Annotated in this window: 53 protein-coding genes and 2 pseudogenes (1 of these 55 running past the window's edge); 38 read left to right on the top strand and 17 right to left on the bottom strand. The window is 69.6% G+C overall.

Annotated features, from left to right (window positions below; all coding sequences use genetic code 11):
- The 4 genes from AB0I18_RS26225 to AB0I18_RS26210 all read left to right on the top strand — a co-directional run.
- A protein-coding gene (locus AB0I18_RS26225; RefSeq protein ID WP_363108017.1) for an iron-containing redox enzyme family protein crosses the window boundary here: on the top strand, nt 1-521 show its 3' portion. 208 nt of this gene lie to the left of the window's left edge; 521 of the gene's 729 nt are visible here — the last part of the coding sequence; the start codon falls outside the window, past its left edge; its stop codon occupies nt 519-521.
- A gap of 68 nt (nt 522-589) precedes the next feature.
- Nucleotides 590-1,306: a hypothetical protein gene (locus tag AB0I18_RS26220; protein ID WP_363108016.1), complete on the top strand. Its 717-nt coding sequence runs from the start codon at nt 590-592 to the stop codon at nt 1,304-1,306.
- A gap of 64 nt (nt 1,307-1,370) precedes the next feature.
- Complete coding sequence (locus AB0I18_RS26215; RefSeq protein WP_363108015.1) at nt 1,371-2,477, top strand: M14 family metallopeptidase; 1,107 nt, start codon at nt 1,371-1,373, stop codon at nt 2,475-2,477.
- A 21-nt stretch (nt 2,478-2,498) separates the two neighbouring features.
- Nucleotides 2,499-2,732 (top strand): hypothetical protein, encoded by a 234-nt coding sequence (locus AB0I18_RS26210; RefSeq protein WP_363108014.1) that lies wholly within the window; start codon nt 2,499-2,501, stop codon nt 2,730-2,732.
- Nucleotides 2,733-2,811: 79 nt separating this feature from the next.
- Here AB0I18_RS26210 and AB0I18_RS26205 read toward each other — a convergent pair whose 3' ends face one another.
- The 8 genes from AB0I18_RS26205 to AB0I18_RS26170 form a co-directional block, all read right to left on the bottom strand.
- Nucleotides 2,812-4,014: a hypothetical protein gene (locus tag AB0I18_RS26205; RefSeq protein ID WP_363108013.1), complete on the bottom strand. Its 1,203-nt coding sequence runs from the start codon at nt 4,012-4,014 to the stop codon at nt 2,812-2,814.
- Nucleotides 4,011-5,060 (bottom strand): aspartate-semialdehyde dehydrogenase, encoded by a 1,050-nt coding sequence (locus AB0I18_RS26200; RefSeq protein ID WP_363108012.1) that lies wholly within the window; start codon nt 5,058-5,060, stop codon nt 4,011-4,013. The genes AB0I18_RS26205 and AB0I18_RS26200 overlap by 4 nt, the downstream gene beginning before the upstream one ends.
- Nucleotides 5,061-5,112: 52 nt before the next feature.
- The gene (locus AB0I18_RS26195; RefSeq protein WP_363108011.1) at nt 5,113-6,072 is read right to left on the bottom strand and encodes a helix-turn-helix domain-containing protein; all 960 of its coding nucleotides are present in this window, start codon (nt 6,070-6,072) and stop codon (nt 5,113-5,115) included.
- Nucleotides 6,073-6,158: 86 nt separating this feature from the next.
- Entirely contained in the window at nt 6,159-6,566 is a 408-nt protein-coding gene (locus AB0I18_RS26190; RefSeq protein ID WP_363108010.1) for a LuxR C-terminal-related transcriptional regulator, read from the bottom strand.
- A gap of 188 nt (nt 6,567-6,754) precedes the next feature.
- Nucleotides 6,755-8,212 (bottom strand): aldehyde dehydrogenase family protein, encoded by a 1,458-nt coding sequence (locus AB0I18_RS26185; RefSeq protein ID WP_363108009.1) that lies wholly within the window; start codon nt 8,210-8,212, stop codon nt 6,755-6,757.
- Nucleotides 8,213-8,260: 48 nt separating this feature from the next.
- The gene (locus tag AB0I18_RS26180) at nt 8,261-9,571 is read right to left on the bottom strand and encodes a hydroxyacid-oxoacid transhydrogenase (protein ID WP_363108008.1); all 1,311 of its coding nucleotides are present in this window, start codon (nt 9,569-9,571) and stop codon (nt 8,261-8,263) included.
- Nucleotides 9,572-9,680: 109 nt separating this feature from the next.
- The gene (locus AB0I18_RS26175) at nt 9,681-10,889 is read right to left on the bottom strand and encodes an MFS transporter (RefSeq protein ID WP_363108007.1); all 1,209 of its coding nucleotides are present in this window, start codon (nt 10,887-10,889) and stop codon (nt 9,681-9,683) included.
- 432 nt (nt 10,890-11,321) lie between these two features.
- Nucleotides 11,322-11,714 (bottom strand): SseB family protein, encoded by a 393-nt coding sequence (locus AB0I18_RS26170; RefSeq protein WP_363108006.1) that lies wholly within the window; start codon nt 11,712-11,714, stop codon nt 11,322-11,324.
- Nucleotides 11,715-12,086: 372 nt separating this feature from the next.
- Between AB0I18_RS26170 and AB0I18_RS26165 the strand changes: the two genes are divergently transcribed.
- The 4 genes and pseudogenes from AB0I18_RS26165 (at nt 12,087) to AB0I18_RS26150 (ending at nt 13,848) form a co-directional block, all read left to right on the top strand.
- The gene (locus tag AB0I18_RS26165; RefSeq protein ID WP_363108005.1) at nt 12,087-12,671 is read left to right on the top strand and encodes a TMEM165/GDT1 family protein; all 585 of its coding nucleotides are present in this window, start codon (nt 12,087-12,089) and stop codon (nt 12,669-12,671) included.
- Nucleotides 12,672-12,825: 154 nt separating this feature from the next.
- A pseudogene (locus AB0I18_RS26160) lies at nt 12,826-12,981 on the top strand (glyoxalase); the annotation flags it as partial.
- A 192-nt stretch (nt 12,982-13,173) separates the two neighbouring features.
- Nucleotides 13,174-13,377: pseudogene (locus tag AB0I18_RS26155) on the top strand (glyoxalase); the annotation flags it as partial.
- 75 nt (nt 13,378-13,452) lie between these two features.
- Nucleotides 13,453-13,848 (top strand): MarR family transcriptional regulator, encoded by a 396-nt coding sequence (locus tag AB0I18_RS26150; protein ID WP_363108004.1) that lies wholly within the window; start codon nt 13,453-13,455, stop codon nt 13,846-13,848.
- A 59-nt stretch (nt 13,849-13,907) separates the two neighbouring features.
- Here the strand turns inward: AB0I18_RS26150 and AB0I18_RS26145 are convergent, their stop codons facing one another.
- Nucleotides 13,908-14,756 carry a LysR family transcriptional regulator gene (locus AB0I18_RS26145; RefSeq protein ID WP_363108003.1) on the bottom strand — a complete coding sequence of 283 codons (849 nt, stop codon included), beginning with the start codon at nt 14,754-14,756 and terminating at the stop codon, nt 13,908-13,910.
- 366 nt (nt 14,757-15,122) lie between these two features.
- Between AB0I18_RS26145 and AB0I18_RS26140 the strand changes: the two genes are divergently transcribed.
- The 9 genes from AB0I18_RS26140 (at nt 15,123) to AB0I18_RS26100 (ending at nt 24,205) form a co-directional block, all read left to right on the top strand.
- Nucleotides 15,123-15,872, top strand: coding sequence for a lysophospholipase (locus AB0I18_RS26140; RefSeq protein WP_363108002.1), 750 nt, complete (start codon nt 15,123-15,125; stop codon nt 15,870-15,872).
- Nucleotides 15,869-16,714, top strand: coding sequence for a sulfurtransferase (locus tag AB0I18_RS26135; RefSeq protein WP_363108001.1), 846 nt, complete (start codon nt 15,869-15,871; stop codon nt 16,712-16,714). Before AB0I18_RS26140 ends, AB0I18_RS26135 begins: the two co-directional genes overlap by 4 nt.
- 43 nt (nt 16,715-16,757) lie before the next feature.
- Nucleotides 16,758-17,642 (top strand): ABC transporter permease, encoded by an 885-nt coding sequence (locus AB0I18_RS26130; protein ID WP_363108000.1) that lies wholly within the window; start codon nt 16,758-16,760, stop codon nt 17,640-17,642.
- A gap of 2 nt (nt 17,643-17,644) precedes the next feature.
- A complete protein-coding gene (locus AB0I18_RS26125) occupies nt 17,645-18,436 on the top strand; it encodes an ABC transporter ATP-binding protein (protein ID WP_363108039.1) in 792 nt (263 codons plus the stop codon).
- On the top strand, nt 18,433-19,416 hold the full coding sequence (locus AB0I18_RS26120) for an ABC transporter substrate-binding protein (RefSeq protein WP_363107999.1): 984 nt from the start codon (nt 18,433-18,435) through the stop codon (nt 19,414-19,416). The genes AB0I18_RS26125 and AB0I18_RS26120 overlap by 4 nt, the downstream gene beginning before the upstream one ends.
- 45 nt (nt 19,417-19,461) lie before the next feature.
- Nucleotides 19,462-20,568, top strand: a complete 1,107-nt coding sequence (locus AB0I18_RS26115; protein WP_363107998.1) for an LLM class flavin-dependent oxidoreductase — start codon at nt 19,462-19,464, stop codon at nt 20,566-20,568.
- Nucleotides 20,569-20,625: 57 nt separating this feature from the next.
- The gene (locus AB0I18_RS26110) at nt 20,626-21,633 is read left to right on the top strand and encodes a PhnD/SsuA/transferrin family substrate-binding protein (protein ID WP_363107997.1); all 1,008 of its coding nucleotides are present in this window, start codon (nt 20,626-20,628) and stop codon (nt 21,631-21,633) included.
- The gene (locus AB0I18_RS26105; RefSeq protein WP_363107996.1) at nt 21,630-22,808 is read left to right on the top strand and encodes an acyl-CoA dehydrogenase family protein; all 1,179 of its coding nucleotides are present in this window, start codon (nt 21,630-21,632) and stop codon (nt 22,806-22,808) included. The genes AB0I18_RS26110 and AB0I18_RS26105 overlap by 4 nt, the downstream gene beginning before the upstream one ends.
- Before the next feature lie 65 nt (nt 22,809-22,873).
- The gene (locus tag AB0I18_RS26100; protein ID WP_363108038.1) at nt 22,874-24,205 is read left to right on the top strand and encodes an FAD-linked oxidase C-terminal domain-containing protein; all 1,332 of its coding nucleotides are present in this window, start codon (nt 22,874-22,876) and stop codon (nt 24,203-24,205) included.
- Nucleotides 24,206-24,359: 154 nt separating this feature from the next.
- Here AB0I18_RS26100 and AB0I18_RS26095 read toward each other — a convergent pair whose 3' ends face one another.
- Together AB0I18_RS26095 and AB0I18_RS26090 are read right to left on the bottom strand one after the other, a co-directional pair.
- Nucleotides 24,360-24,767: an SseB family protein gene (locus AB0I18_RS26095; RefSeq protein ID WP_363107995.1), complete on the bottom strand. Its 408-nt coding sequence runs from the start codon at nt 24,765-24,767 to the stop codon at nt 24,360-24,362.
- A 138-nt stretch (nt 24,768-24,905) separates the two neighbouring features.
- The gene (locus AB0I18_RS26090) at nt 24,906-26,147 is read right to left on the bottom strand and encodes an acyl-CoA dehydrogenase family protein (protein ID WP_363107994.1); all 1,242 of its coding nucleotides are present in this window, start codon (nt 26,145-26,147) and stop codon (nt 24,906-24,908) included.
- 222 nt (nt 26,148-26,369) lie between these two features.
- On the opposite strand from AB0I18_RS26090, the gene AB0I18_RS26085 reads away from it, so the two are divergent.
- Complete coding sequence (locus AB0I18_RS26085; protein ID WP_363107993.1) at nt 26,370-27,635, top strand: alpha-L-fucosidase; 1,266 nt, start codon at nt 26,370-26,372, stop codon at nt 27,633-27,635.
- 39 nt (nt 27,636-27,674) lie between these two features.
- On the opposite strand, the gene AB0I18_RS26080 is transcribed toward AB0I18_RS26085, so the two are convergent.
- The 3 genes from AB0I18_RS26080 to AB0I18_RS26070 form a co-directional block, all read right to left on the bottom strand.
- Entirely contained in the window at nt 27,675-29,840 is a 2,166-nt protein-coding gene (locus AB0I18_RS26080) for an MMPL family transporter (RefSeq protein WP_363107992.1), read from the bottom strand.
- A 165-nt stretch (nt 29,841-30,005) separates the two neighbouring features.
- Nucleotides 30,006-30,287, bottom strand: a complete 282-nt coding sequence (locus AB0I18_RS26075; RefSeq protein ID WP_363107991.1) for a metal-sensitive transcriptional regulator — start codon at nt 30,285-30,287, stop codon at nt 30,006-30,008.
- A gap of 134 nt (nt 30,288-30,421) precedes the next feature.
- Complete coding sequence (locus AB0I18_RS26070; protein WP_363107990.1) at nt 30,422-32,641, bottom strand: NADP-dependent isocitrate dehydrogenase; 2,220 nt, start codon at nt 32,639-32,641, stop codon at nt 30,422-30,424.
- 226 nt (nt 32,642-32,867) lie between these two features.
- Between AB0I18_RS26070 and AB0I18_RS26065 the strand changes: the two genes are divergently transcribed.
- The 8 genes from AB0I18_RS26065 to AB0I18_RS26030 all read left to right on the top strand — a co-directional run bounded on the left by AB0I18_RS26065 (nt 32,868) and on the right by AB0I18_RS26030 (nt 41,015).
- Nucleotides 32,868-33,512, top strand: coding sequence for a choice-of-anchor M domain-containing protein (locus AB0I18_RS26065; RefSeq protein WP_363107989.1), 645 nt, complete (start codon nt 32,868-32,870; stop codon nt 33,510-33,512).
- Nucleotides 33,512-35,215, top strand: coding sequence for a choice-of-anchor M domain-containing protein (locus tag AB0I18_RS26060; RefSeq protein WP_363107988.1), 1,704 nt, complete (start codon nt 33,512-33,514; stop codon nt 35,213-35,215). Before AB0I18_RS26065 ends, AB0I18_RS26060 begins: the two co-directional genes overlap by 1 nt.
- Nucleotides 35,216-35,273: 58 nt before the next feature.
- Nucleotides 35,274-36,803: an anchored repeat ABC transporter, substrate-binding protein gene (locus tag AB0I18_RS26055; protein WP_363107987.1), complete on the top strand. Its 1,530-nt coding sequence runs from the start codon at nt 35,274-35,276 to the stop codon at nt 36,801-36,803.
- Between the two features lie 5 nt (nt 36,804-36,808).
- On the top strand, nt 36,809-38,479 hold the full coding sequence (locus AB0I18_RS26050; RefSeq protein WP_363107986.1) for a TIGR03773 family transporter-associated surface protein: 1,671 nt from the start codon (nt 36,809-36,811) through the stop codon (nt 38,477-38,479).
- Nucleotides 38,472-39,236: an anchored repeat-type ABC transporter ATP-binding subunit gene (locus tag AB0I18_RS26045; protein ID WP_363107985.1), complete on the top strand. Its 765-nt coding sequence runs from the start codon at nt 38,472-38,474 to the stop codon at nt 39,234-39,236. The genes AB0I18_RS26050 and AB0I18_RS26045 overlap by 8 nt, the downstream gene beginning before the upstream one ends.
- Nucleotides 39,233-40,120, top strand: a complete 888-nt coding sequence (locus AB0I18_RS26040) for an anchored repeat-type ABC transporter permease subunit (protein ID WP_363107984.1) — start codon at nt 39,233-39,235, stop codon at nt 40,118-40,120. Before AB0I18_RS26045 ends, AB0I18_RS26040 begins: the two co-directional genes overlap by 4 nt.
- 202 nt (nt 40,121-40,322) lie before the next feature.
- A complete protein-coding gene (locus AB0I18_RS26035; protein WP_363107983.1) occupies nt 40,323-40,625 on the top strand; it encodes a hypothetical protein in 303 nt (100 codons plus the stop codon).
- 81 nt (nt 40,626-40,706) lie between these two features.
- On the top strand, nt 40,707-41,015 hold the full coding sequence (locus tag AB0I18_RS26030) for a metalloregulator ArsR/SmtB family transcription factor (protein WP_363107982.1): 309 nt from the start codon (nt 40,707-40,709) through the stop codon (nt 41,013-41,015).
- 28 nt (nt 41,016-41,043) lie between these two features.
- On the opposite strand, the gene AB0I18_RS26025 is transcribed toward AB0I18_RS26030, so the two are convergent.
- The 3 genes from AB0I18_RS26025 to AB0I18_RS26015 all read right to left on the bottom strand — a co-directional run bounded on the left by AB0I18_RS26025 (nt 41,044) and on the right by AB0I18_RS26015 (nt 43,759).
- A complete protein-coding gene (locus tag AB0I18_RS26025; protein WP_363107981.1) occupies nt 41,044-41,925 on the bottom strand; it encodes a metal ABC transporter permease in 882 nt (293 codons plus the stop codon).
- The gene (locus AB0I18_RS26020) at nt 41,922-42,728 is read right to left on the bottom strand and encodes an ATP-binding cassette domain-containing protein (RefSeq protein WP_363108037.1); all 807 of its coding nucleotides are present in this window, start codon (nt 42,726-42,728) and stop codon (nt 41,922-41,924) included. Before AB0I18_RS26020 ends, AB0I18_RS26025 begins: the two co-directional genes overlap by 4 nt.
- A gap of 95 nt (nt 42,729-42,823) precedes the next feature.
- A complete protein-coding gene (locus AB0I18_RS26015; protein WP_363107980.1) occupies nt 42,824-43,759 on the bottom strand; it encodes a zinc ABC transporter substrate-binding protein in 936 nt (311 codons plus the stop codon).
- A gap of 324 nt (nt 43,760-44,083) precedes the next feature.
- Between AB0I18_RS26015 and AB0I18_RS26010 the strand changes: the two genes are divergently transcribed.
- From AB0I18_RS26010 to AB0I18_RS25955, 12 genes are all read left to right on the top strand, one after another.
- Nucleotides 44,084-45,562, top strand: coding sequence for a Y4yA family PLP-dependent enzyme (locus tag AB0I18_RS26010; RefSeq protein ID WP_363107979.1), 1,479 nt, complete (start codon nt 44,084-44,086; stop codon nt 45,560-45,562).
- Nucleotides 45,559-46,878, top strand: a complete 1,320-nt coding sequence (locus AB0I18_RS26005) for a pyridoxal-phosphate dependent enzyme (protein WP_363107978.1) — start codon at nt 45,559-45,561, stop codon at nt 46,876-46,878. The genes AB0I18_RS26010 and AB0I18_RS26005 overlap by 4 nt, the downstream gene beginning before the upstream one ends.
- Before the next feature lies 1 nt (nt 46,879).
- The gene (locus AB0I18_RS26000; protein WP_363107977.1) at nt 46,880-48,097 is read left to right on the top strand and encodes an aminotransferase class V-fold PLP-dependent enzyme; all 1,218 of its coding nucleotides are present in this window, start codon (nt 46,880-46,882) and stop codon (nt 48,095-48,097) included.
- A gap of 95 nt (nt 48,098-48,192) precedes the next feature.
- Nucleotides 48,193-48,954 (top strand): class I SAM-dependent methyltransferase, encoded by a 762-nt coding sequence (locus AB0I18_RS25995; protein WP_363107976.1) that lies wholly within the window; start codon nt 48,193-48,195, stop codon nt 48,952-48,954.
- A 116-nt stretch (nt 48,955-49,070) separates the two neighbouring features.
- Entirely contained in the window at nt 49,071-49,634 is a 564-nt protein-coding gene (locus tag AB0I18_RS25990) for a cysteine hydrolase (protein WP_363107975.1), read from the top strand.
- Nucleotides 49,635-49,692: 58 nt separating this feature from the next.
- Nucleotides 49,693-50,421, top strand: a complete 729-nt coding sequence (locus tag AB0I18_RS25985; RefSeq protein WP_363107974.1) for a hypothetical protein — start codon at nt 49,693-49,695, stop codon at nt 50,419-50,421.
- 417 nt (nt 50,422-50,838) lie between these two features.
- A complete protein-coding gene (locus tag AB0I18_RS25980; protein WP_363107973.1) occupies nt 50,839-52,008 on the top strand; it encodes an ATP-binding protein in 1,170 nt (389 codons plus the stop codon).
- Nucleotides 52,005-52,406, top strand: a complete 402-nt coding sequence (locus AB0I18_RS25975; protein WP_363107972.1) for a roadblock/LC7 domain-containing protein — start codon at nt 52,005-52,007, stop codon at nt 52,404-52,406. Before AB0I18_RS25980 ends, AB0I18_RS25975 begins: the two co-directional genes overlap by 4 nt.
- A complete protein-coding gene (locus AB0I18_RS25970; RefSeq protein ID WP_363107971.1) occupies nt 52,403-52,780 on the top strand; it encodes a DUF742 domain-containing protein in 378 nt (125 codons plus the stop codon). Before AB0I18_RS25975 ends, AB0I18_RS25970 begins: the two co-directional genes overlap by 4 nt.
- On the top strand, nt 52,755-53,360 hold the full coding sequence (locus AB0I18_RS25965) for an ATP/GTP-binding protein (RefSeq protein WP_363107970.1): 606 nt from the start codon (nt 52,755-52,757) through the stop codon (nt 53,358-53,360). The genes AB0I18_RS25970 and AB0I18_RS25965 overlap by 26 nt, the downstream gene beginning before the upstream one ends.
- Complete coding sequence (locus AB0I18_RS25960; RefSeq protein ID WP_363107969.1) at nt 53,357-54,703, top strand: cytochrome P450; 1,347 nt, start codon at nt 53,357-53,359, stop codon at nt 54,701-54,703. The genes AB0I18_RS25965 and AB0I18_RS25960 overlap by 4 nt, the downstream gene beginning before the upstream one ends.
- A gap of 326 nt (nt 54,704-55,029) precedes the next feature.
- A complete protein-coding gene (locus tag AB0I18_RS25955; RefSeq protein WP_363107968.1) occupies nt 55,030-57,564 on the top strand; it encodes a tryptophanase in 2,535 nt (844 codons plus the stop codon).
- The last annotated feature ends 107 nt before the right edge of the window (nt 57,565-57,671 follow it).

Raw genomic sequence — 57,671 nt, 5'->3', positions numbered from 1 at the left:
AAGTGGATCCGGTGCAGGCCAAGGCGTGGGCGCACTACACGGACGACGAGATGCTGCACGACCGGCTGTTCGCCGCCGACCTCGCCAAGGTCGGCGTCGGCAAGGAGGAGATCTACTCCACGGAGCCGCTGCTCTCCACCAAGCTGCTCACCGGGTACCTCCAGTACGGCATGGAGTACGACGACAGTCCACTCGCGCTGATCACGAGCGTGTACTTCGTCGAGTACGTGACCACTCGAACCCAGCCCGACTGGCTGGACAACCTCGAGAACGTTCTCGGGCAGGAGAACGTGAAGGGCGCACGCGCCCACGTCAACACCGACCTCGACGACGACCACGACGACTTCGTGTGGCGGGTCATGTCCACGCTGGTCTCCACGGAGGCCGACGAGCAGAAGGTCGTCGAGCATCTGCATCACATCTACTGGCTGTGGAAGCTCTACTTCGTGGAGCTGCACCAGCTCACAGTGCTCGGCAGGACCGACGGCCAGATCCCTCTGCCCACCACCGCAGACGTCTGAGCATGTCAGCGGTGGGGGACAGGCACGGCCGAGCGACACCACGGACCAACGGGCGGCGGAGCGCGGAGGTGCTGCCTCTGCCGCCCGGCCGCGAGCTGTCGCCCGAGACCGAGAAGGCGATCGTGGACGGCATGGTGCGAGCCATGCCCGGCTTGCGCATGCGGGAACTGTTCGTTCTCCGCCGCGACATGCTGGCCGAGGCCGATTACATCGTCGTCGGCGTGGACCGGGAGCGGGACCGTGTCATCTCGCTGCTCACGTCCCGGTGGGTGGAGATTCCGTCGGGGAGGCCGTGTCTGCACGTCATGGTCCAGTTCGTCGGTGACGACTACCGCAACGGTTCCGTCTTCGGTGAGAGTTGGTCTGTTCACTTCGCTCGCCTGCTGGCCGATGGCAGCCGGTTTCCGGAGGTGATCGCGCTCAAGACGTACAACCCCGTCGTGCACTGCGCGATGTCGGCGTTCAGCGGGCACCCGGACATCAGCATGTACCCGGATCTCACGGGGGAGAGCCGCTGTCAGACGGCACTGGCCGCGGAGGTGGCCGAGGTGCTCGCGCCAGGGGCCGGCTTCGACCCGGCCCGGGGCCTCATACCGGGCATCGGCCGTCCGGTGGACCTCTACCGGGAACGGCCCACCAGCCATTCGCCGGAGGCCAACGCGTATTTCACCGCCCACGCAGATCCGGGCGACCGGGTGCTGTGCATCCTGCGTGTCCCCACGCAGGCCGGAGCGGACTCGATCCTCACCGCCTTGGGTGTGCCGCTGCCCTCGCGGCAGGGGTGAGCCGCATCCGCCTCAGGTCCCCGTCACACGGCACGTTTCGGAACTCAAGGAACGCGAGGCAGCGATGGCGTACGCATTCCCCTCCGACTACTCCCAGGCCCGTACGGAGTTCCTGCGCGCCGCGGAAGAGGCCCACGCACGGCTGAGAACCTTCACGCTGCCGCGGCATCGGGGACCCGACGGCGGCAGGCTCAGTGTCGACACCGCGTACCTCGGGCCGGCCGAACCGGCGAAGCTGCTGGTGACGGTATCGGGTACCCATGGCATCGAGGGTTTCTGCGGCTCGGCATGCCAGACCCGGATCCTGCTTCGGGAAGGGCTGGCGCGATCGGCCGGTCCGACCACCGGTGTACTGCTCGTCCACGCGCTCAATCCGTACGGCTTCGCCTATCTGCGGCGCGTCAACGAGGACAACATCGACCTCAACCGCAACTTCGTCGACCATGGCAACCCCCCGCACAACGACTCGTACGAGCATGTGCACACCACCCTCGTGCCGTCGAACGCCACCGGGTTCCCCGGCCCCGAACTGGTCAAGGGACTGACCGCGCTCCGCGACCGACTCGGTCCGCTGACCCTGCAGGAGGCCGTGACCCATGGTCAGTACCGGCACCCCGACGGCCTGTTCTACGGCGGTCGGCAGGCAAGCTGGTCCCGGGGGGTGTTCCGGACTGTGGTGGACGAGCAGATCGCCGGCGCGACGCACATCGGCTACATCGATCTGCACACCGGCCTCGGTGAGCGCGGCCTCGGCGAACCCATCTTCCGTGGCGGCCGTGATGCCGGTGCCCATGACCGGGCTCGGCGCTGGTACGGAGACGCTCTCACCGTGTCGGAAGAGGGGACCTCGTCTTCCACTCCGATCGTCGGGAACACCGCGACCGCGGTGTCGGACGGCCTCGGCCCCGACCGCGAGCTCACCGCGATCACCTTGGAGTTCGGCACCCAACCGGGTCCCGAGGTGCTCTTCGCGTTGTGCGCGGACAACTGGCTGCACCTGCACCACACGCCGGCTGACGCGGTCCGCTCCGAGCTCAAGCATCTGATCCGGACGGCGTTCAACCCCGCGGACGACGACTGGTGGCGTGCTCGGGTATTCCAGCGCGCCCGACAGGTCTTCCAACAGGCCCTCGCGGGGCTCGCCGACTCGAAACCGGGAGAAGCCACGTGACCTGTAGCAGTACGCGGACCAGTGAAGGACGAGAACGGTCTTCAGCAGGGTGCCGTCCAGGATCACGAAGGCTTTCCGCACGGTCTTCATCGCCTCGGTCAGGGTCGGCGCGGCGGCGGCCAGGATCGCGACGCCGATGCCGAACCCCGCGGCGAGCCGCGTGGTCAGGTAGCGCAAGGTGCGGCCGGACAGATCGGTCGACGAGGGGTGGGCAAGCAAGCGAAGCTCCTGGCGGACACGGGTGATCTTGGGTGATGCAAAATTGTCCCCGCCCGGGCTCGCCGTCGGCGCGCTGTCGGACGTCCTTCGCGTGGAGGCACAGCGGCCAGGCCGGCTACCTGGACGCTCTTCCGTTCCGGTGTGCCGGGAACGGTTCTGAGCCGACGAGGACATCGCTGTGTGGGGAGCGTGCCTTGGCAGCTGCCGGACGGGCCGGCCCGGGGGGAGCCGCCAGGTCCGGATACAGCAGGGCGTGGCACCGGCGAGCCTGGATGGCGGCATCGGTGCGCCGCACGAGTACATGGTCGTCCCGGCCGTCGGCCCGCACGGTGGTGATCGGACACAGATCGTCGTGCCGTCGGCCGGCACCGAGGTGCCGGGCCGCGCTCCGGACTCCCGACGGCACCAGGAGATAGGTGCCGCTCGCGGTGTCGAGCTCCGTGACGTACAGGCCTTCCGCCCGTAACTCCGCCGCCGCTGCCCGGCGCTTTGATGCGGCCCGGAAGCGCCAGACCTCAGTGTTCCCGCCCACGATCACCGCCGCCGCCTCCGGGCCCACGCCCACCACCGTCCCGCCTCTCCCGTCACCGTCCCAGGGAAAGGGCCGGCAACGCAGCCGCACCCCGGCACGCTCCGCCCAGTCCACGGCGTTTCCATGGACGACCTTCGCGCCGTGGCGGGACATCCGGCGCACGCCTTCGTAGCTGATCCGGCGAAGTGTCCGTGCCTCCGGTACCAGGTAGGGGTCAGCGGTGCACACACCCGGCACGTCGGAGAAGAGTTCACAGGTGACGGCGCCCAGAGCCGCGGCCACGGCCACGGCCGAGAGATCGGAGCTGTTGCGTCCCAACATGACGGTCCGTCCGTCCGCGTCGACCGCCTGGCCTCCTGGTATGACCACGACCGGGCATGTGTCCAGCGCCGTCCGTAGCGCGGTGGGGTCGGTGTGGCTCAGTTCTCCCCGGTCAGGACGGCCACCGGAGAACAGGCCCGTGTCCACCGCGGGTACCGGGTGAGCGGGTACGCCCTCGGCGTGCAGCGCGGCCGCGAGCAGGGCGACACTCACCGTCTCGCCGGTGGTCAGGAGCATCGCGGCCGCCTCCGCGGGCGGGTCGGGGGCCAGCGTGTCCAGGGCCTGCTGGAGCCTGCCCGTCGTACCGGACATCGCACTCACCACGATGGCCAGGGGGCGCCGCACCTCGCTGACTAGGCGTGCCGCGTACCGCGCCACGTGTGTGTAGCCGGTCAATTCCGCGAACGCCGAACCCCCGAACTTCATGACGAGGGGAGGGCTCTTCGCCACGGCTTCCGTCGTCATCCCAACCACCCGTAACTCACGCCCAGTTCAACGATCTGTAGCGCATTCAGCGCGGCACCCACCCAGAGGTTGTCGGCGACGATCCACACCGCCACCGCCCGCGGGTCCTCCGGCTCGACGCGTATCCGGCCGACGTGGACCTTCACCCGGTCCTCAGCTTCTCCGAAGACGAAACGCGGCATCGGGTACGGAGAACCGGCCGACCGACCGTAGACCCGCAGGTCGCACGCGTTCGCCAACGCCTTCTCGACGGCCTCGCCGGTGACCGGCTCGCGCAGCCTGATGTGAACCGCCTCCGAGTGGCAATGGAAGACCGGCACCCGGACCGCCGTAGCGCTCACACGCAGATCCGGCAGGCCGAGGATCTTGCGTGGCTCCCGGACGAGTTTGCGCTCCTCGTGGGTGAGTCCGGTCTCGTCCCGCAGGCCGACCTCGGGCACGAGGTTGAACGCCAGCGGCTGCCCGAAGCGCCCTCCGGGTTCGCTCTGCGTCCCCGGATCGGACAGCAGCTTCGCGGAATCGCCGGCCAGTTCGGCCAGTCCGCGCAAGCCTCCGCCCGACGCCGCCTGGTAGGTCGCCACCACGACGCTCTCCAGCCCGGCGAGCTCATGCAACGGGTGCAGCGCGCGGACGAGTTGGATGGTCGAACAGTTCGGATTGGCCACGATGCCGCCGGAGGGTCGACGAGCAAGTGCGTGCGGATTGACCTGCGGTACGACGAGGGGGACGTCCGCTCTCATCCGGAACGCGGAGCTGTTGTCGACCACCAGAACCCCTGCCGAGGTCAGGCGCTCGGCCTCCCGTGCACTCACCTCCGCCCCGGCGCAGAAGAGGCCCACATCAAGATCGTCGGGGGCGAGTTCCTCGACGGTCGTCAGCGGGTCCAGGGGCAGGTCCAGGCCGAACTCGGCGCCTACGTCGCGGCCGACGCTACGAGGCGATCCCACCGGCAGCACCCGCTCCACGGGCACGATCCCGCGATCCAGCAGGGCCAGACACTCCCTGCCGACGGCCCCGGTGGCTCCCACAATCGCGATGCTGAGCACGTTCCCCTCCTCAGATCGTGCCGGCCCGGGGCAGGCACGGCGTGGGTTTCCTTCACGTGCGCGAGCCCCGGAAGGCGCGTCGGTATGCGTTCGGGGTCGTGCTGAGCGATTTCACGAACTGGTGTCGAAGGGCGGCCGCGTTGGCGAAACCCGTCCGGGCCGCCACACCCTCGATGGTCTCGTCCGTGGTCTCCAGGAGTTGCTGGGCGCTGAGCACCCGCTGTGTCAGCAGCCAGCGATAGGGAGTGGTACCGGTCTCCGAACGGAAGCGGCGGGCGAAGGTGCGTGGCGACATGCATGCCCGGGCCGAGAGCTGATCGATGGTGATCTCCTGGTCCAGATGCTCATCCGCCCAGGCCAGTACGGCGCGGACTCCGTCCTCGCGGTACTCCACCACCGGCCTTTCGACGTACTGGGCCTGGCCACCGTCCCGGTGCGGAGGGGCCACCATGCGGCGTGCGATGGCATTGGCGACCTCACTGCCCTGGAGTTTGCGCACGAGGTGGAGGCAAGCATCGATCCCGGCGGAAGTGCCGGCCGAGGTGATGACCGGGTCCTCGTCCACGTACAGCACGCCCGGCTCGACCCGCGCCTTGGGGCAGCGCTGTGCCAGTGCGTCGGCGTACCGCCAGTGCGTGGTGCAACGGCGGCCGTCGAGCAGTCCGGCGGCGCCGAGGACGAAGGCACCGACACAGACGCTGAGCACCCTGGCACCGCGCTCCACCGCACGGCGTAACAGCTCCAGGAGGGCCGGTGGAAACTCCCTGGCATGGAAGTCGTCCCCCACCGGGATGGCGATGAGGTCGGCTTCCTCCAGGCGATCGAGTCCGTACGGGGTGCTGATGGTGAACCCGGGGACCGCCCGTACGGGTGACGGCTCCGCAGCCACAAGTGCGAAGTCATAGGCGGGCAGTCCCTCCTCTTTGCGGTCGATGCCGAATACTTCGCACACGACACCGAGCTCGAAGGGATGGACGTTGTCGAGGAGGACTGCGGCTACGTTGTCAAGCATGATGACCAATATGGCAAAGGTTCGTGGTGGTGTGAAACACATTCCCACGCACCCCCGGGCATGGGAATGGTCCGTCGGTCACCGAGTCAGTTCTGATCACTCGTGCGAACATGCGGCCGGAGGCCATGATCGACATTTTCATCGATCGCGACGATCCCGCTCCGGATCCCCATGACCACCGCTTGCGTACGGTCGGCCGCCCCTACCTTCGAGAAGACCGCGGACAGATGGTTTCGAACTGTCTTCTCGGATATTCCGAGCGAACTGGCCACCCGCCTGTTCGAATTTCCCCGCGAAACCAGCACCAGGACTTCGCGTTCGCGCGTCGTCAGATGCGAAAGTGCCTCGCGAGACGTCGGATCCGGGTCGGGCACGGGCGTACTGAATCCAGGATTCCGCTCGTCGCCGTCATCGTCGAGCAGCTCGTCGATCATCTTTTCCTGGGCAACCAGCGCGGTCTGAAACTCACTCAACGCCTGGTGCATCTTGTTCATCGTGTCCGTCAACACCGCGGCGACCTGCGGTGGCGCGCCACACCTTTCACAGCACCTCTGCTCAGGTAACTCCCTGACTCGTCCCTGGTGAATTATTCCCATGGGTAAGCCCTCTCTGCGAATCTGAAAGACAGACTGCGCTCATCGGACGGGGTACCGGTGTTCTGCGACGCAAGCTGGTCTATTGCTTATGCGTGAGCCCGTGTGTGCATCGCCACAGTTTTACATCGCGTGTATTCGCGCAGCGCTTCAAGGCCCTTTTCGATCCCGATACCGGAGCGCTTGTATCCCCCGAAGGGGAGTTCCACTCCTCCGGCCGCGCTGTAGTTGTTCACGAAGATCTGTCCCGCCCGCAGCCGCTGGGCCAGCCAATGGGCAGTGGTCACGTCGGACGTCCAGACCCCGGCGGCCAGACCGTACGTGGTCTGCTCCGCGAGTTCGACGCCTTCCTCGATCGAGTCGAAGACCGACACACACAGGACCGGGCCGAATATCTCCTCGTTGAACACTGTGTGGGCGGGTGTCACCTGGTCGAGAATCGTGGGTTCCACGTAGAACCCGTCCGCGTACTCGGCGCCCCGGGGCACTCCGCCGCCGACGCTGACGACGCAGTCGCGCCGGCCCTCCGCCAAGTAGCCGAGCACTCTGTCCCGCTGCTTTGCGGAGATGAGCGGCCCCATGTCGGGATCGGTGGCCCCCGGGCCGATGTGCAGCGAGCGGAAGGCCTCAGTCAGTGCCGACAGCAGCTCGGAGTGCACGGACCTGTGCACGAGTAGCCGGCTGCCGGCCGAACAGTTTTGACCCGCGTGCTCGGTGATCGATTCGACGATCAGCGGCACGGCGCGTTCGGCGTCGAAGTCCGGAAGCACGATGTGCGGCGACTTCCCGCCGAGCTCCAGGGTGACCGGAACGATGTTCCGCGCCGCTGCGGTCATCACCACCTCGCCGATCTCCCGCGAGCCGGTGAACGCCAGCCGGTCCACTCCGGGGTGGGCGGTGAGCGCGGCACCCGCTTCTTCCCCGTAACCGGGCACGACATTGAGCACACCCGCAGGGAGCCCTGCCTCGATAGCGATTCCCGCCAGTCGGAGCGAGGTCATCGGTGCGTCTTCGGCGGGTTTGAGCACACAACAGTTTCCGGTCGCCAGAGCGGGCGCGACGGTTCTGGCCGCGACTTGCAGGGGGTAGTTCCACGGGATGATGTGCCCGCATACCCCATACGGTTCACGGAGAGTGAAGGCCAACAGGTCCCGTTCCGGCAGAATGGCATCTCCGGAGAGACCCTCCACCGCACTGCCATAGAATTCGAAGTAGCGTGCGGCGACGTCTATGTCGACCAGGGACTGACTGATCGGCTTACCCGTGTCGAGAGTTTCCAAATGGGCCAGTTCCGAGCGTTCGGCGCGCAGTCCCTCGGCGATCCTGCGGCAGACCCGGGAACGATCCGCCGCATTCGTGAACCGCCATATCGTCTCATACGCCTGCCGGGCCGCCTCCACCGCTTCCGCGATCTGGTCCGCGCCACAGCGAGCAACTCGAGCGAAGGGAAGGGCATTCGAGGGATCTATGACGTCGATCCACTTGTCCGTGGGAACTTTCTTACCCGATATGACAGCCGCGCGCTCCAGTAGTTCCGCTTCAATCACGGGAACATCAAGCTCCTTGGTGTGGGGGGAAGACACAAGGCGCGTTGGTCAGCCTGCCATGGATCCAGCCAGAATCCTCCGGAGATCATGAGCGGTGACCCCGCGTGGGCAGCACACGAGCAACCGCTGTTGCTTGAGTGCGCCCTCAACGAGCTCAGGAAGATCGTGCGGAGTGTATCCGAAGTCGGCAAGCCCCGCGGGCCCCCCGGTATCGGCCACAATGCTGTTCAACGTGGCCGGAAGCACATCTTTCCCGCTCGTTGTCGAAATGCCGTTGAGGTTCGCACCCAGTAATTCGGCGGCCCGCAGATGGCGTTCTGGAGACGTCGGGTACGTGAATGCGAATGCCTCGGCGGCGGTGGCCACGACCGCGGATCCGTGGGGCACCATCGCATGATCGACCGCGTACCCGTGGGGGCGGTATTCGCGGACCGAACCGGCGACCGGATACGCGCAGGCGTGCGGAATGTGAGTGCCGGCGTTACCGAAACCCATCCCCGCGAAGGCGGCCGCTTGGCTCATCCCCGTGCGCGCCTCCAGGTCATCGGGGTTGAGCACGGCTCGTCTGAGATAGCGACCGACCAGGCGCAGCGCCTGTTCGGCCCATACATCACTGATCGGGTTTGCGCCGATGTACAACGGCCGGGCCGCGGGGGCGGGGTACGGGGGGCGGCGGTCGTAGGGACGGGCGGTGTAGGACTCACAGGCGTGAGTCAGCACGTCGTACCCCGAGGAGGCGGTGACGGCCGGAGGCAGTGTGAGGGTATTCGCCGGGTCGACCAAAGCCAGGGACGGCAGCAACCGCAGATCGCTGATCCCCGTTTTCACGTTCATCCCCGTGACACCGAGGGCAACCATGGCCGTGCACTCGCTCCCACTCCCGGCCGTGGTGGGCACGGCCACGAGCGGCTTCAGCGGACCGGGGATCGGGGCGCCGGCGCCCACCGGCACGTTCAGGTATTCGCGCACCGAGCGGCCGGGGTAGCTGAGCAGCAGGTTCAGCATCTTGGCCGTGTCGATCGAACTTCCACCGCCCAGACCGACGTAGGCGTCCACCTCGATGGCTTCCAGTTCTCGTGCGGCGTGGGTGCAACTCTCGTCGGTGGGCTCCACCTGCGCCCGGTCGAAGATCGATACCGAGATCCCCTCGTGTTCGATCTGCTTGGCGACCCGGGGGGACAGCCCCAGCCCGCTCAGCACCGGGTCGGTCACCAAGAGCACCGACCGAGCGCCGATCCTGGCCAGCTCGTAACCGATCTCGTGGGTGGCGCCGACACCGAATTTCAGCGGAGGTGCCTGCCAGCCGACGATTCTTTCGTGCTCTGGCTGATTCTCGCTGATCCACGCAGTCGGCTCCACCGTCTACCCTCGCTTCCGCAAGTGGGCGTTTGGCGTGATCATGCCAAATGATCGTAGTCGTCCGGCCCCGTACCCGCTATAGGACCATTGCCCTACAGGCATGGGTAATTCACCCATCAAGGGCAGATACCTGCCGAGGTGGGCTGTACTGGTCAGTCCGCTGCAGGAACCCTGTCAGCGCCAGCAGGACGGCAAAGACGAGCAGCATGACGAACATGATGGTGTAGCCGAAGTTTTTGATCACAAAGCCGGACACGAGAGGGAAGGCGAGGATGGCCGTTTCGAATGACAGACCCGCCAAGGGCAGCATTCGCGTCCGGAATTCGGGGGGACTCAGGTTGACGGCACGCGCCTGGGCAGCAGGCAACGCCAATCCGTACGTGATGCCCAGCAGCGTGGAGGCAGTGCCGTAGAGGAGGCTGTTGCTCCCCACGGCGAGGAAGGCGAGCACCGAGACCACGATGCCCGCCGTAGAAGCCCGCAACACCCGTGAGGAGGTGGGGTCCGGAATCCACCTCACGAGCACGAAGCGCGCGACGATAACCGCGATGGTGTAACTTCCGTAGAAAATGTCGAAGTTCATCCCCTGGTTATTGGCGAAAGTGCCCTGGAAGCTGTTCATCGTCGTGAACAGGCAGGCGCCGAGGAGAATCGCGAGCAGCGGGACCGCGGCCGGCGAGCGCAGAATTTTCCGGAGTGAGTTCCACAGCGGCGCGTCGTCGGCCTGTGCCCCGTCCGGGAGCCGGGAGAGTTCTGGGAGCCGCGTACCAAGCATCATGGCACTGACCGCCGCAACAGCGGAGACCAGGGCGGCGATACGGAAGATGCTGTTGAAGCTCATCCCGGCGTGCAGCAACGCGTTGCCGACGATGGGACCCAGCCCGAAGCCGACTTGGATCATCCCGGTGACGTAGCCGATGTACTTCCCCCGGACCTCGTCGCCGACTACGGCACTGATCACCATGGGCGCGGAGGTATAGGCCATGGCCCATGCCGTCCCCAGCACGACCCCCAGCCCGATCATCACGATGCCCATCGAATGCAGAAAGGACACTCCGAAAGCGGTGAGGCCGTACATCAAGCCAGTGGCCGCCAGCACATGTTGGGGGGCGAATCTGGATGGATAGCGGACCAGAAATCCGATAGCGAAGGCAGAGGTGATGGCACCTGCTGCCGAGACAATACCGAAATCGGATTCATGGCCGCCGATCTCGGTTATATAGATCGGAAGAAGCAGCAGCATTCCGTAAGCGGTCGAGATGCCGAGGGTTCCTAAAAGCAAGAGCACCAGGGCTCCTCGGTCGACGACTGCCTTCATCGTTCGCTCCCTTCGATCCCTCGCTGCGACACCATGCGTAACCAGTCTTAAGCTCCGCACACGGAGCCGACAGTGGCAAGACTGACCGGCAACCGTGAATTCCTGCCATGCGCCGGAGCGTGGAGCCGCGCAAAGTCCAGGCCCGCATGCGGCACGCCCACCTCGCCGAGGGGCTGGACACGCACGGCTACTTGGTGTGGGCGGTGGACTGGGAGAACGCTCCGGCCTCGTTCGAGGAGCCGTACGGCGTCCCGGCGCCTTCGGGGCTGTCGGCAGCCGCCCTGGTGCCGAAGCACGCTCTCCCACAGCTGTGGTCCCTCACCGTCCGGACCGTCCCGCGCAGGTGCACGCGATGTGCACCGCAATGGACAACGCGCCGAAAAACCGCAGCTCAGACCACATCCAGAGGCATACCCACCGTGTTCCGGACGTTCAGAACTCGTCGGTGGTCAGCAGTAACCGCACCCCCTCGGCAGCCAGCATCAGACTGTCCGGCGAGCCGGCGTCGATCGTGAGGGAAGGGTCTCCCTCGGGCCAGTGGGCCGGGAGCACTCCGAGGGGGACCAGCCGGTAGTAGTGGACGTCCGGCAGGGAGTGGACCATGCGTGCCTCCGAGGTGAAGACCAGCACGGTCCGCTCCGTCACCGGCAGAGTCAGCTTCCACGGATCGCCGTCGTCGGTGGCGGCGTCGTCGGCGTCGGAGGGGACCAGTACAGCGGTGTCGGCCAGCATCGCCCGCGCATGTCTGTTCAGGCCGTCGTGAGCCAGGACGCTCAGGGCCCGAAGGATCACAACAGAGGTGTCTTCGTCGGGTGGGCCGGTCATGGTGGCGCGTTCCGTCCTCGCCGCACGGTCGCACGGGCGACAGTTCGCCCGAGTTGATCCATCCGTACGGAATGCCGTGCTCCTACCCACTTGCCGCACACTCATACGAGGCCCGCACAGGTGCCCTGTACACTGAGTGACTGCGAAGGGGAGTAGTCCTGCGAACCGGTCGTCGACACACTGGAACCCTCGGGTTCCCGGTGGCCGGGCCCTTGTGATCACACGGGTGGACGAGACCTTCGGCCAGGCATTGATGTGCCCGCGACTCCCGCGGTGCACCCGTCATGCCGGGCCGATCGGTTCTCCCGTCGCCCCAGTCGAGGGCGCTTCGCGAAGATCCGGGGGCCCGGCCCCTACAGAAAGCCACCCGGAATGTCTCTCGACCCTCTGGCGATCCTCACCGCCTTCGGGCTGATCTTCCTCGCCGAGTTGCCCGACAAGACGATGTTCGCGTCGCTGGCCATGGGCACCCGTATGCGGCCGCTGTACGTGTGGTTCGGTACGTCGACCGCGTTCGTCGTGCATGTCGCGATCGCCGTCGGCGCGGGAAGCCTGATCGGGCTGCTGCCCGACTGGACCGTCAAGACCGTCTCGGCCGCGCTCTTCGCGTTCGGCGCCTTCATGTTGCTGCGCGGCGGCGGGGATGACGACGCGGAGGACTCCGCCGGCCGGACCGTCACCGGTTTCTGGCCCGTTTACACGACCGCGTTCATGGCGGTCTTCATCAGCGAGTGGGGCGATCTGACACAGATCACCACCGCCAACCTCGCGGCCACGAACGGGATCGCTTCCGTGGCCGTCGGTTCCGCCGCCGCCCTCATGTCGGTCTCAGCGCTCGCGCTGCTCGCCGGTCGTTTCATCGCCAAGCGGGTACCGCTGAAGACCGTGCAACGGATCGGCGGGCTGTGCATGCTCGGGCTCGCCGTCTGGTCGGTCGCGGAGATCTTCACGGGCTGACAGGGCGGGCGCCCGCGGGACGATCGGCCAGGGGGCAACGACCGGCTCGTCGGCGACCGGTCAGGATCGGAGAAGCGGGATCTCGCCACCCGGTCATAGCGTGATTCCACCGGCCAGAACCGCCGGTGGAATCACCACCACAGAGGAGCCCGCCATGCCCGAAGGCCTCGAAACGATCACCTACCCGGTCAAGGACCTCGCCCGGGCCAAGGCGCTGTTCAGCACCCTCCTGGGCGTGGAGCCGTACGCGGACGAGGCGTACTACGTCGGTTTCAGGCCGGCGAGCGGACCGGAGGTGGGCCTAGGGCCCTTCTGATGGATCTCCGCGGGAGAAGGAGCGGCGTTCGGTGCGTGCGCTCGGCGTGCGGCGTGGAGGGTCATGTGGCGGAGCCACCTGGCCCTTCGCGCCGTGCGGCATGGGGGTCCCCCCGCTCGAGCGGAGCCGAGAGTGGGGGAGTGCGTGCCGGGCGTCGCGACGCCGCGGAGATCCATCAGAAGGGCCCTAGACCCCAACGGTCACGCCAAGGGCCTGACGGGCCCCATCCCCTATTGGCGCGTCGCCGACATCAAGGCGAGCCTGGCCGGTCTCCTCGGCGCGGGCGCGGAACTGCTCCGGGACGTCCAGGACGTCGGCGGCGGCAAGCTGATCGCATCCGTGAAGGACGCGGACGGCAACCTCGTCGGGCTCGTCCAGGCAGCGGCTTGAACCGCGTGACCAACTGTATGCAAGGACACTAGTTGCATACTCAACAATGGCCGGTTTCTCTGTTACCGTGCGGATATGGCAGCAGAGAAGACCGCTCCCCGGCTCGAGGACCAGTGGCGGGACATCCTGTCGGTGCACGCGCGCACCATGTGCGAGATCGACCGCGAGCTCCATCCGCACGGCCTGGGCGCCAGCGACTTCGAGGTGCTCGACATCCTGGTGTCGGGTGCCGCCGCCGAACCGGGCGGGACGTGCCGGGTGCACGACATCGCCGAGCGGGTCCATCTCAGCCAGAGCGCCCTGTCCCGCCTCCTCGGCCGCCTCGAAAAGGAGGGCCTGGTGGAGCGGAGCATGTGCCAGGAGGACCGCCGCGGGGTCTCGGTCGCCCTCACCGGGAAGGGGCGCGACCTGCACACCGAGGTACGTCCGCTGCAGCGCGCCGTTCTGACGCGCATGCTGACCGGCGAGTGAGTCCTTCCTCCGACCAGACGGGTACGACGAGTCCGGACCAGGGTACGACGGGTCCGACCTCAGCTCAGTAGTTCCCGTACGGCCTCGAACGCCGCCGCGGCCGTCGCCGGATCCACGCCCGGCCGGGCCAGCGCGCTCATCGGAATCGGCGTGACCGGCGGCAGCCCGCCGTACGGGGCCAGCCCGTCCGGAGCGGGGCCGACCGAGGCGAGGAGAGCGACGCCGACGCCCGTGCGCGCCACGTCGAGGACCCCCGCGAGATATCCGGCGTCGCCGACCACCGTGGCCGTGACGCCGTGCGCGGCGAGGGTCGCGATGGCCCGGCGGCGGATCGCGCACGGGTCCTCGATGGCGACCAGCGGGACCGGGGCGGGCGCGGGCGGCGGCTCCCAGCCGGGAACGGCGTGCCAGGTCAGCGATAGGCCGCCGACCGGCGTGCCCTCGGTGGCGGCCGCCTCCGTCACATACACGGCCACATCCACGCTGCCGCGCTCCACGGCGTCGACCAGGCGTGCCGAGCGGTCGATACGGAAGCGCACCCGGCAGCCGGGCCGTACCGCTTCGACGGCCGCGGTCAGCCGGGGCAGGAACTGGTCGGCGGCATGCTCGGTGGAACCGATGGTGACGGTGTCGCCGTCGGTGTCGAGCAGGACCCGTACGGCCTGGTCGTGAACGGCGAGTATGCGGCGGGCCTGCTCCACGAGGAGCCGCCCCTCGGAGGTGAACCGGGTGCCCCTCCCCGCACGTTCGACGACCGGCCGGCCCAGCGTCTTCTCCAGCCTGCGGACATGCTGGCTGACCGCGGACTGGCTGAGGGCGAGGGAAGTGGCCGCGCGGTGGAAGCCTCCGCAGTCGGCTATCGCGGTCAGGCTGCGCAGCGCCACGATGTCCAGGACGGGTTGGGGCATACGGCGACGGTAGCCCGTTTCGCGCATCGATCGCGATTCCTGATCGGTTTCGATGCGGAATCGTCGTTGGACGCCGTCCACTGTCTCCGGTCATGATGGGCGCATGGTTCCCACGACCGCCTCAGCTGCCCTTCTGACGCAGCGCCGAGTCATTGACTTCGGCGTGGCGTGCAGCGCGCGCTGTCGTTGATCCCCCGCCGTTCAGCGGCGTTCTCGCTCGGCCCCCTTTGATCACGTGAACGGCTGATCGCTGACCGCATCCGGTCAGTGACCATGTCTCCGCTGTTCTGACACGTGTCGTTGGGCCGTCCCCCCTTCTCCTCGCTCGTCCATTTCCCCTGCCCTGAACAAGGGAGCTGCTTCCCCATGCCCTCTTCGCCCTCTCCGTCGTCCTTGCCGTCCTCCCCCGCTCCCTCCACGCCGTCTTCCTGGGACGAACCGGAAGGTCTCGCCGCGCGCGGCACGCTGATCGTGCTGGCCGGCCGGGGCGAACACGGCGGTGTGTACGAGCGGTTCGGCCGCCGGCTCGCCTTCGACGCCTATCGCGTACGGGCCCTCGGTGATCCCTCCGCCGATCCGTCCGTGCTCGACGAGGCGGCCAAGCTCCTCGCCGACGAGTCGCTGCCCGGACCGAAGGTGGTGATCGGTTCGGACACGGGCAGTCAGTACGCCGTTCGTCTCGCCGCCGAGCAGACCGCGGGGATCGACGCGCTGATCCTGGCCGGTCTGCCCACCACCCCCTGGACGTCCGGGAGTTGGGAAGCGGAGGTCGAGGCACGCACCGCCTGTCCCACCCATCAAGGACGGCTCACGAACGACCCGGCCTTCCGGCGCGGGGCGTTGGACGGGTCCCCCGAGCTGCCGGAGCTGCGGCTGGATCTCGTACAGGTCCCGGTACTGGCTTTGCACGGCACGGACGACACGGTGAGCCCGCTCGCAGGTGTGCTGACCGCCTACGCGGGACACCCCGGGGTACGGACCGTGATTTTCAACGGCGGCCGGCACGACGTGCTCAACGACGCGCTGCACCGCACCGCCGCCGCCACGGTCGTGCTCTTCCTCGAACGGCTGCGCCTCTCCCCCGAGCTGCCCGCGATCGCGGAGGGCCTCGCATGAGCGGGCGAGTGACGACCACCGTCGCCGAGTTGCGCGAGTTGCTCGCCTCTGACCGGCCGCCCGTCGTGCTCGACGTCCGCTGGGCGCTGGGCGATCCGCACGGCCGGGACCACTACACGGCGGCGCACGTTCCCGGTGCGGTGTACGTCGACCTGGACCGCGAGCTGGCCGGTCCGCCGAGCCCGGAGGGCGGCCGTCACCCGCTGCCGGACCTCGCGGATCTGCAGGCGGCCGCGCGGAGTTGGGGTGTGCGGGACGGTAGGCCGGTGGTCGTGTACGACGACCTGGGGAACACCGCCGCGGCCCGCGCCTGGTGGCTGCTGCGGTGGGCCCGAGTGGCCGAAGTGACGTTGCTCGACGGGGCGTTGGGCGCATGGCGGGCGGCAGGACTGCCTCTGGAGTCGGGGCCGGGAGCACCGGAGCCCGGCGATGTCGTGCTCGGGCCGGGCGCTCTGCCGGTGACGGACACGGACGGCGCGGCCCAACTGGCCGTTACCGGGCTGCTGTTGGACGCCCGCGCCGGGGAGCGCTATCGCGGCGAGCAGGAACCGGTCGACCCGCGCGCGGGCCACATCCCGGGCGCCGTCTCCGCCCCGACCGGCGAGAACCTCGCGGCCGACGGGACGTTCCTGCCGGCCGAGGTGTTGCGCAAGCGGTTCGAGGACCGGGGTGCCGGTGACGCGACGGCGATCGGCGTGTACTGCGGATCCGGTGTCACCGCGGCCCATCAGATCGCCGCTCTCGCGATCGCCGGTTTCGACGCGGCGCTCTTCCCCGGGTCCTGGTCCGCGTGGTCCGCCGATCCCGCCCGCCCGGCCGCGACGGGTCCACTGCCGTCCTGAGCCGTCGTGAGCCTTCCTGACCGCCCCTGAGAGGAATTCCGCCATGCCGACCCAACAGATCGGGGTGACCACCCCGGTACTGGAGAAGACCGAACCGCCCGCCGCGCCCGCACCCACCCGCGTCACCATCCGCGGCACGGCTCATCTCCCCCGCCGCCGTCTTTCCGTCCCCCGTTCCGCACGCCGGGCCGCCGGGCCGGTCGGTCTGGTGCTCCTGTGGTTCCTGGCCTCGGCCACCGGGGTACTCCCGGAGTCCGTGCTCGCCTCGCCCGTGGACGTCGTACGCCAGGCCGTCGAGCTGACGAAGACCGGCGAACTGCCCGACGCCATCGCCGCGTCCGGGCGCCGGGCCGCCACCGGCTTCCTCATCGGCGGCACCATCGCGCTGTCCCTGTCCCTCCTCGCCGGTCTCTTCCGGCTCGGCGAGGACGTCATCGACTCCTCCATGGGCATGTTCCGGGCGATCCCGTGGGTCGGCCTGATCCCGCTGTTCATCGTGTGGTTCGGCATCGAGGAGACGCCGAAGATCGCACTGGTGGCCCTCGGCGTGACGTATCCGCTGTACTTCAACATCTACGGCGGCATCCGCTCCACCGACTCCCAACTCGTCGAGGCCGCACGGATGATGGGGCTCGGCAGGTTCGGCCTGATCCGGTACGTCATCCTGCCGAGCGCGCTGCCCGGCGCACTGGTGGGGCTCCGGTACGCCCTCTCCACCGCGTGGCTCGCCCTCGTCTTCGCCGAGCAGATCAACGCCGACGCCGGGCTCGGCTATCTGATGAGCAACGCCCAGCAGTACTTCCGTACGGACGTCATCGTGCTGTGCCTCGCCGTGTACGCGCTGCTCGGTCTCGCCTGCGACTTCGCCGTACGGGTCCTCTCGCGCCGCCTGCTGAGCTGGCGCGCCTCCTTCGACGGTGAGGCATGACCATGGCTGTGAACACCGTGCCCCCGGCGCCCGCAGCGGCGAAGACGGCGACCAACAGTGTCGAGATCCGCGGGCTGTCCCGCGCCTTCGACGGCAACACCGTGCTGCACGAACTCGATCTGGACATCCGCGAGGGCGAGTTCGTGGCGCTGCTCGGCCACAGCGGCTGCGGCAAGTCGACCCTGCTGCGCATTCTGGCCGGGCTCGACGACGAGATCGGCGGCGAGGTGACCGTGCCCGCCCGGCGCAGCGCGGCCTTCCAGTCGCCGCGGCTGCTGCCCTGGCTGAAGGTGTGGCGCAACGTCGTCCTCGGGTTGCCCGGGCGGCCCGATCGCGCGCTCGCCGACCGTGCCCTGGACGAGGTCGGCATCGCGGAGCGGGCCACCGTCTGGCCGAAGACGCTCTCCGGTGGTCAGGCGCAGCGCGTATCGCTGGCCCGCGCTCTGGTCCGCGAGCCCGAACTGCTGCTCCTGGACGAGCCGTTCGGGGCACTGGACGCGCTGACCCGTGGCAAGGTGCAGCAGCTCGTCGCCGAGCTGTGGGAGCGGCACGGCTGCGCGATCCTCCTGGTCACGCATGACGTGGAGGAGGCGCTGCTGCTCGCCGACCGGGTCCTGGTGATGGACGAGGGGCGCATCGCCCACGAGGTCACCGTGGAGCTGCCCCGGCCCCGCGACCTGACCGCACCCGAGTTCGTGACCCTGCGCGCCCGCCTGCTCGGCTGGCTCGGTGTCACCCACACCGGTACCTCCGACGCCCCCAACACCCGTACCCCTGAAGGGAACCCCTCGTGAAGCGCGCCATCTTCCGTACGCTCGCCGCCGCCCTCGGCGTGACCGCCCTGCTGACGGTGACGGGCTGCGGAGGGGATTCCGCCGCGGACACGGCCGGTGGCGGCTCCTCGGACGTCACCCTTACCATCGGCGACCAGGCCAAGACCCTGCAGACGATCTTCGACGGGTCCGATGCCCTCAAGGGGGCCGGCTACAAGGTGAAGTGGGCCGAGTTCGAGGGCGCGGCCCCGCTCTTCCAGGCCGTGCAGGCGGGCGCCGCCGACACCACGTACTCCGCGGACCTGCCCGCGCTCCAGGCGCTCAGCGGCGGGGTGAAGTTCAAGAACGTCGCCGCGCTGAAGAACGACGGCCGGCACACCGGGATCGTCGTCCGGAAGAACTCGGACGTGAAGAGCGTCAAGGACCTCAAGGGCAAGACCGTCGTGGTGTCCTCCGCGAAGGGCAGCATCGCCGAGTACCTGCTGGCCAACGTGCTCCGGCAGAACGGCCTCAAGTACTCCGACGTGAAGGTCCAGTACCTGCTGCCGACCGACGCGCAGGCCGCCTTCTCCTCCGGCAGGGTCGAGGTCTGGGCGACCTTCGGCGTCTACCAGGCGGTCGGCCTCCAGCAGGGCGGCAGGCTGCTCGTCGACGGAGCCGACGGTCGGATCAGCGGTTACGGGTTCATCGGGGCCTCCGAGAAGGCCCTCGCGGACCAGGCGAAGAAAGCCGCGCTCGGCGACTTCCTCAAGCGGCTCGGTACGGCCCTGGAGTGGACCAGCACCCACCAGGACGCCTACGCCGACGCGATCGTGAAGCGCAACGGCGCCGACCCGGCGATCGCCAAGACCCTCGCCTCGGCCGCGTACAGCAAGGTGCTGCCGGTCACGCCCGAGGTGAACGGAACCGTCCAGGGCGTGGCCGATCTGATGCACGGCATCGGCGTGCTGGATCCGAACGTCGACGTGGCGAAGTCCGCCGACGCCTCCGTCCTCAAGTAGCCGTCGCAGCACGCCCAAGTAGCCATCACAGCAAGGGATTTCGATATGCCCGTCGAGTTCATCAGTGCCGTCCACACCGACTCCGGAGCGTCAGGACCCGCCGCGAGCGCCCGGACCGGCTTCGACCCCGACTACGTACGCCGCTATGCCCGGGCCCTGGACGACGGCGGCTTCGACCACACCCTGGTCGCCTACCACTCGGCATCCCCCGACGCTCTGCAGCTTGCCCAGTTCGTCGCCACGAACACCGAGCGGATCCGTCCGATCCTGGCGCACCGGCCCGGCGTCGTCTTCCCCACGCACGCCGCCCGCGCCCTCGCCACGCTGGACCGGATCAGCGACGGCCGCCTGTCGCTGCACATCATCTCCGGAGGCAGCGACGAGGAGCAGCGCAGGGAGGGCGACTACCTCAACAAGGCCGAGCGGTACGAGCGTTCGGACGAGTACATCCAGATCCTGCGGAAGGTCTGGACTTCCGACGGGCCCGTCTCGCACGAGGGAAAGTACTTCCGGTTCGAGGGCTACCGCTCCGACGTGAAGCCGGTGAACGGTCTCGTCCCCGTGTCGGTCGGCGGGTCCTCGCAGGACGCGTACCGGGTGGGCGGTCAGCAGGGCGACATCTTCGGGCTGTGGGGCGAGCCGCTCAAGGAGACCGCCGAGCAGATCGCCGCGGTCAACGCCGTCGCGGACGCGGCGGGCCGCCCCCATCCGCGGATCTGGGTGTCGTTCCGCCCGATCATCGCGCCCACCGACGAGCTGGCCTGGGAGAAGGCCCACCGCACCCTCGGCGTACTGAAGGACCAGGTGACGGGCGCGGGCACGGAGCCGCTGCGGCACTACCGGACCAACGGCCGTCCGGCCAACGTCGGTTCGCAACGGCTGCTCGACATCGCCGAGCGGGGCGAGGTGCACGACCGCTGCCTGTGGACGGCCCCGGCGGTCGCCACCAACGCGGCGGGCGCCTCGACGGCGCTGGTCGGCTCCCCCGAGACGGTCGCGAAAGCGCTGCTCGACTACGTGGACATCGGCTGCGACCTCCTGTCGATCCGCGGCTACGACCCGCTCAACGACGCCATCGACTACGCCCGTTACGTCGTGCCGCTGGTCCGGCAGGAGCTCGCCCACCGCGCCTCGACCACCCAGGCCGCCTGAACCCCTGTCCGCCCGCTGTCCGCCCTCTGCCTGATTGATTCCTCTCATGGAGATTCCGTGTTCCGTCGCACCCTGCTCGCGTCCGCCGCCGTCGCCCTGCTGCTGCCGTTCGCCACGGCCTGCGGGGGCGACGCGGAGGCCGGTTCCTCGTCCGCCTCCGACCTCTCCTCGGTGATCCTGGCCGTCGGCGCCACCGGCTGGAAGAACGAGGAGGCGGTACTCAGGTTCGCCCACCTCGACGACACCCCGTACAAGGTGAAGTGGAGCCTGTTCCAGGGCGGTGACCAGCAGCTCCAGGCCATTCGTGCCGGAGCCCTCGACCTCGCGAGCTCCAGCGAGATCCCGCCCGTCTTCGCGGCCGCCGACGGCAGGCCCAACTTCGAGGTCGTCGCCGTACAGCGCGGTTCGACCCTCAACCAGGAGGTCGTCGTCCCGAAGGGCTCGAAGGTGACCGGCATCGCGGGCCTGAAGGGCAAGAAGGTCGGCTACGTCAAGAACACCACCGCCCACTACTTCCTGTACGAACTGCTGAAGCAGGCCGGGCTGAAGTGGTCGGACATCGACGCCAAGCCCCTCCTCCCCAACGACGGCCTCGCGGCCCTGAACGGCGGCGGCATCGACGCCTTCGCCTCCTACGGCACGTCGATCATCACCGCCCACCAGCAGGGGGCCGTCACGGTCGGCTCGGGCAAGGACATCCTGTCCGGCAACTTCCTCTGGTCGGCCCGCGACAGCGTGCTGAAGAGCCCCGCCCAGCGGGCGGCCGCGGCCGATCTGATCGCCCGGATCACCAAGGGGTACGCGTACATCCGCGACGGCCGTCAGCACGAGTTCGCCGAGGTCGTCGCCAAGGCCACCCACCAGCCCCTGGCGCAGGCGGAGAAGGACTTCCGTGACGGGCAGACGCAGCGTCCGACGGAGGCCAGGGCGGTCGGCGACGACACCATCGCCTCTCAGCAGAAGGTCGCCGACGCCTTCACCGAACTGGGCGTGCTGAAGGAGAAGTTGGACGTGCGGTCCTTCTGGAGCCGCAAGCTCGACACCGAACTGGAGAAGGCCCTGTGACCTCGGACATGACCGAGATCGAGACCAAGACCGTGACCGTGACGGTGACCGAACGCCTCGCCGGTCTCGCCGGCTCGTACGACCGGTCGGGCGCCTTTCCCGTCGAGTCGCTCCGGGCGGTGCACGAGGCGGGGCTGCTCACCGCGACCGTCGGCGAGCGGTACGGCGGCCGGGGTGCCCGCGTCGAGGAGACCGCGCGCATCCTGCACGCGCTCGGCCGGGGTGACCCGTCCGTGGCCCTGATCGCGGCGATGACCCTCGCGACCCACGCCCGGGAGGCCGTACAGCCGCTGTGGCCCGAAGAGTTGTACGCGCGGGTGCTCAAGGAATCGCGGGAGCGGCCCGTTCTCGTCAACCACGCGCGCGTGGAGCCCGATCTGGGCTCCCCCGCGCGGGGCGGACTGCCCGCCACCGTCGCCCGGCGCACCGCGGACGGCTGGTCGGTCAGCGGCCACAAGCGGTTCGTGACGGGTGCGGAGGGGCTCGACTGGTTCCTGGTGTGGGCGACCACCGACGAACCGCAGGCACGCGTGGGCACGTTCCTGGTGCCCGGCGACTCCCCCGGCATCGAGGTCGCCGACCGCTGGGACCAGTTGGGGCTGCGGGCCAGCGGCAGCCATGACGTGGTGTTCCGGGAGGTGGAGATCCCGTCCGGATACGTCATCGGGCTCGGCCCGCACGGACCGGCGTCCGAGCAGGACAACCGGGCCGGCGCGGCTCTCCATCTCCCGCTCGCCGCCCTCTACTTGGGTGTCGCACGCGCGGCGCAGGGGTTCTTCCACACCTTCGCGCACGAGCGCGTGCCCGCCAATCTCGGGCATCCGGTGGCCCGTACGGAACGCTTCCGGCGGACGGCCGGGGAGATCGAGGTGCTCCTCACCGGAGCCGAGCAGCTGGTCTTCGGCGGCGCCGCCCGGCTCGACGCCGACGACTCCTCCCAGACCGGCTCGCCGTACACCCCGTACACCCCGGAACAGGCTCTGGGCGCACGCGTCCTGGCCGACCGGCATGCCGTACGGGCCGTGGAGCTGGCCGTGCGGCTGCTCGGCAATCCGGGCCTGGCCCGCGGCAATCCTCTGGAGCGGCACTTCCGCGACATCCAGTGCGCGCCCGTGCACGCGCCCCAGGAGGACATCTCCCTGCTCGCCATCGGAACGAAGGCACTCGACCTGTGACCGCACCCGTGACCACCTCCGTGACAGCCCCGGCGACGACGGCCAAGGCCGCCGAGCTGCTGGGACTGCTCGCCCGTGACCTCGCCCCCGACCGGCTGGCCACCGATCCGCGCACGGTGGCCGCGCACGCCACCGACCGTTCCGGAGCCCGGTCCGACGGCACTCCTCTGGCGGTCGTGCACGCCCGGCGGACCGAGGACGTGACCGTCACCCTCCGGCACGCCCATGCCCTGGGCGTTCCTGTCGTGCCGCGCGGCGCGGGCACCGGTCTGTCGGGCGGCGCGACGGCGGGCGAGGGGGCTCTCGTCGTCGACCTGTCGGGGATGAACCGCATCCTCGAACTGTCGGTGGACGACCAGCTCGCGGTCGTCGAACCGGGCGTGATCACCGCCGAGTTGGACCGCGCGGCCGGCGCGCACGGTCTGCGCTACGCACCCGACCCGGCGAGCGCCGCCCTGTCCACGATCGGCGGGAACATCGCGACCAACGCGGGCGGCCTGCGCTGTGCCAAGTACGGCGTGACGCGGGACAGCGTGCTCGGTCTTGAGGCGGTGCTCGCGGACGGCACGGTGCTCAGGACCGGCCGCCGTACGGTGAAGGGGGTCACGGGCTACGACCTCACCGCGCTGCTCACCGGCTCCGAGGGCACCCTCGCCGTGATCACCTCGGCGACGCTGCGACTGCGGCCGGTCCCGGTGGCGACGGCCACGCTCGCCGCGTACTTCCCGTCCTTCGAGGCGGCCGCCGAGGCCTCGTACGCGATCGCCCGGGCCGGCGTGGAACCCGCCCTGGCGGAGCTGGTCGACGGGCCGGTGCTGCACGCCATCGACCCCGCACTGCGCGAGCGCGGCGCGGCCCTGCTGGTCGTGCAGTGCGACGGCGCGGGTGCGGTCGCCGAGGCGGCGGCGGTCGCCCGGCTGCTCGCGCCGCTGGCGACGACGGTCGAGTCGACCGACGATCCCGCCGAGGCCGAGTCGCTGCTGGCCGCCCGCCGGCTGGCCCTGCCCGCGCTCGAACGGCTGGGCCGTCCCCTGATCGAGGACATCGCCGTGCCCCGCTCACGGCTGGCCGAGGCGGCCCGCGAGATCCGCGCCATCTCCGAGCGCCATGGGGTTCCCGTCTTCACCATCGCGCACGCGGCCGACGGCAACCTCCACCCCATCATCGTCGTGGACCCGGCGCTGGACCGGCTCCCGGACGCGGCCTGGGAGGCGGCCGGTGAGATCTTCGCCCTGGCGCTGCGCCTGGGCGGCACGCTGACGGGCGAGCACGGGGTGGGTGTGCTGAAGCGGCAGTGGGTCGCGGACGAACTGGGGCCCGCGTCGCACGCGTTGCAGCGGAGGCTGAAGGAGGCGTTCGACCCACGGGGAATCCTGAATCCCGGAAAGAGCCTGTGACAAGGAAAGAGCCCGTGACAAGGAAGGACGTACGGAGGGGGCGGGCGGGGGCGGGCGCCACGTCCGTCGGGCGCCCGCTCCCCGGAGCCCGGCTGCTCCCCTCCGCAGTCACGGCCGGGCCCGGGCTCACCGCCTCCCCCGCCGGGCAACGGTCTCAGCCGTGCGGCCGCGCCAACAAGGTGCGTACGCCCTGGGAGTCGAGCGTCAGACCGTGCGGCGAGTTGGCGTCGATGGTCAGCGACAGATCGCTGCTGGGCCACTGGGAGGCGAGGGCGCCCAGCGGCACCAGGCGGTAGCGCGAAACGGACGGCAGCAGTTCGGCCATCCGCAGCTCCGAGGTGAACACCGGCACCAGCGGCTCCTCACCCGGCCGTTCGAGGACGGGCAGCGCCACGGCACTGGGATCGCCGGCCGTCTCGTCGTCGGCGTCGTCGGGCACCGGGACCAGCACCTCGGCGCCGGCCAGTGTGTCCAGCGCCTCGACGTCGTCGGTGTTCACGGCCAGCGTGCTCAGCGCCCGCTCGGCCTCCGCCGCGGCGTTGTCGTTCGAGGGTATTTCCATGGCACATCCCGACGTAGTGGCGAAATCAGGCCGCCCGGGACCGGTTCCGACCCGGGCGCGGTTGCTCGCGTACCCGTCGAGGCCTTCGCCATGCACACCCCACGCATCACGGAACGCTCACGGAATGAGCAGTTCCACTCAAGGGATGAGCGGGATGTCGTGCGAGGGCAGCCCGAGCGTGTCGCAGCCGACGCGCCGGGCGAGCGGCTCGGTCATGGTCGGCCCGATGTGCGACCAGCAGGTGGCGGCGTCCCGGAAGTAGCGCTGCATCCGCTCGCCGTCGCGGGCGTGGCGGGAGCCCGCTGTACGGAAGATGATGCTCTGCAGGGCGTCCCAGGCCATCCGGCAGGCCGTGGCGAAGACGAGCGCGAGGCGGTTGTCGTCGGCGATGGTGAAGGGCGCCTCGCCGGAGACGTTGCGGCGGCAGGTCTCCATGTAGTCCTCGGCGTTGTACTGGAGGGCCGCCTGCGCGGTGTGGATCGCGCCGAGCGCCTCGCCCAGGTGGCGCTGGTAGTCGTGGAGTTCGGCCCGGGTACGGTCGGGCTCCAGAATCAGCGGCCGGTGGGCGAGGATCCGGGCGTACTCGTCGGCGGCCGCGAGCGCGGTGCCGGTCATGATGGCCGCCAGCTCCCCCTGGAAGAAGCTGGGCGCGCGGCCCGCGTACAGGGCGTTGCCGTGCAGCTTCGAGCCGGGTGTGCCGCCCCGCACCGGCAGGTCGAGGAGGCTCACCTCACGGGTGAAGTGCTCGGGGATACGGGCCTGTTCCATCCGGATGCTGTTGGAGCCGCTGCCGCGCAGGCCGAGGACGCCGTGCCAGTCGTCGAGCAGGGTCCACACGGCCCGCGGCGCGACGAAGAGCACCGAGGGGCCTGGCGGGTCGCCCGGCTTCTCGGGGGCGCGCAGGGTCTGGCCCACGTAGTGCGTGGAGTACGGGGAGCCGGAGGAGTACGGCCAGGTGCCGTCGAGGACGACATGCCCGGCGCCGTCCGGCCGGGCCACGCCGACCGGCGCGACGGTGGACGCGGCACGGAAGTCGCCGTCGTCTCCGAAGATGTCGTTCTGCGCCTTCTCCTCGAACTGCGCGGCGACCTGGAGGACGTGGGCGGCGGTCAGCGACAGCGCCCAGCCCGTGGAGGGGCAGCCGCGGGCGATCTCGGTGACCACGCGGTAGAAGGTCGGCAGCCCGAACTCGTATCCGCCGTAGCGGCGCGGCTGGAGGGTCCGGTAGAAGCCGGCCCGCAGGAAGTCTTCGTGCGTGGCTTCCGGGTAGCGCGTCAGCCGCTCGGTCTCCGGTTGGCGTTCGAGGAGCGCGGGCCGCAGGGCCACGGCCCGCTCGATCAGTTCGCGTTCGGTCAGGGCGGGTTCGGGAGCGGCGATCACGGTGCCTCCTGACGTGCGGCCGTCCGTACGCACAGCGGTACCCGCGATTGAACACGGCGACGGACTCGTTGTACCCATCGGATAGCGCCAAGTCGGGACGGTTCCGAGGGCCGGCCGGCCGCGCCCGGGGGGTCGCCGGCGCACACGGCACATGGTGAAAACGGACCAGTAGTGGTGACCGGTGCCCACGCGTCGGCCGGGCAGCGCGCCTAGCGTGGCAGCATGCCGATGCAACCCTGGTTTCCCGACGCCAAGCTGGGCGTCTTCATCCACTACGGCGTCTACGCCGTGGGCGGCGCCGCCGAGTCCTGGTCGTTCTACACGGGCGAGATGACGCACGAGGAGTACATGAAACAGCTCGACGGCTTCACCGCGTCGCGCTACGACCCCGAGGCCTGGGCCGAGCTGTTCGCCCGCGTCGGCGCGCGGTACGCGGTGCTCACCGCCCGGCACCACGACGGCGTCGCCCTCTGGGACACCGACCACCGCAATCTCGACGTGGTCCGGGACACGCCGGCCGGCCGCGACCTCGTGACCGGGTTCGTCGACGCGCTGCGCGCACGGGACCTCAAGGTCGGCCTCTACTACTCGCACTCCGACTGGAACCACCCGGACTACGCGAGCGAGCGGCACCCCGGGCCGCATCTCGTACCGCCCAACCACTACTCGCACGCCGACGCGGGCAAGGAGGACCCGGCGGCCTGGGCGCGTTACCTCGCGTACCGGGACGGCCAGGTCGGCGAACTGGTCGAGCGCTTCCGCCCCGACATCCTCTGGTTCGACGGCGAGTGGGAGCGCACCGAGGAGCAGTGGCGGATGCGCGAGCTCGCCGAGCTGATCCTCGCGGGCAACCCGGACACCATCCTCAACGGCCGCATGCTCAGTTACGGCGACTACGCCACTCCGGAGCAGGGCGCCCCGTTGCAGGCACCGGACGGCCCGTGGGAGCTGTGCCTGACGATCAACGACTCGTGGAGCTACCGGCCGCAGGACCGCGACTTCAAGTCGGTGCGCCAGTTGGTGCGGTACTTCACCGAGACGATCGGCATGGGCGGCAATCTACTGCTCGGCGCCGGCCCTCGGGAGGACGGCACGATCCCCGAGGAGCAGATCGAACGCCTGGAGGGCCTCGGGGCGTGGATCGCCCGGCACTCCGATGCCGTGTACGGCACGGTCGCCGGGCTGCCCGCCGGGCACCATTACGGCCCGAGCACCCTGTCGGCCGACCGGCGCACGCTCTACCTGACGTGCTTCGACGCGCCGCGCGACGCCGTCTCGATCCGCGGCCTGCGCAACCCGATCCGGCGGGCCACGGTCCTGGGTACCGGCACCGAGCTGGGTCACCACGTGACCGGCGGCCTGGACACGGTCCCCGGCGTGACCTGGATCGACGCACCCGCGGCGGCCGACCTCGACGAGCAGGCGACCGTCCTCGCCATCGAGCTCGAAGGAGAGCTGGACCTCTACACGGGGGCGGGGCGCCTCTGAGGGCGGACGGCTCGCCCTTCGCGGGAGGACCGCACCCCATCAGTCGTGGGAGAACCGCACCTCGGGCAGTACCCGCAGCAGCCACTTCGGCGCCCACCAGGCGGCGCGCCCGGTGAGGCGGAGCAGGACGGGCAGCAGGACGAGCCGGATCAGGAACGCGTCCAGCAGGACGGCCACGCCGAGCACGATGCCCATCTCCTTGGGCGGCAGCGGGTCGGCGAGCGCGAAGGTGAAGAACACCGCGACCATCACCGCGGCGGCGGCGAAGATGACGCGCCCGGAGTGGGCGAGCGCGCCGATCACCGCCTGCCTGGGATCACCGGTGCGCTCGTAGTGCTCCTTGGCGGAGGAGAGCAGGAAGACGGTGTAGTCCATCGCGATGGCGAAGATCATCGCGAAGAAGAAGACGGGACCCCAACCGTCGAGGAAGCCCTGCGGTTCGAAGCCGAGCAGGCCGGAGAGGTGTCCGTCCTGGAAGATCAGCTTGGCGACCCCGAAGGCGGCGGCGGTGGCGAGGAGGTTCGTCAGGACCGCGAGGGCGGAGATCAGCGGCGCCTGGAGGGCTACCAGGAGGAGGACGAAGCCGAGGGCCAGGATGACTCCGATGACCAGCGGCGCCTTGTCGTCCAGGGCCTGCTTGAGGTCCAGGTTCTCCACGGCCGCGCCGCCGACCAGGGCACCGGACGGAAGCTCCGCGCGCAACTCGGCGACGGTCCCGGCCAGTTGGGCATCGGACGGGTCGACGGACGGCATGGCCTGGATCATGGTCAGGCCCGAGCCGTCGACGGCGGGCTGGGCCGGGGTGACGGCGGCGATGCCGTCGGTGGCCTTCAACGACCGTGCGGTGGCCTCGGCTTCGGCGGACGGCACGACGACCTGGAGCATGCCGGGGGCGCCCGGCCCGAGGGACGCCTGCACGAGCTCGTACCCCTGGCGTGAACTGTCCCCCTCCGGTACGACCTTGATGGACGGCATCGCGGTCTTCAGCCCGAGGACGGGCACGGCCAGCGCGATCAGCGCGACGAGGGCGAGCGCGCCGAAACGCACCGGCTGCCGCCACAGCCGCTCGCCCCAGGCACCGAAGCGGGGCGAGGCGGCCTGGTCGGTACGGGTCCGGGGCAGGGCGAACCTGTTGACGCGCGGCCCGAGTTTGCCGAGGACCGCCGGCAGCAGGGTGAGCGTCGCGGCCAGCACGAAGACGACCGAGAGCATGATGCCGACCGCCATGGTGCGGACGGCGGGCGCGGGCACCAGCATCACCGCGGAGAGGCTGACGAGCACGGTCAGCCCCGACAGGAGGACCGCCTTGCCGGCCGTGTCCATCGTCTCGACCACCGCCCGCCGCCGGTCACCGGTGGCCGCGAGGGCCGCGCGGAAGCGGATGACCAGGAAGAGCGCGTAGTCGATGCCGAGCGCGAGCGCGAACATCAGGGCGAAGTCCATCGCCCAGATGGAGATGGGCGTGAGATGACTGAGCAGTACGAGTGAGCCGATCGACGCGGCCAGGCCCGCCATCGTGAGGATCAGCGGCAGGCCCGCCGCCACGAGGGAGCCGAACGCGAGGACCAGCACGATCATAATGACCGGCCAGGACAGGATCTCGGCCTGGATCATCGCCTCCAGGTTGGCGGTGTTGAAGTCGCTCCACATGACCGAGGCGCCGGTGGCGCGCACGGTGACGTCGTCGGTGGACAGCTCCCGCAGGGGTTCCTTGAGGTCCTCGGCGGCGCGCACCATGTCGTCGGGATCGGCGTCGGCGCCGCCCAGCACGACGGCGGTCCGGCCGTCCCGGCTGACGCCGACACCCGGCTGCGGGGGCACGACCTCGCCGATCCGGTCGTCGGCCGTCAGCTCCCGGGTGACCTCGGCGATCACCTTCCGTACGGACGCGTCGGTGACGTCCCGGCCCTTCGAGCTGACGATCACCTGGATCGCCGACGAGGCGTTTCCGCCGAAGTGGTCCTGCGCCAGCTCGCGCACCCGCACCGACTCCGAGCCGTTGCTCTGCCAGCCGGCGCCGGACAGTACCGAGGTGACCTGAGGAGCGAAGGCGCCGAGCACGCCCACCACCAGCAGCCAGCCGATCAGTACCTGCTTGAAGTGCCCGGCGGTCCAGGCACCGAGCCGGCCCAGCGGTCCGGTGCGGCCCGGCGGTGGCGCGTCCGGCGTCTGCTTCGGCGCCTGGGCGGATGTCGTGGTGGTCACGGTGCACTCCTCGCTACAGATACCCCTGGGGGTAATGCTCGCGAGAGACGATAATACCCCCGGGGGTATTTTTCCAAGACGAAGAAGACCGACGGGCCGATGGCCCGCCGGTCTGAAGATGCCCTGGAGCGGTCTGGTGCAGAGGGTGGAGAGGGTGGAGCGCGGTCAGGCGAGGGAGAGGAAGAGCTTCTCCAGGCGGGCCCGCATCTGGTCGCGGTCCAGCTCCGGCTCACCGTTCTCATCGCTCATGCAGTGCTCAAGGCCAGTCGCGATGATCGCGAACCCGGCCCGGTCCAACGCCCGTGAGGCCGCCGCGAGTTGGGTCACCACCTCGTCGCAGGAGCGCCCCTGCTCGATCATGTTGATCACGCCCGCGATCTGCCCCTGGGCCCGCTTCAGCCGGTTGATCACGGACTTCAGCTCATCGGCCGCCAACTGCAGTTCCATACGGAGCGCTCCCTTGATATATACCCCACCCGGTATTGTACGTCGTGGCGGGTCCGACCCGTCCGATCCACCAGGCAATGGGTCCGCCCCGGCCGACAGGATGTCAACCGGGGCGGAAACACGCACTGTTGGCGTCAGGCGAGCGTACCGATCGCCTGGTTGAGGGTCGCCGACGGGCGCATCACGGCCGAGGCCTTGGCCGCGTCCGGCTGGTAGTAGCCGCCGATGTCGGCCGGGGCGCCCTGGACCGCGATCAGCTCGTCGATGATCGTCTGCTCCTGGGCGGAGAGCGTCTCGGCGAGCGGTCCGAACACCTTGGCGAGGTCCGCGTCGTCGGTCTGCCGCGCCAGCTCCTGCGCCCAGTACAGGGCGAGGAAGAAGTGGCTGCCGCGGTTGTCGATGCCGCCGACGCGACGGCTCGGCGACTTGTCGTTCTCCAGGAACGTGGCGGTCGCGCGGTCGAGGGTGTCGGCGAGGACCTGGGCGCGCGCGTTGTCCGTGGTCTGCGCGAGGTGCTCGAAGCTGGACGCCAGCGCGAGGAACTCGCCCAGGCTGTCCCAGCGCAGGTAGTTCTCCTTGACCAGCTGCTGCACGTGCTTCGGCGCGGAGCCGCCGGCGCCCGTCTCGAAGAGGCCGCCGCCGTTCATGAGCGGCACGACCGAGAGCATCTTGGCGCTGGTGCCCAGCTCCAGGATCGGGAACAGGTCGGTGAGGTAGTCGCGCAGCACGTTGCCGGTGACGGAGATGGTGTCCTCGCCGCGGCGGATGCGCTCGACGGAGAGCTTGGTCGCCTCGACCGGGGACAGGATACGGATGTCCAGGCCCTCGGTGTCGTGCTCCTGCAGGTACTGCTTGGCCTTCTCGATGAGCACGGCGTCGTGGGCGCGGGTCTCGTCCAGCCAGAACACCGCCGGGGTGCCGGTCGCGCGAGCGCGGGTGACGGCCAGCTTGACCCAGTCCCGGATCGGGTCGTCCTTGGTCTGGCAGGCGCGGAAGATGTCGCCGGCGGAGACGGTCTGCTGCAGGACGACGTTGCCGGCCTGGTCCACCAGGCGGACCGTGCCGGTGGCCGGGATCTCGAAGGTCTTGTCGTGGCTGCCGTACTCCTCGGCCTTCTGCGCCATCAGACCGACGTTCGGGACCGAGCCCATCGTCGACGGGTCGAAGGCGCCGTTCGCACGGCAGTCGTCGAGCACGACCTGGTAGACGCCGGAGTAGCTGCTGTCCGGGAGGACCGCGAGGGTGTCGGCCTCCCCGCCGTCCGGGCCCCACATGTGGCCGGAGGTGCGGATCATGGCCGGCATGGAGGCGTCGACGATGACGTCGGACGGGACGTGCAGGTTGGAGATGCCCTTGTCGGAGTCGACCATGGCGAGCTCCGGGCCCTCGGCGAGCTCGGCGTCGAAGGACGCCTTGATCTCGGCGCCCTCGGGCAGCGACTCCAGGCCCTTGTAGATGCCGCCCAGACCGTCGTTCGGGGTCAGGCCGGCGGCGGCGAGCTTCTCGCCGTACTTCGCGAACGTCTTCGGGAAGAAGGCGCGCACCACGTGACCGAAGATGATCGGGTCGGAGACCTTCATCATCGTGGCCTTGAGGTGCACGGAGAACAGCACACCCTCGGACTTGGCGCGGGCGATCTGCGCGGTGAGGAACTCCCGCAGCGCCGCGACGTGCATGACGGATGCGTCGACGACCTCGCCCGCGAGGACGGGTACGGACTCACGCAGGACGGTGGTGGAACCGTCGTCGCCCGCCAGCTCGATGCGCAGGGAGCCGGCCTCCGGGATCACCGCGGACTTCTCGGTGGAGCGGAAGTCGTCGACGCCCATGGTGGCGACGTTCGTCTTCGACTCGGGCGTCCAGGCGCCCATGCGGTGCGGGTGGTTCTTGGCGTAGTTCTTGACCGACGCGGGGGCGCGGCGGTCGGAGTTGCCCTCGCGCAGCACCGGGTTCACGGCGCTGCCCTTGACCTTGTCGTAGCGGGCGCGGATGTCGCGCTCCTCGTCGGTCTTCGGGTCGTCCGGGTAGTCCGGAAGCGCGTAGCCCTGCGCCTGCAGCTCGACGACCGCGGCCTTCAGCTGCGGGATCGAGGCCGAGACGTTCGGCAGCTTGATGATGTTGGCCTCGGGCGTCTTGGCCAGGTCACCGAGCTCGGCGAGGGCGTCGGGAATGCGCTGCCCCTCGTCCAGGAACTCGGGGAAGAGGGCGATGATCCGCCCGGCCAGCGAGATGTCACGGGTCTCCACAGTGACACCGGCCTGCGACGCGTACGCCTGGACCACCGGCAAGAACGAATAGGTCGCCAGGGCCGGGGCCTCGTCAGTGTGCGTGTAGATGATGGTCGAGTCAGTCACCGGGTGCTCCGCTCCACGTCTGCAACATTGCTCGACATCAAGATATCTCGTGCCCGGCCCCGACCGGACAGGAGCCCGCACAAGTTCGCCAGGTTGCGCACATGCCCCCGACAACCGGCACTCAACCTCAACTGCCACGGCAATACCATTGCCAACCCTTTATGAAAATGATTATCGTATTGATCGTGTCCGAGTGGACATGAACATGACCCAGGGGGGTTCTATCTTGCGTACCCGCAAGCGCCTGCTGACCGTCACCGGCATCGCCGCCGCCGCTCTCGCCACGGCCGGTCTCAACACCTCGGCATTCGCCGCCACCACGCTGAGCAGCGGCCACGTGGACGTCCTCGACGCCGAGTGGGACGGCGCCGACCTGCACCTGCACGTCCACGACGAGGAGACCGACACCGAGTACGAGCCCGCCGACGTCACCCTGTCGGTACCGGCGGCGGCGAAGGTCGCCAACCCCGGCTTCGGCTTCCTCGGTACAGGCAGCCAGGTCTGGCTGCTGCCGGACACCGAGGCCGAGGCCGACCTGGCCGGGGTCCTGTTCCCGGGCATCTCCACCGAGCACCTCACCACGGGGGTCTTCGCCAACAACAACGTCACCTACCGGCTGGTCAGCGCCACCCGCGACGGCGCCGCCACCGAGGACTTCAGCATCTACGCGGGTAGCGGCAGCCGCTGGTTCGACAGCAACACCGCCACCACGAGCTTCAAGTCCAGATCCTTCGCCGTCGCCACCCACAACCACGCCAACTGGGCCTTCGAGGAGCCCGGCACCTACCAGCTCACCTTCCGGGTCCAGGGCACGGTCGGCGGTGTGACCGAGTCGGCCACCGAGACCTTCGCCGTCGTCGTCACCTCGTGATGCGGGCCCTGACGCGCGGCAGACGCGCCTTCGCCGCCGCGGCGCTGACCGCGGCGACCGCGATGCTCGTGGGCGCGGCAGGGCTGGTCGCCGGCGGCAGCGGGCCTTCCCGCGCCGCCGGCGGTGCCGTCGTCCTCCACGAGGGCGCGCTCGACTTCACGCCCCGGACCGTCGACGGAAAGCTGGAGCTGCGGATCGACGACCGCAGCGGTACCACGGCGGTCACCCGGGAACCCTCCGCTGTGGTGCTGCACGCGGTGCAGTCCTCCCTGCAGTACACGCCGGACCCGGTGGCCACCGCGCTCGGTACGACCAACCTGGACACCTGGCAGCTCAACGGCTGGGAGACCGAGAACATCTTCGCCCCCGAGCCCGGCTGGAACGGCTCCGAAGCGGGCGGCGACACCGAGGTCACGCTGTCCGGATACGAGGGCCCCGGCGACTTCGGCATGGCCACGTACACCCGCGCCATGGACAACGAGGACGCCCCGGCGGTCACGCACCTGGGCAGCGCGGAGTCCGTCCAGCGGACGTTCACACTGTCCGGCACGGCCCAACGGCTGCTGCCGGTCTGGCAGTTCACCCAGGAGGGCGTCTACCGGCTCACGTTCACCGTGACGAGCGGCGGCTCCTCGGACACCGAGACCCTCGCCGTGGTCGTCGGCGACGACGTCGATCCGACCGGTGTGCTGCCCGGTGACGGCTCCACGCCGACGGCGTCTCCGACGGATTCGCCGACCGGCTCGCCGACCACGAGCCCACCGCCCACCGCCCCCACGGCGCACGTCATCGCCGAGGGCCACGTCGACATGGCGGCCCGTCCGGCAGACGGCGACCTGGAGTTCCGGCTCAAGGAGGGCACCGAGCTCAACCACGAGTGGTACGAGCCGGGCGAGGTCGTCATGCACGTACGGCCCGCCGCCAAGCGGAAGATCCCGGAGGGGTACGCGTTCCTCGGCACCCCGGGCGACGCGGTGTGGTGGCTGCCGCTGCAGCAGAACGCCGGCATCGTGTGGCCGGGCTGGAACACCACGGAGTACGCCAGGGCCGACCTCGAAGGCCGCGTCTCCTTCCGGCTGGACTCCGTGCAGGGCCCCGGGAACGTCGCGATGTTCCACAACGACGCGATGGGCGTCCCGGCCGTCTCGCTCAACAGCGGTGACGGACTGCCCGACGCCCATACCCTCGGTGCGGGCACGCACAGCCACTTCGACTGGGTGTTCAGCGCCGAGGGCGTCTACCGCACCACCTTCACGGTCAGCGCGACGCTCGCCGACGGCACGAAGGTCAGCGACACGGAGACCATCGCCTGGGTGGTCGGGGACGACGTGGATCCCTCCACCGTGACCCCGGGCACGGGCAGCGAGCCGACGGCCACACCGACCGCCGCCCCCTCGCCCACTCCCCCGCTCTCGCCCTCACCCACGGACGGCGTCACGCCCACCGGTTCGCCTTCGGCATCTGCCGCGCCTTCGGCCGACGTGTCGCCGTCATCCTCGGCGGGCGACGCCGGCGGGGGTACGGCGGCGGGCTCCGGCGGCGATGCCGGTTCGGCCGGCGGCTCGGCCGGCGGCGTGAGCGGTGGCGGGGGGCTCGCCGCCACCGGCGCCGGGGTGCTGTTGCCGCTCGGCGCGGCGGTGGCCGCGGTGACCGCCGGCGCGGGTGCCTTCCTCGCCGTACGCCGACGCCGACGCGCGGTCTGACGGCCCGCCGTCTGTCACCGGTCTCTGAATTTTGAAGCCTGAAGAAGGAGGAGCCCCCATGCGGGCCCCGAGACGCACCACAGCCGCCCTGCTCGCGGCCGCCACGTTACTCGCCGGATGCAGCGGCGTGGGAGCAGGCGAAAGCGGCGACAAACTGGCGGTGTCCACGACGACCGGAATCATCGCCGACCTGGTCCGCCAGGTCGGCGGCGACCGGGTCGAGGTCACCTCGATCGTGCCGCACCACGGTGACCCGCACTCGTACGAGCCGAGTCCCGGCGACGCGGCCAAGGTCGCCCGGGCCGACATCGTCTTCAGCAACGGGCTGCTGCTCGAAGAGCCCGGGATCATGAAGATGGTCCACAGCAACTCCCGCAAGGACACACCGAAGATCGCCATCAGCGAGAAGCTGGAGCAGTACGGCGGCACGGTCATCAAGCTGGAGGAGGACCTCGGGCTCGATGTGCTCTGGCTGGGGTGGGCGGTCGAGGGCAAGGTGGTCGGCGACGGATCCCAAGTGCGGACCACCGCCACGAAGTTGACGGGGCCCGGCGATCTGCACGTCTATCTCACGGACACCCTCGGCACACCGCAGAGCTACCTCGACTCCTCGGACGGTCTCGACGCGAAGGACTCCTTCACGCTGCCGCCCGAGGCGCACACCCACGTCAACTGGGTGTTCACCGAACCCGGTACGTACGAGCTGACCGTCAAGGGCGAGACCGAGTCGCTGGACGGGACGCGGGCGGAGGCCGGCAGCGGGACCATCACCTTCGCCGTCGGCGGTATGGGCGACCAGGGGGCGAAGGGGAAGAAGCTGCTCGGCACCGGGCACGCCGACGTCGCGCTCAACGCCGAGAAGCACGAGGTGTCCGTACGGGCCGATGACGCGAAGACCGGCGGCCGCGTGCACCACGCGGCCGACGAGGTCGTCATGTCGGTACCGGACAAGGCGAAGGAGGCCGTGCCGAAGGAGAAGGCATACCGCTTCCTCGGCGCACCCGGCGCCGACGTCTGGGTGCTGCCGCAGGCCGTCATCGGCAAGCACGTGCACGGCGAGATGGACCCGCACGCCTGGGAGGACGTCGCCAACGCGGAGGCGTACGTACGCCGGGTCGAGACCGAGCTGATCAAGGCCGACCCGGACGGCCGCAAGGCCTACGAGCGGGGCGCGGAGGCGTACCTGAAGCGCCTCGGCGCTCTCGACGAGGAGGTCGCGGCGCGGCTCGCCACCATCCCGGACGCGAACCGCAAGCTCATCACCACGCACGACGCCTTCGGCTACCTGGCCAAGGCCTACGGCATGGAGGTCGCGGGCTTCGTCGTCCCCGTGCCCAACCAGGAGCCGAGCGCGGCCGAGGTGGAGCAACTCGGCACCACCGTCCGGGAGAAGAAGGTGCCCGCGGTCTTCCTGGAACCGAATCTCGCGGCGCGCGCGGACGTGCTGCGCCGGGTCGCCGAGGACGAGGGCGTCAGGATCTGCACGATCTACGGCGACTCCTTCGACGACAAGGTCGACGACTACGTGGCGATGATGCGCCACAACGCGAAGGAACTGGCCCGCTGTCTGGGCGGGGAGGGGAGTTGAACCCGATGAGGGACACAACAGCCGTACGAAGAAAAGCCGTACGAAGAAAGAAGATCGCCGCCGCCGTGGCGCTCGCCGCGGCGGGGGCCATGGCCGTGGCGGCGGCGCCGGAACCGCGCGAGACCGCGGCCGCCGCCGTCGGCCGGATCGCCCTGGACGAGCGGGGCATCGCGCTCGGGGCACCGGAGGACGCCGTCGAGATCGACGACACGCACAGGACCGCCGTACCGGAGGAGGAGGCGTACCGCTTCCTCGGCGAACCGGGCGCGGAGGTCTGGGAGTTGACGGACATCCCGTGGGACACGACCGGGGTGGCCCCGGGCGCCGCGCACGAGGACAGCGTGCGCTGGTCGCTCACCGGCGTCGAGGGCCCGGGCGGGCTGGCCGTCTACGACGTGGGCGCGGACGGGGAGCCGGTCGTGCGCTTCGACAGCGCAGACGGGCTGCCGGACGGCTACGACCTGCCGGCCGGCGCGCGCGGGGACGACGGGACGCGGTGGGCGTTCGGCGCCCCCGGCACGTACACCCTCACCCTCGCCGTCGAGGCCGAGTCGGCCGACGGCGAGAAGCTGAGCACCCAGGAGGCCTACACGGTCCTCGTCGGCGACGAGGCCATCGCTCGGGCCGCCGAGGAACCCGGCACCGGTGCGGAACCGCCGCTGGACGCACCGTCCACCGGCAGCCCGGACGCCGCCGAGCCGCCTGCCGCCGACGGTGCGCCCGCCACGAACCCCGGAGCGCTCGTCACCCGGCCGCAGGCACAGGCACAGGCGCAACCCCGGACGCGCGCACGGGAGGCCGCCGCCGCGGACGACACCGCCGCCGTGTCCGAGCGGAAGGTCCTCGACGAAGGCCACGTCGACTTCGCCGCCCGCATCGTCGACAACAAACTGCAGATCCACATCAAGGACGGCACGGTCTCGGGAAAGACCACCTGGCGTGAGCCCTCCTCCGTGGTCATGCACGTCAAGCCCGCGGCCAGGAACACCCTGCCGGACAGCGACGACTTCGCGTTCCTCGGCAAGGGCGGCGACCCGGTCTGGCTGCTCGACCAGGTGCAGCAGGAAGGCCTGCTGTGGCCCGGCTGGTCGACGGACAACATCAAGGCCGGGGCGAGCAGCGGAGGCGTGGAGTTCTCCCTCACCAAGGTCGACGGACCGGGGACCTACGCGCTCTACACGTACGACGCGATGTCGGGCGCGAACGTCCTGTTCAACAGCAAGGACGGGGTGCCGGATTCCTTCGACGTCGCGCAGAACACGCACGCGCACGGCGGGTGGGCGTTCACCAAGGAAGGGACTTACCGGCTGACCTTCAGGATGAGCGGAACGCTGGCGAACGGCACGAAGGTCTCCGACACCGAGACGGTGACGTTCGTCGTCGGCGACACCGACCCCGGCACGGTGACACCGGGCGACGGTTCGGGCAAGGGACCGTCCGGAACACCTGGGACCCCCGACTCGAAGGGCACGGGCGGCACGGCCGATCCCGCGTCCGGCTCCGGGTCCAACTCCGGTTCCGGCTCCACGGGCGGTTCGACGGGTGGTTCCGACGGTTCGATGGCCTCCACCGGCGCCGGGCAGGCGGTCCTGCTGGGCTCGGCGGCCGCCGCGCTCACCGCCGTGGGCGCCGGGTCCTTCCTGGCCGCCCGGCGCCGGAGGACCGCGCGTGGCTGACAGCCTCACCGACGGCGCCGACCCGCTGCTGCGGGTCACCGGCGCGACCGTCGTCCTCGGCGGGCGGACCGCCCTGGAACAGGCCGATCTGTCCGTCGCTGCGGGCGAGTTGGTCGGCCTCATCGGCCCGAACGGCGCCGGCAAGACGACCTTGCTGCGCGCCGTCCTCGGCCTCGTGCCCATGGCCGCGGGCGAGGTGTCCGTCGAAGGACGCAAGGGGCGGCGGGCCGGGCAGCGCATCGGATACGTACCCCAACGCCACGAGTTCGCCTGGGACTTCCCCATCGACATCGCGGGCGCGGTCCTCACCGGCCGTACCCGCCAGATCGGCTGGCTGCGCCGGCCGGGCGCCGCGGACCGGGCGGCCGTGGACGAGGCGCTGGAACTGACCGGGCTCACCGACCTGCGCCGGCGACCCGTCGGCGAGCTCTCCGGCGGTCAGCGGCAGCGGGTCCTTGTGGCCCGCGCGCTGGCCGCGGGGCCGCGCGTGCTGCTCCTCGACGAGCCGTTCACCGGAGTCGACGTGCCCACCCAGGAGTTGCTGAACGAGCTGTTCGGCCGGCTGGCCGCGGAAGGCAGGGCCCTGCTGATGACCACCCACGACCTGGCGGCCGCCGCCCGCACCTGCGGCCGGGTGGTGCTGATCAACCGCACGGTTGTCGCCGAGGGCGGCCCCGAACTCCTCGCCGATCCCGCCCAGATGCTGCGTGCCTTCGGCCTCGACCGGGTGATCGGCGCGGCGGTGACCACCTCATGAGCGAGCTCCTGAACTTCCTCACCGACCCCTGGCAACTGCCCTTCATGCAGCGGGCGTTCGCCGTCGCCGCCGTCATCGGCCTGGTGTGCGGCGTGGTGGGCGTGTACGTCGTGCTGCGCGGCATGGCGTTCATCGGCGACGCGGTCGCCCACTCGGCGTTCCCGGGGGTGGCGCTCGCGTACGCCTTCGAAGGCAACCTCCTCCTCGGCGGCGCCACGGCCGGCATCACCACCGCCGTGCTCATCGCCTTCGTCTCACAGAACCGGCGGCTCAAGGAGGACACCGTCATCGGCGTCTTCTTCGCCTTCGCCTTCGGCCTGGGCATCGTCCTGGTCTCCACGCGCGACAGCTGGACGACGGACCTGTCCTCGTTCCTGTTCGGCCAGGTGCTCGCGGTCAGTGCGTCGGACGTGTGGACCGTGGCCGCCATCGGGACCGTCCTGATCCTCGTCGTGCTGGCGATCGGCAAGGAACTGGTCGCCGTCAGCCTGGACCGGGAGGCGGCCCGCGCCGCCGGGCTGCCGGTGTTCCGCCTCGACCTGGTCCTGTACGTGCTGGTCACCACGACGATCGTGATGTCCCTGGAGGCCGTCGGCAACATCCTCGTGCTCGCCCTGCTGATCACCCCCGCGGCCACCGCGCGCATGCTGACCGAACGGCTGTGGGCGATGACCCTGCTGGCCTCGGTCATCGGCTGCACCGGAAGCGTGGCGGGCCTGTACGTCTCGTACACGTACGACCTGGCCGCGGGCGGCTCGGTGGTCGTGGTCCTCACCGCCCTGTTCGCCCTCACCTGGTGTCTGGCACCCCGCCACGGACTGCTCACGAAGCTCGTCCGACGCCCGGACCCCACCGCCGCCGTTCCCGTGCACGCCGGACGGTGACAGCCGACGAGCGGCTCCGCGCACCTTGCGGAGCCGCTCGTCGTGCTCGCCGGAGGGGCACGGATACCCCGCCTTTACCGCTTGCCGCAGGGGTCTTTACCTGTCGCATGCAGAAGTTGCTATATATTGATGTCGCAATGCATCGACCGGCAGCGCCATGCGCGGCCACAGACGCACACCCGCGACACAAGCAGGAGTCCCGATGACCAGCGCCACCGACCACCGCACTCACGAGAACCACACGCACGCACACGGCGAGGGCTGCGGTCACGTCGCCTTCCCGCACGCCGACCACACCGACTACGCGCACGACGGTCACATCCACCGGGCGCACGGCGACCACGTCGACGAGTGCGCCGGCGGCGACCACGCCGCCCACGAGGGTCACGACCACCAGCACGGCGAGGGCTGCGGGCATGTCGCCGTGCCGCACGAGGACCACACCGACTACGTGCACGACGGCCACCGCCACGCCGCCCACCAGGGACACTGGGACGACCACTGACACGCACGCGCTGACGCGACGCCAGGCGGGCCCAGCGCAACCACATCGGAAATCATTGTCATATGCTAATGTCTGCATATCATGACGACTTCCCCTCCCCCTGTGGACGATCCGCAGCAGGCCCTGCAGGCCGCCAGTGACCTGCTGCGCGCCTTGGCCTCACCCGTGCGCGTCGGCATCGTCCGCGAACTGTCCGGCGGCGGGAAGTACGTCCACGAACTGGTCACCGCACTCGGAGTGAGCCAGCCGCTGGTCTCCCAGCACCTGCGGGTGCTGCGCACCTCCCGGATCGTGACGGCCCGCCGCCAGGCCCGCGAGACGCAGTACAGCCTCACCGACGACCACGTGGCGCACATCGTGCTCGACGCCATCCGGCACGCCCAGGAGTAGGCACCTGACCCGCACGCACGCGTGCGGGTCAGCCGGGTTGGAGCACGGTCTTCCTGGCTCCCCACTGCCGGGTCCGGTAGGTGCCCACGAGTCGGCAGACGACGTAGATCGTGAACGAGATGGTGGTCACGTACGGGCTGATGGGGATGCTGCTGCCCAGTGCGAGCAGGATCCCGCCCTCGATCGAGGTCACCGCGAACACCACGCTCAGCACGGGCAGCAGCACCGGGGACGCGGTGACCCGGGCCGCGGCGGCTGCCGGGGTGACGACGAGGGTGAGGACCAGCAGGGCTCCGACGATCTGCACCGACAGGGCGACCGCGAGCCCCAGTACGACCATGAAGGCGAACGACAGTGTGCGGACCGGCACACCACGCGCCTCGGCCACCTCCGGGTCGGCGCTGGCGAACCCCAGAGGCCGCCACATGACGGCGAGTGCGACGAGCACCAGCGCCGAGGTGCCGAGCAGCCAGGACATCTGCGGGGTGTCGACGGCGACGATCTGTCCGGTGAGGATGCCGAACTTGTTCGCCGCCCGGCCCTTGTACAGGGCGAGGAAGAGCACGCCGAGGCCCAGGCCGAACGGCATGATGATGCCGATCACCGAGTTGCGGTCCCGGGCGCGGGAGCCGAGCAGACCGATCGTTCCGGCCGCGATCAGCGAGCCGACGATCGAGCCCGCCACGATGTTCACCCCCAGCAGCAGGGCCGCCGAGGCGCCGGCGAACGACAGCTCGCTGATGCCGTGCACCGCGAACGGCAGGTCCCGCATGATCACGAAGACGCCCACCAGGCCGCCGACCAGGCCGAGGGCGGCGCCCGCGATGAGGGAGTTGCGGACCAGGGCGAGCAGTTCGCCGTAGTTGTCGAAGCTGAAGATCTGCTGCCAGATTCCGTCGGCGCTCGTCATGGGCGTACTCCGTCCGGCAGTTCGGGATGGTGCGCCGGTACCGGCACCTCGTCGGGGGCTCCGACGACCATGATCCGGTCCCGGACGCGGACCACGTCGACCTGTGTGCCGTACAGCTGCGAGAGCGCCTCCGAGGTCAGCACCTCCTCCGGTGCGCCGACCCGGAAGCCGCCGCGGGCGAGGTACAGGACCCGGTCCACAAGCCCGAGGACGGGGTTGATCTCGTGCGTCACGAAGACCACCGCCGTGTTGTGCGAGCGGCGCCGGGCGTCCACGAGTTCCGTCACGGCCCGCTGATGGTGCAGGTCGAGGGAGAGCAGCGGCTCGTCGCACAACAGGATCCGCGGATCGGTCGCCAGCGCCTGTCCGATGCGCACGCGCTGCCGCTCCCCGCCCGAGAGCAGGCCGACGGGAACGTCCGCGTACGCGGCGGCCCCGACCGACCGGAGGACCTCGTCCACCCGGCGGCGGACGGCGCCCGTGCGCAGCCGCGGCCCGAAGACATGCCCGTCGATACCGAGCCGGACCAGGTCCCGGGCGCGCAGTGTCGCGTGGGCGGACAGCGCCGTCTGCTGTGGGACGTAGCCGATCTGCCGGCTGCCCTTGCGGGGCGGCCGGCCGAGGACCGTCAGCGTCCCGGCGGACAGCTGCCGCTGGCCGAGCAGGGCGCGTACGAAGCTGGTCTTGCCCGACCCGTTCGGCCCGAGCACGGCCACGAACTCCCCCGGCCGTACGTCGAGTTCCAGCCCCTGCCACAGCACGCGCTCGCCGTAGGACAGGGCCGCGTCGCGCAGGCTGATCACCGGGGTGTCCGCGCCGCGGTCCTCCCCGGCGTCGGGATGCCGCGGGGCCGTGCCGTCCTGCCGGGCGCGGGGTACCGGGGCCACGGCCGGCTGCCTCACTTGGCCAGCGCGCTCGCGAGCGCGTCGACGTTGGCGGTCATCCAGCCGAGGTAGTCCTCGCCCGCCGGCAGGGTCTCGGTGACGGGGACGACCGGGATCCCGGCGGTCTTGGCAGCCTGCTCGGCCTTCTCGGTCTGCGGCCCCGAGGTCTGCTCGTTGTACACCAGCGCCTTGACCTTCTTGCCGGTGAACTGCGCCAGCGTGGCCTGCAGGGTCTTCGGGGAGACGTCGTCGCCCTCCTCGATGGCCTCGCTGAAGGCGGCGGGCGTCGCGTTCTTGAGCCCGCTCGCCTCGATCACGTACAGCGGTACGGGTTCGGTGATGGCCACCGACTCGCCGCCGTGGTCGGTCTTGATCTGTGCTTCCTTCGCCTCCAGCGGCTTCAGCTTCGACTTGAAGGCCGCGGCGTTCTTCGTGAAGGTCGCCGAGTCGGCCGGGTCGGCCTTGGCCAGGGCGGCGGCGATGCTGTCGGCGACCTTGCCGGCCGTCGGGAAGTCGTACCAGACGTGCTCGTTGAGTTCGCCGCCCGCCGGGGCGGTCTTCCCGGAGATCTTGACGGCGTTGATCACCTCGGCGGACGAGTTGCCGCCGCTCTTCAGCATCCGGTCGACGAAGTCGTCGTAGCCGCCGCCGTTCTCGATGACGACCTTCGCCTTGGACAGCGCCAACTGGTTGCGGGTGTTGGCCTCGTAGGAGTGCGGGTCCTGGTCGGGGTCGCTGATGATCGAGGTGACCGCCACCTTCTTGCCGCCTATTTGCTCGGCTATGTCCCCGTAGACGTTCGTCGAGGCCACCACCGGGACGACGGACGAGGCGGCGGCCTGCGAGGTGTCGGCGTCGCTTCCGGAGTCGGACGAACTGCCGCAACCCGCCAGAAAGGCCAGGGAGACGCCGGTGATCAGCGCCAGACGCCGGGACGAGGACACGCGCATGGATTCCTCCGCAATAGGGTGATAAGTCCGCCGGGTCGAGCCTGCCTCGGCGCCACCGCCACGCTAGATGGAAACGGATGTCAAGACCGCCTTTAAGCCAATCGATATGACAATCATTGCCGAAAGATGACCCGGTGATGTCGAAGACCAGATCTGCGCCGAGAGCCCCCGTGTTCTGAGCATCACGTCCCAATGAGGTACGACTCCGACAGCGCGGGGCGTAAAGAGCACGGGGGGAGGGAAAGTGGTTATACGGCGAACCGTGGGAGGAAGCGTCGGCTGCGCTCGGCATGCCGGGCCTCGGCGGCCAGGGGAGGACCACGGATGGGCGGGCCCTTGTATCTGGAACCGCAGCTCGGCCCCCGGCTTCGATCCCTGCTGGCCACACCGGGGTTCCCGCGCATGCTCACCGACGCGCTCGGATCACCGCTCAACGTGATCGTGCCCGACCAGATCGCCGAGAACCTGGACCGGTTCCGGTCCGTCTACCGCGACCACCACCTGTCCGGACAGATCTTCTTCGCCCACAAGGCCAACCGGTCCAGCGCGCTGCTGAGGCGGCTCGCCGCGACGGACGCGGGGGTGGACGTGGCGTCGCTGGGCGAGTTGCAGCACGCTCTCGGCGCCGGGTTCGAGTCCGGCCGGATCTCGGCCACCGGACCCAAGAACCCGGAGTTCCTGTGGCTCGCCGCCCGCGCCGGAGTCACCGTCTGCGTCGACTCGGTCGGCGAGCTGGACCAGCTCGCCGGTCTCGTCCGCAAGTACGCGCTCTCCCCCACCCGCGTCCTGCTGCGGTTGTCGGGGTTCGAGGCCTCCGGCGTCCGGGTGCTGAGCCGGCGCAGCCGCTTCGGCTGGCCCGTACAGGACTTGGACGCGTTACTGGAGGCGGTCGACCGGCACGCGGACGCGACGGAGCTGGTCGGTGTGGCCTACCACCTGGACACAACCAGTCTCGCCGAGAAGACGACCGCTCTGGAGGGCTGTCTGAACGTCCTGGAGGCGTGCCGGAGCCGGGGACTGCGGCCACGGGCCGTCGACATCGGCGGCGGATTCGGCGTCAACTACCTTGCCCACCAGGAGCAGTGGGAGCAGTACACCACCGGCCTCACCGACGCCGTGCTGGGCAGGCGCCCGCCCCTGACCTGGCAGGGCCATGGTTACGGGCTGCGCAACGAGGGCGGCACACTGCGCGGCGCGCTGGGGCTGTACCCGGCTCACCGGCCGGTCGCCGGCGAGCGTTACCTCGACGAACTGCTGGCACACCCGGCCGCCTCGCTGGGCGGGCGTTCGCTGGCCACGCTCCTGCTGGAGCACCTGTACGACCTGCATATCGAGCCCGGACGGGCGCTGGTGGACCAGTGCGGACTCACGCTGGCGACGGTGCTGGAGGTACGCGATTCCGGCACCGGCGGTGATCTGCGGGTACGGCTGGCGATGAAGGCCGACGACGTCGCCCTGGAGGAACACGGGGTGTTGATGGACCCCGTCGTCATCCCGGTCGCGCCAAGGGACGGCGCCGGGCCGCGCGCCGACGCCGGGCCCGTCGCCGTCCATCTCTTCGGCAGTCTCTGCCTGGAGACCGACATGATCACCCGGCGGACCGTCTTCCTGCCGCACCGGCCGCAGCCGGGCGACGTGATGGCCTTCGCGAACACCGCCGGGTACGCCATGGACTTCCACGCCGGTCGCGCCCAACACCAGCCCGTCGCCCGCAAGGTCGCCGCCTGGCAGGACGGCGACACCTGGCGCTGGTGCCTCGACGAACAGTACTGGCCGACCACGCCTTCGAGGGGACACGAGTGAGGTACGACAGCATCACCGACGCCATCGGCAACACTCCGCTGGTGCGCATCGACCCTGCCGTGCACGGTCTGCGGAACATCGACCTGTACGCCAAACTGGAGATGCTCAACCCCTTCGGCTCGGTCAAGGACCGCGCCGCCTGGAACATGGCGCGTCCCCACCTGACCGACGCCGCCGAGCACGGGAGCCAGGTCGTCGAGCTCTCCAGCGGCAACACGGCCAAGGCGCTGGCCGTCATAGCCGGGATGCACGGTCTCACCTTCAAAAGCGTCACCAACCGCATGCGGGTACCCGAGATCAAGGATCTGCTCCTGCTGCTCGGCGCGGAGATAGAGGAGCTGCCGGGCCAGAGCGAATGCCTCGACCCGACCGCCACCGACGACCCGCTCACCCTCTTCCACCGCACCCTCGCCGAGTCCGGCAGCGCCTATCTGCACACCGACCAGTACTTCAACCCGCGCAACACCGAGGCCCACCTCACCGGCACGGGCCCGGAGATCATCAAGGACCTGGACGGCCGGGCCCCGGACTGGTTCATCGCCTGCGTGGGCACCGCCGGCTCCTCCACCGGCGTGGCCACGGTGCTGCGCGACCACGACCCGCGGGTACATGTCGTCGGACTGGTCGCGGGCAAGTCCGACTTCATCCCGGGCATCCGCACCATCGACGAGGTCCACGAAGTCGGCCTCTTCGACCCGGACACGTACGACACGATGGGGACAGTGAGCGCCGACGAGGCCATCGACGGCATGCTCACCCTGGTCCGCCGCTGCGGCATGCTGGCCGGGCCCACCGGCGGGGCCGCCTACTACGGAGCGGTCCGCCACCTCCGCGCGATCGACGCCGAGCTGACGGAGCGCCGGTCTGCGGTGTTCATCGTCTGCGACCGCGTCGAGAGCTATCTGAGCTACGTCCGGCAGCGCCGGCCGGATCTGCTCGGCCGTCCGGCGCGGAAGAACTCGGTGGCCGATCTGTCCGCCGCCGAAGTGCGCGCCGCCCCGGCCGTCGGCGTGGCGGACGCCCAGCGGTGGATCGCCACGGACCGGCCGCTGGTGGTCGACCTGCGCAGCCCCTTCGCGTACGCCGCGCTGCACATCGACGGGTCGGTCAACATCGTCGACGAACTTTTCGACGAACTCGTACGGGGCGGCCTGCCCTTCAGCCGCAGCCAACCGGTGCTGCTGGCCTGCCCGGTGGGCGAGAAGTCCGCGCAGTACGCGGCGCTGCTGACCCGCCTGGGGCACCCGGACGTCCGCAGCCTCGCCGGCGGCATCGTCGCCTGGCGCGACGCGGGCGCACTCCTGGTACGGGACTGACATGACCGTCGCCTGCACCCGGGACAACGGCATGGTCTTCCCGGACGACCTGCGGGACTGGCAGCGCGAACTGCGCGCCCAGTTCCCCATCATCACCGGGCACCCGGAACTGACCTACCTGGACAGCGCGGCCACGGCACAGAAGCCGCAGGCCGTGCTGGACGCCGTCCACACCTACCTCACCACCGCCAACGCCAACGCCGGGCGCGGCACCTACCCCTGGGCCAACCGGACCACGGATCTGGTGGAGCGGACCCGGGACCGCGTCAGGGAGTTCCTGGGCGACCCGGCTCCGGAACGCTCCGGCGTGCACTTCACCAGCGGTACGACCGACGGGCTGCGCACCGTCGCGCGCGACTGGCTGACCTCGTACCTCGCCGACGGGGACGAGATCGTGGTCCCCGACGCCGACCACCGGGCGAACATCGAGCCCTGGCTGGAGACGCAGCGGCTGCTGGCCCGTCAGGGGGTGCGCGTGCACGTCCGCCGGATGCCGTACCAGCCGGGCTCCGGCGACTACGACCACCTCGCGCTGTCGGAGCCGGCCGGTCGGCGGACCCGGTTCGTCGCCGCCACCCATGTGCACCACGTCTACGGCGGGAACATGAACGTCCACCGCATCCGCCAGGCGGTCGGCCCGGACGCGGTCATCTGCCTGGACGCCGCCCAGAGCGTCGGCCATCTGCCGGTGTCCGTGGCCGACCTGGACGTCGACTTCGTCGTCTTCTCCGGGCACAAGGCCCTGGCCCTGTCCGGCTCGGGTGCGGTCTGGGCCCGCCAGACGCGCGGACCGGCCTTCGCACCGGGCGGGTGGAGCGGCACTCCGAACACCGCCGGGATCGCCTCACTGGCCGCCGCGCTGGACTGGCTGGACGCCGCCGGCACCCACCGGATCGAGCGCTGGACGGTCGCCCTGGCGGCCCGCCTCACCGACGGGCTGCGCCACCTGGACGCCTACGACATCCTCGGCTGCCCGCTCAGCCTGGCCGCCGGCTCACCGGTGCAGCAGCGCCAGGGCATCGTCACCTTCCGGCATCGCGACATCACCTCGGGCGACCTCGGATTCATCCTGTTCAGCCACGGCTTCATGGTCCGCTCCGACAACCACTGCCAGGGCAGCGCGGGTGAGACGACCGGCTCGGTGCGCGTCAGCCTGCACGCCTACAACACCCCCGAGGAAATCGACCGGCTGCTGGCCGTACTCGCCGACCTCGCCTGACACGGTCCCCCAAACGTGAATGGAAACCGTTTCCACCTGTAGGCTGACAAGGGTTCCGGCAGACAGGTGCGAGACGGCGAGGGTGGCGCGACCGGATGGGACTGAGCATGGCGACGGCCGAGCTGTGGGTGGAACGCTGGGAACGCCAGCAACAGCGGTACGCCGTCGGCCGGGAGGAGCGGTTCACCGTGATCGCCGACGTGGTCGAGCACACCACGGCGGACCGGGCGGGCCGGCCCCACGTGCTCGACCTCGGCTGCGGCCCCGGCTCGCTGGCGGCGCGGCTGGCCCGGCGGCTGCCGGACGCGGACATCGTCGCCGTCGACATGGACCCGCTCCTGCTGGAACTCGCCCGCACCCACCACAGCACCGCCGCCCGCTACGTCGACGCGGTCATCGGCGAACCCGGCTGGGTCCAGGCCCTGGACCTGGACCGCCCCCTGGACGCGGCCGTCTCCACGACCGCGCTGCACTACCTCGACCCGGACACCCTGCGCCGCACGTACCAGCACCTCGCCACGCTGCTGCGCCCCGGCGGCGTCCTCGTCAACGGCGACCACCTCCCGCCGGAGGACGGTCCGGGGACCGCCGGGATCGCCGCCCACCTGGGCCGGCTCCGGGCCGAGCGGCAGCGGGTGTTCAACCACGAGGACTGGACCTCCTGGTGGACGGCGGCGGCCGACGACCCGGAGCTGGCCGACCTCCTCGCCGAACGCGGCCGCCGAGAGCCGGCGACCGGCAACACCGCCGGTCTTCCCCTCTCTGCGCATGTCCGACTGCTGCGCCAGGCCGGCTTCGCGCAGGCCGGCCCGGTCTGGCAGTACGGCAACAGTTACGTCGTGGTGGCGATCCGTTAGCCCGTCGCCCCCGTCCGTTCCACGGCTCCCCCTACTGCCCTAGGCTCCGCGGGAGGTGTCGGACGGCGGCTCGTTCGGTCCTGCTCTTGTTTCTCGGAGGGGAAGGGACGGCAAGCATGGCGAACAGCGCGCTCCTGGTGATGGACGTCCAACGGGACGTCGTGGCCATCGCCGACGACGGTTCCGGATACCTGCCGCGCTTGCGCAGGGCGATCGACGGTGCCCGGGCCGCCGGCCTCCCCGTGATCTACGTGGTGATGGGGTTACGGCCGGGCGATCCGGAAGTCAGCCCGCGCAACAGGGTGATGACAAACGTCGTGCGGGCCGGCCTGTTCCGCGAAGGAGCCCCTGGCACCGAGATTCATGACGATGTCGCGCCCCAGCAGGGTGACGTCGTGGTCACCAAGAGGAGGGGAAGCGCGTTCTCGGGCAGCGACCTCGACCTGATACTCAGGGCTCGCGACATCGACAGCCTTGTTCTCACCGGCATCGCCACCAGCGCTGTGGTGCTGTCCACCCTGTGGAGCGCCATCGACCTGGACTTCGGCCTCACCGTCCTGGCCGACGCCTGCCTCGACACCGACCCCGAGGTGCACCGGATGCTGATCGAGAAGCTGTTTCCGCAGTGGGCCGATGTCATCGCCGTCGAGGACTGGGTCGAAGCCGTCGCACCGCGATAGCGGCGGGAACCTGCACGCGGCCGTCAAAGGCCGATGCCGTACAGACGACACTGATGGCATGTACGTCCACCGGTTTCCGCCCCCGTCCGTCTACGGCCGCCTCCGCGTCGAACGGCAGAACCTCACGCCCGCCCGCTGGCTGGAGCAACGCCCGCCGGGCAACGACGGGTTCGGCACGGTGGCGGCGGTGTGCGCGCCCGGCTTCGACGCGTACGCGCGGATCCTCCACCCGGCCCTGCTCGGTACGGAACCGGTGCGGTGGGCCCAAGTCGCCGGCGTGTACGGCCGATCGGTCTCCGCGGGGACGCGCTGGCACGAACTGATCGGCGCCCAGGACTCCCTCCTCTACCGCAACGACGACACCCCGGCCGTCCCCGGCGTCTGGGACGAGCACCCGCACGAGGGCCCGACCCCCGCCGATGTCGCCGGCGCCCTGATCTCCGTACTGTCCCGGCACACCAGCACCCCCGACCACTGCTGGTACGGACTGTGGGAGGGCTACGGCCACTACGACTGGGACGGCCTCCCACTCTTCCGCACGCCCGGCCGCGACGAGGTCCTGCTCGCCGGTCCCCTCGACGACGCCGACTCGCCCGCGCAAGGCCCCGACGAGGTACCGCCCGAAATCCCCGACCTGTGGTGGCCCCAGGACCGCGCCTGGTGCGTGGGCGGCGACGTCGATCTGGTGAGCACGTACGTCGGAGGTTCGGCGGCCTGCATCGCGGACCTCCTCGCGGCCCCGGGCCTGGAGGTACACGCGGTCGCCGAAACGTCCACGGTCAACTGACACGCGTCAAGAGCTGCGAAGCACGCCTTCTCGGTGCCCATACCCCCATTGCGGCGACATCTTCTACCCGGAACCGCACACTCCGGTCACCGATACCGAAAGCCACAGAGGGACCTTTTGGGATATCGCACCCCGACCTCGGATAACGACCCGATCACGAAAAGGACCCCACCCTATCCGAGCCCTTCACAGTGCAGCTGACGACCCGTCAACGTTCGCAAGTGCTCCTCAAATTGACGGGTCGTCACAAGTTCATGCGGTGATACGATCTCCGCACTTGCCGAGCGGACCACAGGCACAGAATGACCCACTGGCCAATCGTCCGGCCCGGGCGGTAAACCCTGCGCAGCGGGCTGTCGGTGCGTCGCGCTGAACGGGATTTCAGTAGCTGACTGTCAGTCGTTTGAAGAGAGTCTTATGACGTATTACATGCAGGACCCGGCTCTCTGGGCTCTCATCGCCGGAACTCCGCTTGCAGCTACCGCCATTGTCCGGGGGCAGAAGGCGGTGCGGAGGTTACGGCAGGAGAATGAAGGGCTCAGAAATCACTACGCCGAGCTGGAGAACCACTATTCGGCCTCGGTGAAGAAGGCTCAGGACCAAGCCGAAGAAGCAACGAGGTCGGCGCTCAAGTCCGCGATGCGAACGCTCCAGGGCCTCGCGGCCGAGCAGCAACTGGCCATTTCCAAACTGCAGACCAAGTACGGCGAGTCGCTGGTTCTCCGGGACCTCCTGGAAATCGACCACATGAACTCGCAGTTCGGTCGGCGCGCCCAGTCCATCGCCGTGCTGTGCGAAGGCTGGCTGGGGCGGCAGCGTGACGTTGCCTCGGTGTTCGACGTGGTCCGCAGCGCGCAGGGCAGAATCCGGCACTTCAAGCGGGTGGAGATTCTCTCGCAGGTCGGCTTCGGCGTCACCAGCCGAGCCGTCGAACCGGTGGCGCTGGCCCTCGCCGAGTTGCTCGACAACGCCACCAGCTATTCGGCGCCGGAAACCATGGTCGAGATCAATGTCCGCGCCGTGCCCAAGGGCATCTGCATCGTCGTCGACGACGCCGGTGTCGGTATGAACGAGGAGGAGAAGGCCAGGGCCTCGAAGCTGCTGTCGAGTGAACGGGCCTCGGGTGTCTCCGGGCTCGGCAACCCTCCGCAGTTCGGTTTCGCGGTGATCGGTGTGCTCTGCGAGCGCTACGGCTTCACGGTGTCCGTCGACTCGACCTCGCCCTACGGGGGTGTGCGGGCCGTGGTTCTGCTGCCCGACGAGCTGCTCACCAGCCTGCCCGAACCGAAGGAGCGAGCCGAGACTGTGAGCACCGTTCCCCCACCGGACCCGGCCGGCCCGGAAACAGCCGAAGCTCCGCCCACCACCGCCGACGGGCTGCCGAAGCGCCGCCGCAGGCGAGCCATGGCCATCGTGCCGCAGAGTTCCGAAACCGCGGACGCCCCGATCCGCTCCGACGCGGAGACCGCATCGATCATGGGTGCCTTCCAGCGGGGCACACAATCCGGTCGAGCCACGCACCTGGACACCGCGGGCCGGCCGAGCAACACACGTGATGCGAGCAGCGAAGGGCATGAGGTTTCGTGAACAACGATGTGTCATGGATGCTTGACGGTGTCTTGGAAATACCCGGGGCCCTTCACGCGGTCCTGATCTCCGCCGACGGGCTGCTGATGGCCGCCTCGAAGGAGGTCGGCAAGGACAACGCGGACACCGTCGCCGCCGCGATGAGCGGTGTGCAGTCACTGAGCCGCTCGCTGGCGTTCTTCGTCGACGGGTCCGACCTGAAGTGGCGGCAGACCCTGGTGGAGTTCGACGGTGGCTGGGTCTTTCTGATCTCCGCCGGCGAAGGCGCGTATCTCGCGGTCTCGGCCTCCATCGACATCGACATGGCTGACATCACCTTCCGGATGCAGCAGCTCGTCGGCCAGCTGGGCAAGGCACTGACAACTCCGCCGCGCGAGAACACCGGCGCACGGCCGTGATCGATCCCGACAGGCAAGAGCCCGAGGCCGCTGAATTAGTGCGGCCGTACGTCATCACCAACGGCCGCGACCTCCCCGCGGGCGACCAGTTCACCCTGATCACCCTGGTCACGGCAGCCGCCGACCAGCAGCAGCGGCCGGCCCTGCTCTCCCCCGAGGAGCAGAGTGTCCTGCAGATGTGCTCCGGCGGCTATCTCTCGGTCGCCGAGATCGCGGGACACATGCGGCTGCCCATGGGTGTGGTGAAGATCCTTCTCTCTTCCCTCGCCGAGGGCGGCTACCTCATGACGCGTGCGCCCGTGGAACGCGCCCGCCTCGTCGACCAGCAGATTCTCCAGGAGGTGCTGGATGGTCTCAAGGCCCGTTTTGGATGAGCAGGCCTACGTCCGTGGCGGCGCGGCACAGACCGCCGTGAAGATCCTGATCGTCGGGCACTTCGCGGTGGGCAAGACCACGTTCGTCGGGACGCTCTCCGAGATTCCCCCGCTGTCCACCGAAGAGACGATGACCCGGGCCGGAGAGGACATCGACGACCTCAAGGGCGTCCGGGGCAAGACCACCACCACGGTGGCCATGGACTTCGGCCGCCTCACGATCAGCGATCACGTCGTGCTGTACCTGTTCGGTACGCCGGGGCAGCAGCGTTTCGTGCAGATGTGGGAGGACATGGCCCGCGGCGCCCTCGGGGCGCTGGTACTGGTCGATCCCGAGCGGCTGGCGGATTCCTTCGCCGTCATCGACCTGATCGAGCAGTACGGACTCTCCTACGCGATCGCCGTCAACCACTTCGACGGCACCCGGATCCGGGATGAGCACGCGCTGCGCGAGGCCCTCGATCTGCTGCCCGACACACCGGTCGTCACCTGCGACGCGCGTGACGAGAGATCTTCGGCCAGCGCCCTGATCACGCTCGTCCACTATCTCCAGGCCAGTGCCCGCAAGGAGCAAGTATGAACACTGAGTCCACCGGCCCGGTGCCACCGCCCGGGTGCCCGGCCCACGGCACGGGTGAACGAGTGCCGATGTACGGACCGGAGTTCGCGACCGATCCGCAGGCCTACTACGACTACATGCGTCACTTCGGGCCGACCGCGCCTGTCGAGCTCGCTCCCGGTGTGGAGGCGACGCTGGTGACGGACTACTCGGCGGCGCTGCAACTGCTCCAGAACTCGGGTGCCTTCCGGAAGGACTCGCGTCACTGGCGGGACTTCGGCGAAGGCAGGATCAGCCCGGACAGTCCGGTCCTTCCGCTGCTGGCGTACCGGCCCAACTGCATGTTCAGTGACGGCGCCGAGCACATGCGGCTGCGTCAGGCGGTCACGGACAGCTTCGCCCGGGTGGACTCGTACTGGCTGGGCCAGATCACCGAGCGGGTCTCCAACTACCTCATCGCCCAGTTCAGTTCCCGCGGCTCGGTCGACCTGCTCAACGACTACGCCAAGCTGCTGCCGCTCTTCGTGTTCAACGAACTCTTCGGCTGCCCCGCGGAGATCGGCGACCGGGTCATGTTCGGCATCTCCGGCATCTTCGACGGCGTCAACGCCGAGAAGGCCAATGAGGTACTGGTCCACGCCGTGTCCGAGCTGGTGGCGCTCAAGCGGTCCCGGCCCGGTGACGACGTCACCTCGTGGCTGATGGAGCATCAGGCGCGCCTGACCAACGAGGAGATGGCCCATCAACTCGTTCTGCTCCTGGGCGCGGGCGCGGAACCGCTGCGAAACCTCATCGCCAACACCCTGCATCTGCTGCTCACCGAGGACCGGTACGCGGCGGGCGGGCTGATCGACGAGGCCATCGACACCACGCTGTGGAAGAACCCGCCCATGTCCAACTACGCGCCGCACTATCCGGTGGCCGACATGGAGTTCGCCGGACAGAAGCTCAAGGCGGGCGATCTGATGCTGGTCAGTTTCGCGGCCGCCAACTCCGACCCGGCCCTCTCGGCGTCCCGCCATGCGCCCAGCAACCGGTCCCACCTGGCCTGGAGTGCGGGACCGCACGCCTGCCCGGCCAAGGACCCGGCCCGGCTGATCACCGTGGCGGCCATCGAGAACCTTCTCAACAAGCTGCCCGACGTCGAACTCGCGGTGCCCGAGGACAGCCTGACCTGGCGTCCGGGCCCCTTCAACCGAGCGCTGGCCGTGCTTCCCGCCCGCTTCACGCCGGCCCGGGCCACGCAGCGCCCGGAAGCACAGCAAGGCGCGGATTCGGCACCGCGCGACGACCAGGGAACAGCGCAGGGCAAGCAGGACCGCACAGGGCTGTGGAGTTCCTTCCTGTCCTGGTGGAAAGCGTGAGCTACGTAACAGATACCGACATCACCGCACTGCATGAAGGTTCAACCGAAGGGGTACGAATGAGCGCGGTATCCGTGTTGGTCACGAGTTAAAGGAGGTGTCGTGGAGCCCTCGTCCACTGACGCCACTTCCGCTCAACGCTCCGCAGTCACACACCGCCTCCGACGGCAGGCGGCACGGGGAAGTTCCAACCCCCGCGCCATACAAGCCATATCGGCGACAGGCATCGAACTCCCCTTACCAGCAGGCGAGATACCCGCCCTCACAGGCGGGTATCTTTTTGCCCTCCCCCACAGCACGCGCTCCACTGTCCGTCAGGAGCGCCGGTGATCACCTCTCGTGCAAACGGCCGAAGCACTCCGGGAACGGAGTCACTCGGCGCCTTCGTCGCCGGTCAGTTACAACGGCTCTGCCACGTCGCGGGACTGGGGCAGTCCGACGCGGACGGTTACGTACGGGTACTGACGGACAGTCTGGGCCCCGCCGCGGAACGGCCGTTGGGTCTGCCTCCGCCCTACCCGACGTTCCTGTCCGACGACCACACACCGGTGGAGTTCTCCCTCTCCTTCGTACCGGACGCGCCCCCGACCCTGCGCGTGCTCCTGGAACCGGGGTGGGAGGCCGGCAGCCTGGCCGACAACGGCCGCACCGGACTGCGCGTCGTGCGGGCCATGGCGCGGCGCTGGGGCTTCGCCACCGACCAACTCGACGCGCTGGAGGACCTGTTCTTCCCCGCCTCCCCCAAGGGGCCGCTGGCGTTGTGGTGCGCGCTGGAACTGCGCCCCGGTGGAGTCCCCAAGGTCAAGATCTACCTCAACCCCTCGGCGGCGGGGCCGGAACGGGCCGCCGAGACCGTGCGTGAGGCACTGCGCAGGCTCGGCCACCACCGGGCTTTCGCGGCCCTGCCCCAGGCGGACGACTATCCGTTCTTCGCCCTCGATCTGGGCGACTGGGACACCCCCCGGGCGAAGGTCTACCTCACCCATCGGGGCCTGTCGCTCGCCGACGCCGGCGCCCTGGCCCGTATGAACGACGGTCCAGGGCCCGAAGCGGTACGGGAGTTCATGCGTACCGCGGGAGGGCTCGACGTCACTCCGCATCCCCCCGACGCACGGCTCGACGGGCGTGCCGTCCTCTCCTGTCACTCCTTCACCGAGACGGCGACCGGCCTGCCGAGCGGCTTCACCCTCCACGTACCGGTCAGGGACTACGTCCGGGACGACGGGGAGGCACATGCGCGAGCCCTGACCCTGCTGACCCGTCACGGCATGGACACCGCCCTGCTCGACAGGTCGCTGGCGGGCGTCACCTCCCGCTCGCTGCACGACGGCATCGGACTCATCGCGTACCTGGCGCTGGCCCACGAGCAGGGACGACCGCCACGCATCACCGCGTACATCTCCTCGGAGGCGTACGAGGTACGGCCGGCCCGGGCCGCGCCTCGAGAAAACACCCCCACAGCAGGAAAACCCAAGGCAGGAGCAGCGTCGAAGATGGAGCCGTACCGGATCAAGGTCGTCGAACCCATTCCCCTGACGACACCGCAGCAGCGCAAAGCGGCGATCGAGCGGGTGCACTACAATCTCTTCGATCTGCGCGCCGACGAAGTGACCATCGATCTGCTGAGCGACTCGGGCACCGGCGCCCTGTCGTCGGCGCAGCTCGCCGCGGGCATGGCCGGTGACGAGTCCTACGCGGGCTCGCGCTCCTTCTACCGTTTCCGTGACACGGTGACGGAACTGACCGGCTACTCCCACATATTGCCGGCCCATCAAGGGCGCGCCGCGGAACGCATTCTGTTCTCGACACTCCTGAAGCCCGGCGACACCGTGCTGTCCAACACGCACTTCGACACCACCCGGGCCAACGTGGAGCTGGCCGGCTGCCAGGCCCGTGACCTGCCCTGCGCCGAGGCCCGGGACCTGGACAGCAAGGAACCGTTCAAGGGGAACATCGACCTGGAGGCGCTGGAGAAGGCGCTGGCCGACTCGAACGGCTCACACGTTGCCGCTGTTGTCATGACCATCACTAACAACGGCGGCGGCGGTCAGCCCGTCTCCATGGACAACCTGCGGCGGACGGCCGAAATCTGCCGTCAGCACAGCGTGCCCATGATCCTGGACGCCGCCCGGTTCGCCGAGAACGCGTGGCTGGTGACCCGGCACGAAGCGGCCTACCGCAACCACACCCCCCGCCAGGTCGCCGAAGAGGCGTTCCGGCTGGCCGACGGCTGCGTCATGAGCGCCAAGAAGGACGGCATCGTCCACATCGGCGGCTTCATCGGGCTGAACGACCCTGAGCTCGCCCAGAAGTGCGAGCTGCTCCTCATCGCCACCGAAGGCTTCCCCACCTACGGCGGCCTGGCCGGACGCGACCTCGACATGATGGCCGTGGGCCTCCAGGAGGTGACGGAGCCCTCCTACCTCGCGGAGCGGGCCGACAGCGCCGACTACCTCGCCCAACGCGTCCGCGCCGCCGGCGTGGACATCCTCGAACCGGCCGGCCTGCACGCCCTCTATCTCAACGCCGGACGGCTCCTGCCCCACATACCGCCCCACCAGTACCCCGGGCACGCCCTCGCGTGCCGGCTCTACCTGGAGGGCGGCATCCGTTCGGCCGAGCTCGGTTCGCTCTACCTCGGCGAGGAGGACGAGGACGGTAACCCGGTGAAGAGCCCGCCGTACGAGCTGGTCAGGCTGGCGCTGCCGCGCCGCGTCTACACCCGCAGCCACTACGACCACATCGGCAGGACGCTCGAAGGGATCGTCAAGGCCGCGGACTCCGTGCGCGGCTACCGGATCGTGGAGCAGTCCCCGATCCTGCGGCACTTCCGCGCCAAGCTCCAGCCTGTGACCGTCTGATCCAGGGGACGGCTCGACCGAACAGTCCGTGAAGGTGACCGTCACAGGTTCGAATACCGACTACTCCGGTGTCTGTCCGCCGCCCGGCGCGGAGGCGCCCACCTTCA

This window comes from Streptomyces sp. NPDC050704 (assembly GCF_040654355.1).
Taxonomy (GTDB): domain Bacteria; phylum Actinomycetota; class Actinomycetes; order Streptomycetales; family Streptomycetaceae; genus Streptomyces.
The sequence above is the reverse complement of the archived record's forward strand: the minus strand, read 5'-3'. Positions and strand labels throughout refer to the sequence as shown.

Coding starts and splice junctions, on each gene's coding strand:
- AB0I18_RS26015 (WP_363107980.1), bottom strand. CDS start 43,759: ATGCGCGTGTCCTCGTCCCGGCGTCTGGCGCTGATCACCGGCGTCTCC.
- AB0I18_RS26035 (WP_363107983.1), top strand. CDS start 40,323: ATGACCAGCGCCACCGACCACCGCACTCACGAGAACCACACGCACGCA.
- AB0I18_RS26040 (WP_363107984.1), top strand. CDS start 39,233: ATGAGCGAGCTCCTGAACTTCCTCACCGACCCCTGGCAACTGCCCTTC.
- AB0I18_RS26055 (WP_363107987.1), top strand. CDS start 35,274: ATGCGGGCCCCGAGACGCACCACAGCCGCCCTGCTCGCGGCCGCCACG.
- AB0I18_RS26000 (WP_363107977.1), top strand. CDS start 46,880: ATGACCGTCGCCTGCACCCGGGACAACGGCATGGTCTTCCCGGACGAC.
- AB0I18_RS26025 (WP_363107981.1), bottom strand. CDS start 41,925: ATGACGAGCGCCGACGGAATCTGGCAGCAGATCTTCAGCTTCGACAAC.
- AB0I18_RS25985 (WP_363107974.1), top strand. CDS start 49,693: ATGTACGTCCACCGGTTTCCGCCCCCGTCCGTCTACGGCCGCCTCCGC.
- AB0I18_RS26170 (WP_363108006.1), bottom strand. CDS start 11,714: ATGACCGGCCCACCCGACGAAGACACCTCTGTTGTGATCCTTCGGGCC.
- AB0I18_RS26195 (WP_363108011.1), bottom strand. CDS start 6,072: ATGCTTGACAACGTAGCCGCAGTCCTCCTCGACAACGTCCATCCCTTC.
- AB0I18_RS26145 (WP_363108003.1), bottom strand. CDS start 14,756: ATGCCCCAACCCGTCCTGGACATCGTGGCGCTGCGCAGCCTGACCGCG.
- AB0I18_RS26205 (WP_363108013.1), bottom strand. CDS start 4,014: ATGACGACGGAAGCCGTGGCGAAGAGCCCTCCCCTCGTCATGAAGTTC.
- AB0I18_RS26030 (WP_363107982.1), top strand. CDS start 40,707: ATGACGACTTCCCCTCCCCCTGTGGACGATCCGCAGCAGGCCCTGCAG.
- AB0I18_RS26095 (WP_363107995.1), bottom strand. CDS start 24,767: ATGGAAATACCCTCGAACGACAACGCCGCGGCGGAGGCCGAGCGGGCG.
- AB0I18_RS26075 (WP_363107991.1), bottom strand. CDS start 30,287: ATGGAACTGCAGTTGGCGGCCGATGAGCTGAAGTCCGTGATCAACCGG.
- AB0I18_RS26130 (WP_363108000.1), top strand. CDS start 16,758: ATGCCGACCCAACAGATCGGGGTGACCACCCCGGTACTGGAGAAGACC.
- AB0I18_RS26215 (WP_363108015.1), top strand. CDS start 1,371: ATGGCGTACGCATTCCCCTCCGACTACTCCCAGGCCCGTACGGAGTTC.
- AB0I18_RS26115 (WP_363107998.1), top strand. CDS start 19,462: ATGCCCGTCGAGTTCATCAGTGCCGTCCACACCGACTCCGGAGCGTCA.
- AB0I18_RS25995 (WP_363107976.1), top strand. CDS start 48,193: ATGGGACTGAGCATGGCGACGGCCGAGCTGTGGGTGGAACGCTGGGAA.
- AB0I18_RS26190 (WP_363108010.1), bottom strand. CDS start 6,566: ATGAACAAGATGCACCAGGCGTTGAGTGAGTTTCAGACCGCGCTGGTT.
- AB0I18_RS25965 (WP_363107970.1), top strand. CDS start 52,755: ATGGTCTCAAGGCCCGTTTTGGATGAGCAGGCCTACGTCCGTGGCGGC.
- AB0I18_RS25990 (WP_363107975.1), top strand. CDS start 49,071: ATGGCGAACAGCGCGCTCCTGGTGATGGACGTCCAACGGGACGTCGTG.
- AB0I18_RS25960 (WP_363107969.1), top strand. CDS start 53,357: ATGAACACTGAGTCCACCGGCCCGGTGCCACCGCCCGGGTGCCCGGCC.
- AB0I18_RS26150 (WP_363108004.1), top strand. CDS start 13,453: ATGGCAGCAGAGAAGACCGCTCCCCGGCTCGAGGACCAGTGGCGGGAC.
- AB0I18_RS26060 (WP_363107988.1), top strand. CDS start 33,512: ATGCGGGCCCTGACGCGCGGCAGACGCGCCTTCGCCGCCGCGGCGCTG.
- AB0I18_RS26125 (WP_363108039.1), top strand. CDS start 17,645: ATGGCTGTGAACACCGTGCCCCCGGCGCCCGCAGCGGCGAAGACGGCG.
- AB0I18_RS26135 (WP_363108001.1), top strand. CDS start 15,869: ATGAGCGGGCGAGTGACGACCACCGTCGCCGAGTTGCGCGAGTTGCTC.
- AB0I18_RS26010 (WP_363107979.1), top strand. CDS start 44,084: ATGGGCGGGCCCTTGTATCTGGAACCGCAGCTCGGCCCCCGGCTTCGA.
- AB0I18_RS25980 (WP_363107973.1), top strand. CDS start 50,839: ATGACGTATTACATGCAGGACCCGGCTCTCTGGGCTCTCATCGCCGGA.
- AB0I18_RS26050 (WP_363107986.1), top strand. CDS start 36,809: ATGAGGGACACAACAGCCGTACGAAGAAAAGCCGTACGAAGAAAGAAG.
- AB0I18_RS26085 (WP_363107993.1), top strand. CDS start 26,370: ATGCCGATGCAACCCTGGTTTCCCGACGCCAAGCTGGGCGTCTTCATC.
- AB0I18_RS26165 (WP_363108005.1), top strand. CDS start 12,087: ATGTCTCTCGACCCTCTGGCGATCCTCACCGCCTTCGGGCTGATCTTC.
- AB0I18_RS26175 (WP_363108007.1), bottom strand. CDS start 10,889: ATGAAGGCAGTCGTCGACCGAGGAGCCCTGGTGCTCTTGCTTTTAGGA.
- AB0I18_RS26140 (WP_363108002.1), top strand. CDS start 15,123: ATGCCCTCTTCGCCCTCTCCGTCGTCCTTGCCGTCCTCCCCCGCTCCC.